This is a genomic window from Acinetobacter sp. YH12063, from assembly GCF_013419715.1.
In the GTDB taxonomy this organism is placed as follows: Bacteria; Pseudomonadota; Gammaproteobacteria; order Pseudomonadales; family Moraxellaceae; genus Acinetobacter; species Acinetobacter amyesii.
This window is the reverse complement of record NZ_VOZO01000016.1, coordinates 1-51,679: the sequence shown is the minus strand read 5'-3', so window position 1 is coordinate 51,679 and position 51,679 is coordinate 1. Positions and strand designations below refer to the sequence as shown.

49 protein-coding genes and 1 rRNA gene are annotated in these 51,679 nt (G+C 40.6%); 26 read left to right on the top strand and 24 right to left on the bottom strand.

Translation table 11 applies throughout. The features are described 5' to 3' along the window. Positions 1–437 precede the first annotated feature (437 nt). The gene (locus tag FTU12_RS14955; RefSeq protein WP_180114828.1) at positions 438–1,007 is read right to left on the bottom strand and encodes a peptidylprolyl isomerase; all 570 of its coding nucleotides are present in this window, start codon (positions 1,005–1,007) and stop codon (positions 438–440) included. Positions 1,008–1,108: 101 nt separating this feature from the next. Here FTU12_RS14955 and FTU12_RS14950 point away from each other — a divergent pair, with 101 nt between their 5' ends. Next, entirely contained in the window at positions 1,109–1,780 is a 672-nt protein-coding gene (locus FTU12_RS14950) for an acetoacetate decarboxylase family protein (RefSeq protein ID WP_180114826.1), read from the top strand. Between the two features lie 63 nt (positions 1,781–1,843). Here the strand turns inward: FTU12_RS14950 and FTU12_RS14945 are convergent, their stop codons facing one another. Continuing rightward, on the bottom strand, positions 1,844–2,914 hold the full coding sequence (locus tag FTU12_RS14945) for an alpha/beta hydrolase (RefSeq protein WP_078194436.1): 1,071 nt from the start codon (positions 2,912–2,914) through the stop codon (positions 1,844–1,846). A 201-nt stretch (positions 2,915–3,115) separates the two neighbouring features. Between FTU12_RS14945 and FTU12_RS14940 the strand changes: the two genes are divergently transcribed. Then, the gene (locus tag FTU12_RS14940) at positions 3,116–3,685 is read left to right on the top strand and encodes a hypothetical protein (protein ID WP_180114824.1); all 570 of its coding nucleotides are present in this window, start codon (positions 3,116–3,118) and stop codon (positions 3,683–3,685) included. Between the two features lie 181 nt (positions 3,686–3,866). On the opposite strand, the gene FTU12_RS14935 is transcribed toward FTU12_RS14940, so the two are convergent. Continuing rightward, on the bottom strand, positions 3,867–4,094 hold the full coding sequence (locus FTU12_RS14935) for a hypothetical protein (RefSeq protein WP_257227330.1): 228 nt from the start codon (positions 4,092–4,094) through the stop codon (positions 3,867–3,869). 937 nt (positions 4,095–5,031) lie between these two features. Between FTU12_RS14935 and grpE the strand changes: the two genes are divergently transcribed. The 4 genes from grpE (at position 5,032) to FTU12_RS14915 (ending at position 9,291) form a co-directional block, all read left to right on the top strand. Next, the gene (gene grpE, locus FTU12_RS14930; protein WP_180114834.1) at positions 5,032–5,571 is read left to right on the top strand and encodes a nucleotide exchange factor GrpE; all 540 of its coding nucleotides are present in this window, start codon (positions 5,032–5,034) and stop codon (positions 5,569–5,571) included. Between the two features lie 154 nt (positions 5,572–5,725). Next, positions 5,726–7,666 carry a molecular chaperone DnaK gene (gene dnaK, locus FTU12_RS14925; protein WP_078194438.1) on the top strand — a complete coding sequence of 647 codons (1,941 nt, stop codon included), beginning with the start codon at positions 5,726–5,728 and terminating at the stop codon, positions 7,664–7,666. A gap of 215 nt (positions 7,667–7,881) precedes the next feature. After that, positions 7,882–8,793 carry a matrixin family metalloprotease gene (locus tag FTU12_RS14920; RefSeq protein ID WP_180114820.1) on the top strand — a complete coding sequence of 304 codons (912 nt, stop codon included), beginning with the start codon at positions 7,882–7,884 and terminating at the stop codon, positions 8,791–8,793. 120 nt (positions 8,794–8,913) lie between these two features. Further along, positions 8,914–9,291 carry a hypothetical protein gene (locus tag FTU12_RS14915; RefSeq protein ID WP_180005534.1) on the top strand — a complete coding sequence of 126 codons (378 nt, stop codon included), beginning with the start codon at positions 8,914–8,916 and terminating at the stop codon, positions 9,289–9,291. A 68-nt stretch (positions 9,292–9,359) separates the two neighbouring features. On the opposite strand, the gene erpA is transcribed toward FTU12_RS14915, so the two are convergent. The 4 genes from erpA to FTU12_RS14895 form a co-directional block, all read right to left on the bottom strand. Further along, on the bottom strand, positions 9,360–9,695 hold the full coding sequence (gene erpA / locus FTU12_RS14910; protein ID WP_078189499.1) for an iron-sulfur cluster insertion protein ErpA: 336 nt from the start codon (positions 9,693–9,695) through the stop codon (positions 9,360–9,362). Between the two features lie 134 nt (positions 9,696–9,829). After that, positions 9,830–10,837, bottom strand: coding sequence for a putative solute-binding protein (locus FTU12_RS14905; RefSeq protein WP_180005535.1), 1,008 nt, complete (start codon positions 10,835–10,837; stop codon positions 9,830–9,832). Between the two features lie 201 nt (positions 10,838–11,038). Continuing rightward, on the bottom strand, positions 11,039–12,049 hold the full coding sequence (locus FTU12_RS14900) for a putative solute-binding protein (protein ID WP_180005536.1): 1,011 nt from the start codon (positions 12,047–12,049) through the stop codon (positions 11,039–11,041). 256 nt (positions 12,050–12,305) lie between these two features. Next, positions 12,306–13,310, bottom strand: coding sequence for a putative solute-binding protein (locus FTU12_RS14895; RefSeq protein ID WP_180009115.1), 1,005 nt, complete (start codon positions 13,308–13,310; stop codon positions 12,306–12,308). Positions 13,311–13,506: 196 nt separating this feature from the next. Between FTU12_RS14895 and FTU12_RS14890 the strand changes: the two genes are divergently transcribed. Continuing rightward, positions 13,507–15,444, top strand: a complete 1,938-nt coding sequence (locus tag FTU12_RS14890; RefSeq protein WP_180074175.1) for an ATP-binding cassette domain-containing protein — start codon at positions 13,507–13,509, stop codon at positions 15,442–15,444. Positions 15,445–15,976: 532 nt separating this feature from the next. Here FTU12_RS14890 and FTU12_RS14885 read toward each other — a convergent pair. The 5 genes from FTU12_RS14885 to dnaA form a co-directional block, all read right to left on the bottom strand. Continuing rightward, the gene (locus FTU12_RS14885) at positions 15,977–16,354 is read right to left on the bottom strand and encodes a hypothetical protein (protein ID WP_180064144.1); all 378 of its coding nucleotides are present in this window, start codon (positions 16,352–16,354) and stop codon (positions 15,977–15,979) included. A 170-nt stretch (positions 16,355–16,524) separates the two neighbouring features. After that, positions 16,525–18,993, bottom strand: a complete 2,469-nt coding sequence (gene gyrB, locus FTU12_RS14880; RefSeq protein ID WP_180114819.1) for a DNA topoisomerase (ATP-hydrolyzing) subunit B — start codon at positions 18,991–18,993, stop codon at positions 16,525–16,527. A 43-nt stretch (positions 18,994–19,036) separates the two neighbouring features. Further along, positions 19,037–20,119, bottom strand: a complete 1,083-nt coding sequence (recF, locus tag FTU12_RS14875) for a DNA replication/repair protein RecF (protein ID WP_180056035.1) — start codon at positions 20,117–20,119, stop codon at positions 19,037–19,039. 23 nt (positions 20,120–20,142) lie between these two features. Continuing rightward, positions 20,143–21,291: a DNA polymerase III subunit beta gene (gene dnaN / locus FTU12_RS14870; RefSeq protein ID WP_168379516.1), complete on the bottom strand. Its 1,149-nt coding sequence runs from the start codon at positions 21,289–21,291 to the stop codon at positions 20,143–20,145. A 108-nt stretch (positions 21,292–21,399) separates the two neighbouring features. Next, positions 21,400–22,785: a chromosomal replication initiator protein DnaA gene (gene dnaA / locus FTU12_RS14865; RefSeq protein WP_180114817.1), complete on the bottom strand. Its 1,386-nt coding sequence runs from the start codon at positions 22,783–22,785 to the stop codon at positions 21,400–21,402. Positions 22,786–23,444: 659 nt separating this feature from the next. On the opposite strand from dnaA, the gene rpmH reads away from it, so the two are divergent. From rpmH to mnmE, 5 genes are all read left to right on the top strand, one after another. Further along, a complete protein-coding gene (gene rpmH, locus FTU12_RS14860) occupies positions 23,445–23,579 on the top strand; it encodes a 50S ribosomal protein L34 (protein ID WP_000831329.1) in 135 nt (44 codons plus the stop codon). A gap of 31 nt (positions 23,580–23,610) precedes the next feature. Beyond that, on the top strand, positions 23,611–24,003 hold the full coding sequence (gene rnpA / locus FTU12_RS14855) for a ribonuclease P protein component (protein ID WP_078189509.1): 393 nt from the start codon (positions 23,611–23,613) through the stop codon (positions 24,001–24,003). Between the two features lie 9 nt (positions 24,004–24,012). Further along, entirely contained in the window at positions 24,013–24,333 is a 321-nt protein-coding gene (yidD, locus tag FTU12_RS14850) for a membrane protein insertion efficiency factor YidD (protein WP_078189510.1), read from the top strand. Between the two features lie 5 nt (positions 24,334–24,338). Continuing rightward, on the top strand, positions 24,339–26,105 hold the full coding sequence (gene yidC / locus FTU12_RS14845; protein ID WP_180024965.1) for a membrane protein insertase YidC: 1,767 nt from the start codon (positions 24,339–24,341) through the stop codon (positions 26,103–26,105). Positions 26,106–26,197: 92 nt separating this feature from the next. After that, entirely contained in the window at positions 26,198–27,553 is a 1,356-nt protein-coding gene (gene mnmE / locus FTU12_RS14840; protein WP_078189512.1) for a tRNA uridine-5-carboxymethylaminomethyl(34) synthesis GTPase MnmE, read from the top strand. 85 nt (positions 27,554–27,638) lie between these two features. On the opposite strand, the gene FTU12_RS14835 is transcribed toward mnmE, so the two are convergent. The 3 genes from FTU12_RS14835 to FTU12_RS14825 all read right to left on the bottom strand — a co-directional run bounded on the left by FTU12_RS14835 (position 27,639) and on the right by FTU12_RS14825 (position 30,503). Further along, complete coding sequence (locus tag FTU12_RS14835; RefSeq protein ID WP_180114814.1) at positions 27,639–28,817, bottom strand: hypothetical protein; 1,179 nt, start codon at positions 28,815–28,817, stop codon at positions 27,639–27,641. 128 nt (positions 28,818–28,945) lie between these two features. After that, on the bottom strand, positions 28,946–30,121 hold the full coding sequence (locus FTU12_RS14830; RefSeq protein WP_257227329.1) for an MFS transporter: 1,176 nt from the start codon (positions 30,119–30,121) through the stop codon (positions 28,946–28,948). Between the two features lie 115 nt (positions 30,122–30,236). Continuing rightward, positions 30,237–30,503, bottom strand: a complete 267-nt coding sequence (locus tag FTU12_RS14825; RefSeq protein ID WP_078194474.1) for a metal/formaldehyde-sensitive transcriptional repressor — start codon at positions 30,501–30,503, stop codon at positions 30,237–30,239. Between the two features lie 56 nt (positions 30,504–30,559). On the opposite strand from FTU12_RS14825, the gene dmeF reads away from it, so the two are divergent. Together dmeF and FTU12_RS14815 are read left to right on the top strand one after the other, a co-directional pair. Then, positions 30,560–31,510, top strand: coding sequence for a CDF family Co(II)/Ni(II) efflux transporter DmeF (gene dmeF, locus FTU12_RS14820; protein WP_180074180.1), 951 nt, complete (start codon positions 30,560–30,562; stop codon positions 31,508–31,510). 113 nt (positions 31,511–31,623) lie between these two features. After that, positions 31,624–32,322, top strand: a complete 699-nt coding sequence (locus FTU12_RS14815; protein ID WP_180114830.1) for a DsbC family protein — start codon at positions 31,624–31,626, stop codon at positions 32,320–32,322. A gap of 80 nt (positions 32,323–32,402) precedes the next feature. Here FTU12_RS14815 and FTU12_RS14810 read toward each other — a convergent pair whose 3' ends face one another. From FTU12_RS14810 to guaD, 3 genes are all read right to left on the bottom strand, one after another. Further along, positions 32,403–32,660, bottom strand: a complete 258-nt coding sequence (locus tag FTU12_RS14810; protein ID WP_078189516.1) for a GlsB/YeaQ/YmgE family stress response membrane protein — start codon at positions 32,658–32,660, stop codon at positions 32,403–32,405. A 178-nt stretch (positions 32,661–32,838) separates the two neighbouring features. Then, positions 32,839–33,366, bottom strand: coding sequence for a hypoxanthine phosphoribosyltransferase (hpt, locus tag FTU12_RS14805; RefSeq protein ID WP_078189517.1), 528 nt, complete (start codon positions 33,364–33,366; stop codon positions 32,839–32,841). 225 nt (positions 33,367–33,591) lie between these two features. After that, complete coding sequence (gene guaD, locus FTU12_RS14800) at positions 33,592–34,908, bottom strand: guanine deaminase (RefSeq protein WP_180114812.1); 1,317 nt, start codon at positions 34,906–34,908, stop codon at positions 33,592–33,594. Between the two features lie 208 nt (positions 34,909–35,116). On the opposite strand from guaD, the gene FTU12_RS14795 reads away from it, so the two are divergent. Then, complete coding sequence (locus FTU12_RS14795) at positions 35,117–35,731, top strand: nucleotidyltransferase family protein (RefSeq protein WP_249748283.1); 615 nt, start codon at positions 35,117–35,119, stop codon at positions 35,729–35,731. 65 nt (positions 35,732–35,796) lie between these two features. On the opposite strand, the gene FTU12_RS14790 is transcribed toward FTU12_RS14795, so the two are convergent. Beyond that, positions 35,797–36,762 carry a TerC family protein gene (locus FTU12_RS14790; protein ID WP_180114810.1) on the bottom strand — a complete coding sequence of 322 codons (966 nt, stop codon included), beginning with the start codon at positions 36,760–36,762 and terminating at the stop codon, positions 35,797–35,799. Positions 36,763–37,064: 302 nt separating this feature from the next. Continuing rightward, entirely contained in the window at positions 37,065–38,258 is a 1,194-nt protein-coding gene (locus FTU12_RS14785) for a sugar transporter (protein ID WP_180036059.1), read from the bottom strand. A 132-nt stretch (positions 38,259–38,390) separates the two neighbouring features. Here FTU12_RS14785 and FTU12_RS14780 point away from each other — a divergent pair, with 132 nt between their 5' ends. From FTU12_RS14780 to FTU12_RS14765, 4 genes are all read left to right on the top strand, one after another. Further along, positions 38,391–38,696: a GNAT family N-acetyltransferase gene (locus tag FTU12_RS14780; protein WP_373684168.1), complete on the top strand. Its 306-nt coding sequence runs from the start codon at positions 38,391–38,393 to the stop codon at positions 38,694–38,696. A gap of 313 nt (positions 38,697–39,009) precedes the next feature. After that, positions 39,010–39,336, top strand: coding sequence for a GNAT family N-acetyltransferase (locus FTU12_RS14775; protein ID WP_257224328.1), 327 nt, complete (start codon positions 39,010–39,012; stop codon positions 39,334–39,336). A gap of 255 nt (positions 39,337–39,591) precedes the next feature. Continuing rightward, positions 39,592–39,777 carry a hypothetical protein gene (locus FTU12_RS14770; RefSeq protein ID WP_180005551.1) on the top strand — a complete coding sequence of 62 codons (186 nt, stop codon included), beginning with the start codon at positions 39,592–39,594 and terminating at the stop codon, positions 39,775–39,777. A gap of 160 nt (positions 39,778–39,937) precedes the next feature. Continuing rightward, positions 39,938–40,408: a BLUF domain-containing protein gene (locus FTU12_RS14765; protein ID WP_180114808.1), complete on the top strand. Its 471-nt coding sequence runs from the start codon at positions 39,938–39,940 to the stop codon at positions 40,406–40,408. Between the two features lie 61 nt (positions 40,409–40,469). On the opposite strand, the gene mpl is transcribed toward FTU12_RS14765, so the two are convergent. After that, the gene (gene mpl, locus FTU12_RS14760; RefSeq protein ID WP_180114806.1) at positions 40,470–41,834 is read right to left on the bottom strand and encodes a UDP-N-acetylmuramate:L-alanyl-gamma-D-glutamyl-meso-diaminopimelate ligase; all 1,365 of its coding nucleotides are present in this window, start codon (positions 41,832–41,834) and stop codon (positions 40,470–40,472) included. A gap of 274 nt (positions 41,835–42,108) precedes the next feature. On the opposite strand from mpl, the gene FTU12_RS14755 reads away from it, so the two are divergent. Further along, positions 42,109–42,447, top strand: coding sequence for a DMT family protein (locus FTU12_RS14755; RefSeq protein ID WP_078189529.1), 339 nt, complete (start codon positions 42,109–42,111; stop codon positions 42,445–42,447). Between the two features lie 129 nt (positions 42,448–42,576). On the opposite strand, the gene FTU12_RS14750 is transcribed toward FTU12_RS14755, so the two are convergent. Beyond that, a complete protein-coding gene (locus tag FTU12_RS14750) occupies positions 42,577–42,921 on the bottom strand; it encodes a hypothetical protein (RefSeq protein WP_257222261.1) in 345 nt (114 codons plus the stop codon). A 216-nt stretch (positions 42,922–43,137) separates the two neighbouring features. Between FTU12_RS14750 and purE the strand changes: the two genes are divergently transcribed. From purE to FTU12_RS14735, 3 genes are all read left to right on the top strand, one after another. Beyond that, positions 43,138–43,650: a 5-(carboxyamino)imidazole ribonucleotide mutase gene (gene purE / locus FTU12_RS14745; protein ID WP_078189531.1), complete on the top strand. Its 513-nt coding sequence runs from the start codon at positions 43,138–43,140 to the stop codon at positions 43,648–43,650. 16 nt (positions 43,651–43,666) lie between these two features. Next, positions 43,667–44,788, top strand: coding sequence for a 5-(carboxyamino)imidazole ribonucleotide synthase (locus tag FTU12_RS14740; RefSeq protein WP_180114804.1), 1,122 nt, complete (start codon positions 43,667–43,669; stop codon positions 44,786–44,788). Positions 44,789–45,521: 733 nt separating this feature from the next. Further along, positions 45,522–46,808 carry a lytic murein transglycosylase gene (locus tag FTU12_RS14735; protein WP_180114802.1) on the top strand — a complete coding sequence of 429 codons (1,287 nt, stop codon included), beginning with the start codon at positions 45,522–45,524 and terminating at the stop codon, positions 46,806–46,808. 98 nt (positions 46,809–46,906) lie between these two features. On the opposite strand, the gene FTU12_RS14730 is transcribed toward FTU12_RS14735, so the two are convergent. Next, positions 46,907–48,034 (bottom strand): anhydro-N-acetylmuramic acid kinase, encoded by a 1,128-nt coding sequence (locus tag FTU12_RS14730; RefSeq protein WP_078189534.1) that lies wholly within the window; start codon positions 48,032–48,034, stop codon positions 46,907–46,909. Positions 48,035–48,097: 63 nt separating this feature from the next. On the opposite strand from FTU12_RS14730, the gene tyrS reads away from it, so the two are divergent. Beyond that, a complete protein-coding gene (tyrS, locus tag FTU12_RS14725) occupies positions 48,098–49,330 on the top strand; it encodes a tyrosine--tRNA ligase (protein ID WP_171262600.1) in 1,233 nt (410 codons plus the stop codon). A 493-nt stretch (positions 49,331–49,823) separates the two neighbouring features. Here tyrS and FTU12_RS14720 read toward each other — a convergent pair whose 3' ends face one another. Then, positions 49,824–50,465 (bottom strand): YitT family protein, encoded by a 642-nt coding sequence (locus FTU12_RS14720; protein ID WP_180108237.1) that lies wholly within the window; start codon positions 50,463–50,465, stop codon positions 49,824–49,826. Positions 50,466–50,690: 225 nt separating this feature from the next. Between FTU12_RS14720 and FTU12_RS14715 the strand changes: the two genes are divergently transcribed. Both FTU12_RS14715 and FTU12_RS14710 read left to right on the top strand, forming a co-directional pair. After that, positions 50,691–50,963, top strand: coding sequence for a hypothetical protein (locus tag FTU12_RS14715; protein ID WP_180042222.1), 273 nt, complete (start codon positions 50,691–50,693; stop codon positions 50,961–50,963). Positions 50,964–51,566: 603 nt separating this feature from the next. After that, positions 51,567–51,679: ribosomal RNA gene (locus tag FTU12_RS14710) — 16S ribosomal RNA — on the top strand; the annotation flags it as partial.

The following is a 51,679-nucleotide window of genomic DNA, read 5'->3' as shown; positions in this document are numbered from 1 at the left end:
TCAGTTTAAAATCAATAGTACCTTAAAGGGTACCAATCTTGGCTCATCAATTACTGACAAAAATTTGCTCAAATAAACTTCGAGTAATTTCTACCATCAATCAATGAAAATAATTTCGATCAATCAATCAGTAAAAATCCACACAAGTTGTTCTTCATAATCTCTTAATGATCTTTCTAACATCTCGTCAATGCTAGAAGCTGGACTTCGATAAACTTAACAACTCAACGCTTCGCGTTTCGTTCGTTTCTGTCTATCTCGTCGGTATGGTGCTCATTATAGGGCAATTTCTTACACGTGCAAGTGCTTTTCACTCACAAAGAACACGAGTGTTTTATTTTTATGCACCATTATGGTTCAAAAAACACACTTTATTCACATAAATACATGATATTTATTACAAATATCATGTAAAATATTTTTCCTATTTTGTGTGCTTAGTGTTTTACAGGTGCTGCTTTAATCACCACACTCTGTATAACCACTGGGTTTACAGGGACATTCTGGTGCATTCCATAGTTCGCAGTTGGAACTTTTACGATTTTATCGACGATATCCATACCTTTATTGACCTTGCCAAAAACAGCATATCCCGCATTCATTGCACTTTTATTGAGGAAGTCATTGTCTGCAACATTAATAAAGAACTGACTACTTGCTGAATCAGGATGATTCATCCGTGCCATTGCCAATGTGCCACGCTTATTGCTCAAGCCATTACTTGATTCATTCTTAATCGCCGCTTTTGTTGGCTTCTCCTGCATCTTGGCATCCATGCCCCCACCCTGAACCATAAATCCAGGAATCACGCGATGAAAGATCGTGCCGTTATAAAATTTTTCTTTTGCATAGCTTTCAAAGTTTTTTGCTGAGATAGGTGCCTTGTCATTGAATAGTTCAATTTCAATATTGCCTTGAGAGGTTTTCATTTCGACAATAGTATTGGCAGCAAAACTGCTTAAGCTCACACAGCCAAGTGCTACAATAAATAAAATCTGTTTTAACATTTGCTAACTCTTCTGATTGATCTCGTACTTGTTATTGACTGTATATTAGTCTTTGATGATTAAAAAGTAATTATTCTGCCATTATTAAAACGAGAACAATGATGACGCAAATAATACCGTCGGACACTCCATTGACACATTTACCGCCTTGGCAACTGCGTGGCGATGCTTTTATTTTAAATTATTGGCTCTCTCCGAGTTTTATCCAACAAGCGCAAATGTTCCGTTTAGCGACATCAGCTTTGGGTCGTGTGGTTCAGGTGTTATTGGTCCGATACCATGATTCGCCTGTGGGTCCTTATGACGAATTGCTGATTTTAGATCACCCTTTATGGAGTAAGAAAAGGTTAAGTTCGATACCTAAGATTTATGTTTCGACAGATATCTCTGTCATTCATGGCCAAAAACTCTGGGGCATTCCTAAAGAGTTGGCAAAGTTTGAATGGCAACAACATGACAATGAAGTGGTCTGTACTATAGAAGTTGAACAACACAAAATGCAGATCCGTTTAAAAAAATCACGTTTACAGCGTTCTTTCTATATTAATAGTCATCATATCCCTGCAGCGATGTTGCAAATCAGACAAGCGTGGGAAGGTAAGCGCTATCAATTTTCACCGAAGTTTCGCGGACGGCTCTCTAAACTGAAACAGGTAGAATGGCACAACACACAGGACATTTTTCCAAATTTTGCCGAAGCACGATTATTGCAAAGCTTTTATGTCCCAGAATTTAGCCTCGTTTTTCCTGCTGCAAAAATCCAAGATAAATAACTCAATAAATAAAAACCCAGTGTTTCACGTGAAACACTGGGTTTACTTTATATAAAGGAATGATTAGCTACGTTTATCCCAAAATTTACGGAACTTCGTACTGATCTCGATCACGTATTTTTTAGCTCGGTGCGAAACCGGGGTTAAATTGATAAAACCATGGGTTTGATCGGTATATTCTTGATAAAACACTTTCACCCCTTGCTGACGGAGTTTATGCGAATAAATTTCACCTTCGTCATGTAAAACGTCATGCCCTGCTGTCACGATATACGCGGGTGCGATACCTGCCAATTTTCCATAGGTCGGTGAAATTAATGGATCATCCAAGGCCACTGCATGTTGTTCCGCATATAAAGCAGTTACGACATCAATATCTTTTTCAGTCAGAACTAGACCATCTTTATAAGCATAGAAAGATGGGTGGCGACTCTTGAAATCCACTACTGGGTAAATTAATAGTTGAGCTTGCGGGGCAAAAACTTTTTGAGCACTGCGCTGTGCAACCGCAGTAGCAATATTGCCGCCTGCACTATCCCCTGCCACCGCAATTCGATTTTTTAGAATTTTAAACTGACGACTATTTTGATAAGTCCAAGCCAAGGCATCTTCACAACTTTGCATTAATTGAGCTGGGCTGGCCTCTGGCGTGAGTGGATAATCTATACTTAAAACTTGTGCTTTGGCATGCACGGCCAATAAACGACAAACTTCATCATGCGTGTCTAGACCACCCACCACAAAACCACCACCGTGATAGAACACGATCATCGGTAATTTTTTATTTGGAGCAGGATGATAATGACGCGCAAACAGCGTAGCACTTTGTAAAGGTAGACGTATATCTTGCACTTGTTTCACAAAGGTCGGCTTGGTCTTGATCGACTCCATCTGTAAATCAAATAATTTACGAGACTTCACATAGTCTTCAGTCACAAAGCCTGATTTACCTTGCTTGAGTTGAGCCGCCATCATGCATTTCACCAGCGGATCTAATTCTGGAAAAATAAACGGATAATCGAGACGTTTTGCGAGGCTTTCTTTGGCAAAGTTAGGAAGACGATCAAGTAACCGAGCAGCCGTACCTTGGCCTTTATCTTTCATATTTTTAAGTGATTCATTCAATGCAAACATGCTCTATCCTTCGAATTATGCTCTTCATACTTTCTACATGATCTAGGTCAAATGTGACCATATTCACATATAAGTCTCAACATCGACATACATAGTACAGACCTAGTTAAGCTAATCTTCTTTTATAGAGTTGTCATTGACAATTTACCCAAGTTTTATGGGTTGATTATGCTAACCCATTCTCGATAAAGGATACTCACCATGGCTAAAAAGATCATCCTTCTGTCTTTTGCGACTGCTTTTTTGGCTGTAGGCTGCGTAGCATTCCCTGAAGATGGTTACTACGATGGACGTTATGATCAACGTTATGACCGCCGTTATGATCATAATGATCGACGCTATGATAATCGTTATGATCGCCGTTACGACAGTCGTTATGAACAAGACCGCCGTACATGGGAACGTCAGCAACAACAACGTAATCGTTTAGAGCTCGAACGTAGAAAGCAGCAACTTGACCAGCGTAACTGGGAACAGAATCGTAAAAATCAACAAGAGTGGGATCGTCGTAAAAACGAACTCGAACGTCAACGTCTAGAACAACAGCGTAAATACTCTGAAGCTGAACGTCGTAAACATGCTGAACAAGATCGTCAAAAAGTCAGCAAAGAGCGTCAGCGCTTAGAAGAACAGCGCCGTAAAGCCAGTCAAGATCGTAGAAAACAAATTGAGCAAGAGCGCAAAAAAAATTTTCAAGATTTAAGAAAGGCATCAGATCAACAACGTAAAGCGGCTGAAGAACGTCGTCGCGCGTGGGAAAATCGCCGTTAATTGTTGTTTTTGCAGATCGGTTAAAAGTAAAAAGCTCATCTACATGATGGGCTTTTTTTTCGTTCACTAAAAATAGAAAAGGTAAAAAAAAGCAATAGAAAAAAAATAGACAGAAGAGGCATCCTATCTTCTGTCTATTCTTGACTGCCTGTTGTTACAGGTCAGAGAGCATTAAACAATCTTATTGCTGAACTGTAGGTTGCGGTGCAGGCGCAGATTGAACTTCAGCACCTTGAGCTGATGGATCTGCTTGAACCACAGCACCCGATTGCTCTGTCGTTACAGATGCTTCAGTTGCAGACGTTACTTGTGCGGTTTCTGGAGATTCTACAGTTTCTTGAGCAGTACAACCCACCGCAGCTAAACCAAAACCTAAAACTGCGACAGCGAATAAACCAATTTTTTTCATCTTCATTATTTCCTTCATTGAATCATTAAAAGCAAAGCTCAACTTTGCCCGAGTCATAATGGAAAATAATTCTGTGAAGTTCCCACCTTCTGAGTTGTACTTTGTACGAGGCACGGTACAGCTTATGAAATGTTTTATTAATTAGGCGGTTTTCTTTCATTTTAAGGCTTTACATCATTTTTTTAACTCAAGTGCTTTGTTTTTTATTAATAAAATAACTATACATGGTTTTAAATAAAGCGTGATCAAAGCTTTTGAATACAACAAAGTTCAACAAAACTTGCAACTCAGTTACTTAAGTGGCTGTTTTTATAAATTTCATGCAAAAAAAAGCCTGCTTATGAGAGAAGCAGGCCATGAAAAACACATTCGAAATAAATTCAGAAACTACAGCGATAGAATCTGAAACAGAGAATACTGTGCTGATCATTTTTTGTGAAATATTTAATAAAACTGATACTAAGAGTTTTTATGTATAAATATTAACCACTATTTTTTGAGGCAAAAAAAATGCTGATTCTTGGGAAATCAGCATGGAAAAGTGTTTCTAAAATCTAAAGGTAGTCACCATATCCCTCTCTCCAGTGGATATGGTCACTTCCGATAGATAAATTATGCAAATTTTCAGGCACAAAGAGAAACCGTTAAAATTTATGATGAAAATCTATAAATCCGATCAAAATATGATTATACATTCAAATCAATAATTTATATTTTCATAGAATTTAATTTTGCAGTCGATATTTGGCTGAAAAACCATTTTTTTGAATAAAAAACTGCATTTAATCGCTGACTTCGCTTGAATTTTTATCCCCTGCCCCGATTTCTTCTATTAATCATGAATTCAAAACGCATGGCAGTTACGCATCGATGTCGTTTGAACGCACAGCTATAAGGACTGAACATGTTTAAGAACCCATTTAAACGGAGTAAATCAATGGCGACTGAGCAAAACCAAGACGCTCAAGATCTTCAACAAGAGCAAGCAGAACAGCAAACTCAAGCTGAAAACGAGCAAGCTGAAGTTTCAGTTGAAGATTTACAAGCACAAATCACCAATTTAGAAGAAAGCTTAAAACTTGAAAAAGCACGTACTGCAAATGCCGTATATGAAGCGCAAAAAAGTGTAGAGCGCATTCAACGCGAATCTGAAAAGCATAAAGATACTGTGCTGGAAAAATTTGCAAAACAATTGCTTGAGTCAGTTGATAACCTTGAACGCGCGATTGCTGCGGCAGGTGATGAAAAATCAGGTTTATCTGAAGGTGTAGAACTTACACTGAAATCATTGCTCAACACTTTAGAAAAATTTGGTGTGGTTGCTGTAGATACTGCAAATGGTTTCAATGCAGATCTTCACCAAGCAGTGGGCATCGATCCAAATGCCAAATCGAATGAAATCGGGACAGTATTGCAAAAAGGCTATAGCTTAAACGGTCGTCTATTACGTCCAGCTATGGTTATGGTTGGTGCATAAACCCAAATTTTCTGAGACGAATTAAAAATTTTAACCAATATTACTTGAAAATTTTTGATTGGCTCTCATATCGGATAACAAGTAAATCCCTTTTTATTTCCCTTTGAGAAAGGGAAGAGTTTGGGAATAAAAGAATTTTAGAGGAAACATCCAAATGGCGAAAATCATTGGTATTGACTTAGGTACTACAAACTCTTGCGTAGCAGTACTTGAAGGCGACAAAGTAAAAGTAATCGATAACGCTGAAGGCGCTCGTACAACTCCATCTATTATTGCGTATAAAGATGGCGAGATCCTTGTCGGTCAATCTGCTAAGCGTCAAGCAGTGACTAACCCTAAAAACACATTATTTGCAATCAAACGTTTGATCGGTCGTAAGTACCAAGACCAAGCTGTGCAAAAAGATATCGGCCTTGTACCTTACAAAATCATCAAAGCTGACAATGGCGATGCTTGGGTTGATGTAAACGACAAGAAACTTGCACCACAACAAATCTCTGCTGAAATCTTGAAAAAGATGAAAAAAACAGCTGAAGACTACCTTGGTGAAACAGTAACTGAAGCGGTAATTACTGTTCCTGCGTACTTTAACGATGCTCAACGTCAAGCGACTAAAGATGCAGGTAAAATTGCTGGTTTAGATGTTAAACGTATCATCAACGAACCAACGGCTGCTGCACTTGCGTTCGGTATGGACAAAAAAGAAGGCGACCGTAAAGTTGCGGTTTACGACTTAGGTGGTGGTACTTTCGACGTATCAATCATTGAAATCGCTGACCTTGATGGCGACCAACAAATCGAAGTATTGTCTACAAACGGTGATACATTCCTTGGTGGTGAAGACTTCGATAATGCATTAATTGAATACTTGGTTGAAGAGTTCAAGAAAGAACAAAGCGTAAACTTGAAACAAGATCCGCTTGCACTTCAACGTTTAAAAGAAGCTGCTGAAAAAGCAAAAATCGAGCTTTCTTCTTCGAATGCAACAGAAATCAACCTTCCATACATCACAGCAGATGCGACTGGTCCTAAACACTTAGTGATCAACGTGACTCGCTCTAAACTTGAAGGTTTAGTTGCTGAATTGGTTGCTCGTACAATTGAACCATGTAAGATTGCACTTAAAGATGCAGGTCTTTCAACCTCTGACATCTCTGACGTAATCTTGGTGGGTGGTCAGTCTCGTATGCCACTTGTACAACAAAAAGTACAAGAGTTCTTCGGCCGTGAGCCACGTAAAGACGTGAACCCAGATGAAGCTGTAGCGATGGGTGCTGCGATTCAAGGTGCAGTACTTTCAGGTGATAAAACTGACGTACTTCTTCTTGACGTAACTCCGCTTACACTTGGTATTGAAACAATGGGTGGCGTGTTAACAGCGATCATTGAGAAAAACACGACGATTCCTGCGAAGAAATCTCAAGTGTTCTCAACTGCTGCAGACAACCAACCAGCTGTAGACATTTCAGTTTACCAAGGTGAACGTAAAATGGCTCAACAAAACAAATTGTTGGGTAACTTCCAATTGGGCGATATTCCACCTGCTCCACGTGGTGTACCACAAATTGAAGTATCATTTGACATCAACGCTGATGGTATCTTGAAAGTATCTGCAAAAGATAAGAGCACAGGTAAAGAGCAATCAATTCAAATTAAAGCTAACTCTGGTTTGAGCGATGCTGAAATTGAAGCGATGATCAAAGATGCTGAAGCGAATGCTGAAGAAGATCGTAAATTTGAAGAATTAGCGAAAGCACGTAACGAAGCTGATGCACTTGTTTCTTCTGCTCAAAAAGCAGTAAAAGATCTTGGCGAACAGGTAACTGCTGATGAGAAATCTGCAATCGATGCTGCTGTAGCTGAGCTCGAAGCAGCGACTAAAGAAAACGATGTAGATGCAATCAAAGCGAAAACTGAAGCACTTCAAAACATCATTATGCCGATCACTCAACGTGCTTATGAAGCTGCACAAGGTCAAGGCGGTGCTGAAGGTTTTGATCCTAACGCTTTCCAAGGCGCTGAAGGTCAAGCTCAAAAAGCAGATGACGGCGTTGTAGATGCTGAGTTCACTGAAGTGAAAGATGACAAAAAATAATTTGTCGCTTTAACTGAGTCTTTCAAAGCTCAAAAAGACCGCGCGAAAGCGCGGTTTTTTTTGTGGATGATTTTATCTGCATCAGGCAATATTCAAATAACACGCAAACGTTCAAACAGCCACATTCTTCTCGACTCACTATCAATCTAAACTTAGATTTGCATAGCACTAAATTTCAGTTAAATTAATGCAAAATAATCAAGTTTTGCGACGCTATGCGTTTGATTTTAATTATTGTTGTCATCGTTTTGAGTACTTGCTGGATCTTTCAAACCAAGCAGCATCCTCAACTGAAATTTAATTCAATTTCAGATCGAATTTTACACCCTCTCGATACCCGTTTGCGTTATCGGGTTGCTGATGTCGATCCGCGTTTTGGATTAAGCCAGCAACAAGTCATTCAACTTAGCCAAGAAGCCGCAGAGATATGGCATAAAGGGACACTCAAACCGTTATTTATCTATGACCCAAATGCACAACTGGCGATCCATCTAATTTATGATGATCGCCAAGAACAATACAATGCCTATAAGCAAGTCCAAAATACCTTAGCCGCAGATAAAGCCCGTAATGATTTATATGCCGAGAACTTAGCAAATTCGAGAAAAGGTCTGGAGATGAATGAGCAACAGCTCCGATCAAAACAAGCCATGATTCGTGCGGAAATCGCACAGCTGTCGCAAGAACGTATGAATTGGAGCCGAATCGAGCATGCACAAGGCCCCAATATGCAACGCGTTGAAAGAGAACTTGAGCAAGTTAAAGCACAAGCGATGCAATTAGACCAAGAAATAGATCGATTTAATCAGCAAAATGATCAATTTAACCAACAAGTCTTAAGCTATAACCAGCAAATCGATCAATATAATGCAGGCGTGATACAAGCCAGTCAGCGCTTTCCTGCTCGAGAGTTTCATAAAGGTGTCTTTATGGGCGATCAGATTCAGATTTATCAATTTGATGCCGAAGATGATTTACGCCTTACCCTTGCCCACGAACTCGGACATGCTCTCGGCTTATCTCACCATAATGACCCTGTTGCATTAATGTACCCAATCTTAGGCGCGCAACAATTAGAAAACTTTAAACTGATGCCAGCAGACCAAAGCTTACTGTATTATCGCTAGTGTGCCCTGAGCATAAAAAACCATACAATTTATAAGGATATTGTAGGATTCACCAACAAAAATCAGCATTTCATGTTATTGTTGATCTGCAATAATCCCCTTATATCAATGACATCTTCCGTGGAGAGCAATGTGAGTTACTACCATATCTTAATTGAAGTGAATGACCACATCAGCACGATTGAACAAACCCGTGATATTGAGCTTTTTGATATTACCGAAATTCAACCTTATCTCCATGCGGTACTTTTACCATTTTTTAATGAGCAATTAATTGAACTCGAAGACGAAAATCTTGAGTTTAAAGATGTCTTGCATTTACAAGTCAAACAAACCCTTTTGCCGATCCGTGACCTCATCGAAGAAGAACAACGCCTGCTTCCGAGTGATACCGATATCACCATTACGGCTTATGAAATTTTTAATAATTATCAATTGAGTCAAGACGTGACCACAGTGATTTTAGATCTGTTAGAAGCGCTAAAATTTGAAGCCTAATATCGATTTTAAACATTAAAAAAGCCCTCAAAATGAGGGCTTTTTTATGGCTCAATTCATCATCGTGATTAGATCGAGAATGAAGATCCACATCCACACGTGGTTGTCGCATTCGGGTTTTGTACCACAAAACGAGAACCCTCTAAACCTTCAATATAGTCGACTGTTGAACCAACTAAATATTGATAACTAAGTGAATCCACCAACATTTTCACGTCTTCATTGATAAATTCAGCATCATCTTCGTTTTGGCTTTCTGCAAAATTAAATCCATATGAGAAACCTGAACAACCACCACCAGTCACATATACACGTAACATGAGGTCTTGATTACCTTCACTGTCACGCAATTGGCGTACTTTATTGGCAGCATTGTCAGTCAGCACAAGTGCTTGAGCATTCATGATGGATTCCTCTGAGTCATTGGGGTGTCTTTAAAAAGAAAAGACCATGTTTCAAGTATAACATACTCAATATATGGTCAGTCTTCACAGTTTAAAGTTAAATCAGAGTATTTTTCTCAAGATTCATTTAAAACTTATTTATAGTTTTCGTCCTGTAATGCACATTCGAAGTTTTTCGGGTCTTGTTTACAGCGGAATTGCCATAATAATTTCATCATTCGCTTGTCGTAGATATCACGTTTAGTCAAATCAATACGCGCTTCACGCATCATTTTTTGATAGCCAGCTTTGTCTGCCGTTGGAACATCCATCCAATATTTAGCTGGGATTTCTGACTTCATTTTGCCTAATATCGTGAATGCACGAGGTAATTGTGTTTTGACCCAATCACGTGATTTTTGCCCATATCCCGCTGGGAATTTATCTGGGCGAATAATGATATTACCCGTCACTTGTAAAATTGGATAATTAACAATTGCACCTTTACTACCTAAACCTTTATGTAACTCCAAGGGTTTAAACACCGCTGCAGGTGCACCAATAATATCCACCTGACCATTGTTAAATTTAGAGCCAAAATTGGTCACGTCAGCACTGACCGCTTGAGCCCCCACCTGTTGCACCATAATTTTCTGCGCTTCATCATAATCAAGCACCGCAATTTTTTTACCTGCTGCTTTAGCGACAGTATTGATACTACGGTCATTCACCAACAGGTAGGCATCACCTACAGGAATCACACCTACCACTTCATATTTACTATTGACCATGCTCTTTGCAAACGTTGGACTCGCAAGGCCTTGCATCACTTTAACCGCAAGTTTCAAATCTGGAATTGCACCAATCGCATCTAAAGAACCGGTAAAATTATTAAATTGACGACCACGCATACCTGTGACACTGATCCCATCACATTTACCGGCTTTAAAATCTTCCGCAATCACCGCTTCATTTTGACTGACGCGGAGCTCAATGTCTGCGCCCCAGTTTTTTGCCGCCAATTGGTAATCTCTCATCAGGGTAAAAACATCACCATTTTTACCAACCAAATCAAATACACACACCACTTGCTTTGCTTGAGCTACGCCATTCACCGCCATTAACGCAGCAGCAATACTCAATGCCTTTGTCCATTGTTTCATACTGACTTTCCTTGTTTTTTACTGTTTTTGTTTTAACCATTTTTTGATTTTTGGGTCATGCGGAGTATGATTAAATATACTCACAGCCCTCGATTTCAATTTAGATTACCTGAATATTTTGCTGACTCAATGGCGAAAATGACCTGTGCATTTGCGAAAAAAAGCCCGGATAAATCCAGGCTTTTTTCTTTAAATATCAGTTTATTCGCCGCTAAGTGAACATTCAAAATTGGCTTTATCGACAGAACAACGTGCCTTTTTCAATACTGACATCATGCCTGCATCGTAAATTCCACGTTTCGTCATATCCATACGACCTTCACGCAATAATTTTTGATATTTGGTTTTATCTTCTGCACTTAAGTTAAGTTTATATTTCGCAGGAATACCCGCCTCTAAACGGTTAATCATCGCAATACTCTTCGGTAAATGTTTCACAAACCAATCACGAGATTTTTGACCAAAGCCTGCTGGGAACTGATCAGGACGAATAATAAAGTCCGCGGTCACTTGTAAAACTGGGAAGTTAAACATCGCACCATTGGTACCTAAACCCTTATAAATCTCTAATGGTTTGTAGGCATACGCAGGCGCACCCACCATATCGACCTGACCATTATTAAACTTCGCCACAAAGTTAGATACATCTGAAACCACAGCTTGAGCGCCGACACGTTGCACCATAATTTTTTGTGCTTCGTCATAGCCTAATACTGCAAACTTTTTACCTGCTGCTTTTTCAATTGAGTCAATTTTTTTGTCTTTGACAAAGATGAATGCTGAACCCAGTGGAGCAATACCCGCCACTTCGTATTTCTTACCACCTAGGTTGCTGACCATTTTTGCAGCATTACGTTGGTCTAATGCAAAGGTAATCGCACGTTGCGCAATTGCATTGCTCGGTGCGCCACCAAGCGCATCAATCGAACCTGCAAATTTATTGTATTGACGAGCACGCATTGCCGTCATAAATACGCCATCACATTTACCCGCTTTAAAATCATTGTCGGCTACTGCTTCATCTTGACGCGGAATTAAGTTAATTTCAGCACCCCAGCCTTTTGCTGCAAGCGCCCATTCCTGAGCCATTTGGTATGACTCACCTGACTTACCCAGTAAGTCAAATACACAGATATCTACTTTTGCTGCCTGAGCTGAACCAGCAAAGCCAATTGCAGCAAATGTAGCCAATGATAGGAGCGTTTTTTTCATTCTATTTTCCTTTCAAATCTTTTTATGGTTCAGAGGTGTCCTTACACAACGCCGATATTAAGCAAGTTAATTTAAAAAAAATAGAGCATTTACTCCATTTATTTATGTCATTTTGGCACATTCTGTTTTTTTGTGATTAATATCACTTTTTTATTTAAGGCAAAATTATAAATATAATCATCATGTTGTATGCAAAAAATGCTTTTTGCATTTACAGCCTTTTTATGAAACTTTACAAAGAAATACAGAAAAAAGCTTATTCACCCGCCACTGAACACTCAAAATTGGTTCGCTCAATCGTACAACGTGCTTTTTTCAGTACCGTCATCATGGTGGAGTCGTAGATTCCTTGTTTGGTTAAATCCATCCGTCCTTCACGCAAAATTTTCTGATATTTCAACTGATCATCTTTGCTGAGATTCATCTTATATTTGGCAGGAATTTCAGCTTCCATGCGTTTTACCATGGCAAAACTTTTCGGTAATTGTTTAACGAACCATTGCCGAGAGGGTTCAGCAAAACCATCTGGGAATTTATTGTTACGAATAATCAGGTCTGCCGTGACATTCACCACAGGAAAATTAACCATCGCCCCAGTAGTGCCTAAGCCTTTTGAAATTTCGAGTGGCTTAAAGGCATAAGCCGGCGCAGCCACAATTTCAACTTCGGCCTGATTAAATTTGCGAATAAAATTGGAAATTTCCGACATGACTGGCACAGCGCCGACACGGTCGACCATCTCTTTTTGCGCATAGTCATAATGCAAAATGGCAAATTTTTTACCTTCAGCTTTTTCTAAATTATTGATATTGCGATCACGGACAAAAATATAGGCTGAACCAATTTGCCCAATCCCTGCCACTTCATAACTATCTTTACCTGAATTGGTAATCAGTCGCTTACTGTTCCGCTTATCTAAGACATAGGTAATGGCTTTTTGTGGGATGGTATTGTTCGGTACACCGCCAATGGCATCAATCGAACCAGCAAATTTGTTATACGCACGTGCCCGCATCGAGGTCATATAAAATGCGTCACATTTCCCTTCTTTAAAATCTTTATCGACTTTGGATTCATCTTGATATGAAATCAGTTGAACTTGTGCTCCCCATGCCTTACTGGCTAGAGACCACTCTTCCATTAGCTTATAAGATTCCCCTGCTTTTCCAAGTAAATCGAACACACAGACCTTCTGATTGGCATAGCTTTGTGCAGACATCACACCTGAAAGAAGCGATAAAATTAAAATTCCTTTTCTCATTTCTTATATTCCCAATATGTTTTATTAATCCATTTAAAACAACAACTTGAAATATTTTTTTAATACTAAAGCCCATTCAATATACCTAAATACGTGGAATCTGTCACATTTTTTCAGATGGTTGCGATGCTTTGTTTTTTCTTTTGCAAAGCCATCCATTAGAATAGCCTCACATTCTTCTTGTTTAGTTAGTTCCATGATTCAGTTAGACCAACTTTCCATTCGTCGCGGTGGGCGTGTTTTATTTCAAAAAGCATCTATGCAATTGCATCCAGGCTGGAAAATCGGCTTAACCGGTGTAAATGGTGCAGGTAAATCGACTCTTTTTTCTGCACTTTTAGGTGGAATGGAATCTGATGGTGGTTCATTAACTCGTCCTGCGGTATGGACCGTCGCGCATATGGCGCAAGAAATCAAAGCGCTCGATATGAAAGCGATTGATTTCGTTCTTTCAGGCGATGAAGAATATTGGGAAATACAACATAAACTTGAACATCCAGAACAATTAGACAATGAAGCGCTGGCACACTTATATGGCCGATTTGATGAAATCCATGGCTATACAGCTCCATCAAAAGCCTCACAACTGATGGCCGGCCTGGGTTTCTTTGAACATCAGTCCCAACTCAATGTTTCAAGCTTTTCTGGTGGTTGGCGTATGCGTTTAAACCTTGCGCGTACCCTGATGAGCCGTTCTGACCTATTATTACTCGATGAACCAACCAACCACTTAGACTTAGATGCGATTTTGTGGTTAGAAGATTGGTTAAAAGCTTATGAAGGCACACTGATCTTGATTTCACATGACCGTGATTTCTTAGATGCGGTGACTGATCATATTTTACATATCGAAAATCAAGAGCTGACGCTTTACACCGGCAACTATTCAACCTTTGAACGCACCCGTTCTGAGCGCTTGGCACAACAACAACAAGCCTATGAAAAACAACTTGAAACCCGTGCACATCTCCAAAAATTTATTGACCGTTTTAAAGCTAAAGCCACTAAAGCTAAGCAGGCTCAAAGTCGTATTAAACAATTAGAACGCATGCAGGAACTTTCTGCCGCGCATGTCGATACGCCATTTACCTTTAGTTTCCGTGAGCCAACCAAAATGAGCTCACCACTGTTACAAATGGAACATGTCGATATAGGCTATGGTGACAAACTGATTGCCACCAATGTGAATTTACAGATTACCCCAAACAGTCGCATTGGTTTACTGGGAATGAATGGTGCTGGTAAATCAACCTTAATTAAATCCTTGGTTGGTGATCTTCCCTTATTACAAGGGACACGCAAAGCCTCGGAACTGTTGAATATTGGCTATTTTGCACAGCATCAAATGGATGCTCTAGATGGCAATGCCAGCCCAATGTTGCAATTATCTCGAATCGCTGACAAAAAAATCAGTGAAGCGGCATTACGTTCATTCTTAGGTAGCTTTGGTTTTAGTGGCGAACGCATGGATACGCCAAGTGAAGGATTTTCAGGCGGTGAACGAGCACGATTGGCTTTGGCTTTGATTGTTTGGCAGCGCCCCAATGTTTTAATTCTAGATGAACCGACCAACCATTTAGACCTTGATATGCGTCATGCTCTAACAATGGCGCTGCAAGATTTTGAAGGTGCTGTGGTTTTGGTTTCGCATGAACGTCAATTGATTGCCAGCGTTTGTGACGAATTATTGTTGGTACATCATGGGAAATGTCGCGAATTTGATGGTGACCTCGTGGCTTATGCCGATTGGCTGCGTCAAGCACGGATTGACATGATGAAAAATAGCCAACAAGCCCCTACTCCCATCAAATCTCAAGTTGAAACTAAACAGACGATTTCTAAAGTCGATAAAGAAGCGCAGCGTAAAGAAGCTGCACGTCAGCGTGAATTGACCCGCCCGATTCGTAAAAACATTGAAAAAAATGAAGCGCAAATCAGCAAAATTCAGCCACGCTTAAACGAAATCGAGGAATTATTAGCAGACAGTGCTTTATATGAAGCCAGTCGTAAAGATGACTTACTCAAACTAATGAATGAGCAAACAGAATTAAAAGCCAAACTTGAATCTGTCGAAGAGCAAATGCTTGAATTAATGATGGAATTAGAAGAAATGGAAAGTAGTTTTGAGGCTTAATTTAAAAAGCAAAACCCTAGATTTGCATTATTAAGAAAACCTAACTTAAGCTCAAAAAATCAATCGCCGTGAAATTTAAATGTTCCACGGCGATTTTTTATTAATACTTCACAATAATAATCACACTATAAATCTAAAAAATATTTAAAAAATCGAATGTTCATATCCAACTGGTTATTGCATCGTTAAGGCATTTCTATTCGGAAAGAATCTAAAAATTCAGCGATCGCTTTTACCCTAATTTTGTAAATGAATTCAAAAAAATATACTTCACATCAAACTCATTACCACAGTTATCCACAAAAGCCATTTTTAAATTCAAATCTTAGTTTTAAATTCATTTTTTATTTTTTAAATTCAAAACATCGAACCATTTTTTTATGGATAAATATTTTTAAATAATATTATCCACAATTATAAATGACTTTGATGTTGAACACTATTAAATGTGAAAATTCACAAAACTTATCCACATTTGCAAGATGGATGCATTTTATCTCCACTCACGACATCAATTTAAACTTTTTATTGTTTAAGATAAGGCAGAAGGATGGACTTTTTTTGCCTTTAAAAAGCGTAATTCTTGTATTTTCCAGGTTTGATCAAAATGCCAGATTTCCTGTATTTGCTGCTGTGTTTCAGCTAAACCAATTAAAATTTTGCACTCAGTTTGGTCACGATTAAACTCATATTCTTCAAATTCTACGTCTGGTTTTTGTGGTTTCCAAACCCCATTTTTCACTGCATGTGCAATACGTTCATAGCGGATATAATTACTTTCGACACGCCCGTCTTGCTCATAAACCACCTTAAAGTGCTCATCTTCGTATTCGGCAAGAACGGTATAATTTCCGGTAAAAAATGCATTTACCCAGATGTCACGAATGTGTTCAAGTTGATTGTCCATCATATATAGACCTCTTATTTTTAGCTGCTAAGTTCAATTTGATTTGAGCTTAGCATCAGAATAAGTCAATTTTATAAAACACAAATTGGTGATTTAATATTCAATTTTATTTAAGATAGCACAAAAAAAAGCACTCCGAAGAGTGCTTTTTTGAATGATTCTGTAATCAGAATTTAGGCATCAATATCCGCATTTAACGCATTTTCTTCAATGAAAGCACGACGTGGTTCCACATCATCACCCATCAAGCAAGAGAACATACGATCAGCTTCAATCGCATCCTGTACCGTTACTTGCAGCATGTTACGGTTCTCAGGATCCATCGTAGTTTCCCAAAGCTGTTCAGCATTCATCTCACCCAAACCTTTATAGCGCTGAATCATCATGCCACGGCGTGAGTCTTGTAGGATGTTTTGCCAAACCTGATGGAAGCTACTCACTGGAATTTTGCGCTCGCCTTTTTGTAGGTAAGCACCTTCTTCCAATAATGTGAACCAACTCTTCGAATTTTTGAGCAAACGCGCATATTCACCTGAACCCAATAGACCTGAATCTAACAAGTATTGGTGCGGTAAGTTATGAACATAGATGGTAATACGCGGGAAATAGGTCGCTGACTTATTGCCTTCGGTATCTTCATGCTCAAACGTTTCTAAGCTTAATTCAGGACGTAAGCTAGGCTGAGTTTTCTCAATATTGGCACGTAGCTGCTCCCCCCAAGTCTGTACATAGTCTTGGTTATTTGCTTGATCTAACTTAAAGCCTTCTACTGCCAATAAACCATCCAACACACTTGCAGGATAACGTACAGTCAGACGATGCAAACTCTTTTGAGAGGTTTGATAATCCGCAATCACACCCGCTAAAGCCTCACCACGAATGGCTGGTGCTTCTGCACTGATGTGTAATTCAAGCTCATCAATTGCATTTGAAATCAGGTAAGTCTCTAGCGCATCATTATCTTTGATGTACTGTTCTTGCTTGCCTTTTTTCAGCTTATACAACGGTGGCTGTGCAATATAAATATATCCACGTTCCACAAGTTCTGGCATTTGACGGAAGAAGAAGGTCAACAGTAGCGTACGAATGTGCGAACCATCGACGTCAGCATCGGTCATGATGATGATTTTGTGATAACGCAGTTTATCTGGGTTATATTCCTCACGGCCAATACCACAACCTAAAGCAGTAATCAGTGTTCCCACTTCTTGTGAAGAAATCATCTTGTCAAAACGTGCACGTTCCACGTTGAGGATTTTACCTTTCAGCGGCAAAATCGCTTGCATCTTACGGTTACGGCCTTGTTTTGCAGAACCGCCCGCAGAGTCACCTTCGACTAAGTAAAGTTCAGACAATGCAGGATCTTTTTCCTGACAATCGGCCAATTTACCTGGCAAACCAGCAATATCCAGCGCACTCTTACGACGTGTCATTTCACGTGCTTTACGTGCTGCATCACGCGCACGTGCTGCATCAATAATCTTGCCTGCAATCGATTTAGCGGCTTGTGGGTTCTCTAAAAGATATTCAGCAAATGATTTATTCATCGCTTGCTCAACCGCAGTTTTCACTTCGCTCGACACCAATTTTTCTTTGGTTTGCGAAGAGAATTTTGGATCAGGCACTTTCACCGAAACAATCGCAGTTAAACCTTCACGTGCATCATCACCAGAAACCGCCACTTTCTCTTTTTTGAGTAAGTTTTCGCTTTCCATGTAGCTGTTTAAGCCACGGGTTAATGCAGCACGGAAACCCGCTAAATGCGTACCGCCATCTTTTTGTGGAATGTTGTTGGTAAAGCAACGAACATTTTCCTGATAAGAATCGTTCCACTGCAATGCAACTTCTACACCAATGCCATTATCCGCTTGAGTGGTAAAATGGAAGATATCATTCAGATGAGTTTTGCCTTGGTTGATATATTTCACAAACTCAGACAAACCACCTTCATAGTCATAAACGTGCTCTAAATTGATACGTTCGTCACGTAGCACAATTCGCACACCTGCATTCAGGAACGATAATTCACGTAAACGACGCGCCAAAATATCGACATTAAAAATCGTTTGACTGAAGGTTTCAGCACTTGGCCAGAAACGTACACGTGTACCTGTACGATCTGTCTCACCCACCACTTTTAATGGATACACGGCATCACCGTGTTTATATTCTTGCTGGTGGATTTGACCCGCACGATGAATGGTTAATTCGAGCTTGCTTGAAAGCGCATTCACCACGGATACACCTACACCGTGTAGACCGCCTGAAACTTTATAGCTGTTATCGTCAAATTTACCGCCCGCATGCAGAATCGTCAAAATCACTTCTGCTGCAGAAACACCTTCTTCTGGGTGAATGTCGGTAGGAATACCACGGCCATTATCCGATACGCTTACAGATTCATCTTCATGAATGGTGACTTGAATTTCGTCACAATGACCCGCCAACGCTTCATCAATTGAGTTATCGACAACTTCAAACACCATGTGGTGTAGGCCAGTACCATCGTCAGTATCACCAATATACATGCCCGGACGCTTACGTACAGCGTCTAGACCACGTAATACTTTGATGCTAGAGGAATCATAAGCTTTTTCTATGGTTTGTTCTGTTTGAGAAGCAGCTTGATCTTCTGAACTCATGGTTTCTCCCTAGTGAAAAATAGGTCTATCCAAAGGTGGTATTTCATTGCACAACAGCCTGCACCGTACCATTTTCAACTTTGAATAATTGATAAGAAATAGATAAATCATGTAAGTGTTTTTGCACTGAATCATGGTCTAAAGTGGTAATAAAAACTTGACTACCAAGATGGCTTAAACGCTCAATTAAACGCTGTTGTGCGGTTAAATCTAATTCTGCTGTCAGATCATCTAATAATACCACAGTTTCCTTATTACAAGCATGTAGCATTGCAATCTGTGACAGTTTTAACGCCATGATCAATAACTTTTTTTGCCCACGAGAGAGCACAACATCTGCATCCCCCATAGCGGTTTTTAACCTTAAATCTGCACGGTGCGGACCATACTCAGTATAGCCACGTTCGCAGTCTTTAAAGTGCTGATTGGTCAGATCATTCAGCAATCCTGTTTCAGCATGAAAGCCCGCACTATATTCCAATCTCACTGTTAAATGAGGCAATAAGGCTTCGAGATCTTGTTGAAAATATCGAGTCCACTGTTCCACCACATTACTGCGCAAACTATGTAATATCTCACCATAATCGCTGAGCATTTTGTTCCACGGTTCTAAATCAGACAAACTCAAATGACGTCGTGATTTCAGTAAACTATTCCGCTGTTTTAATGCCCGTGCATAATATTGCCATGCATGGTAAAACTCCGGTTCCACGTGGAACATCAACCAATCTAAAAGTTGACGTCGTGGCTTCGCACCATGATCAATAATATCGGTACTTTGTGGATCGATGAGTTGTAGCGGTAAAATCTTAGCCAACTGCCCTTGTGTCCCCACTAGGTCGCCATTGACTTTAATCACTTGCTCGCCCGACTGCATTTTTTGCATACCAATACGGTCTGTTGCAGACTGCGCAAAGACGACAGCGTCAGGGCTATTATTTTGAATATAGTTTTTCGGAATATGGGTTCGAAAAGAACGTCCAGTTGCCAGCAAATGTACTGCTTCTAATACAGACGTTTTACCTGAACCATTTTGCCCATAAAAGACATTAAACGGCTGCAACCCAGAGAGTGCAACCGTCTTTAAATTTCGAACACGTTCTACATGTAAACGCGTGATATGCATAATAATTGAGACGTCAGTCCGAATTAAACACGCATTGGCATCACAACATAGGTTTGATCTTGTTGCTGTGGATCTTGTACCAATACCGACTGGTTCGCTTCTGTCATGGTCATTGCAACATCATCACCATCCAATACATTCAGAACTTCCAATAAGTACTGTGCATTAAACGACATTTCCATCGGTGCATCTGCATATTGAATCGCAAGATCTTCGATTGCTTCATCTTGCTCAGGGTTATTGGCACGAAGTTGTAAAGTGTCCGCATCAAACTTCAAGAATACGCCGCGCAATTTTTCATTACTCAAAATTGCAACACGTTGTAGCGATTGCTTGAAAACATCATGTGCAATGCGCACATTTTTATCGCCACCACGTGGAATCACACGGCGGTAGTCTGGGAATTTACCATCGATCAATTTTGTGGTGAAACGTACGGTAATATCACCCTGCTCTTTATCACGGCTGGCAATGGTAATTGTTACATTTAATAATTCACGACCAATTAACAACGATAATTGCTCGTCTTCAACACTCAATAGACGCTGCAATTCACCTACGGCTTTACGTGGAACAATCGCTTGCATTGCTTGTGTCGCATTCGAGCTTGCCGCTGTTTCACACATCGCTAAACGGTGACCATCGGTCGTTACTGCACGCAATTGATTTTCATCAATTTCAAGCAAAGTACCCGTCAAATAAAAACGCACATCTTGAACCGCCATGGCAAAAGATGTTTTCTCAAATAAACGCTTTAACTCACGCTGAGTCACACCGACTTGAGTGCCTTGAGTATTTTCAGTGGTTAATAATGGATAGTCTTCTGCAGGCAAAGTACCCAATACAAAACGACTGTTTCCAGATTTTAAAATACAACGTTGATCTTCAGTAATTTGCAAATCAATCAATGCCGCTGACGGTAATGATTTACAGATATCCATCAATTTACGTGCAGGAACAGTCGTCACACCTGCTTGTAAACATGCACCTTCAGTAAGTGATGTGCTGGCAACCAGTTCCACTTCAAGATCCGAACCGGTAATGGTCAAAGCTTGCTCTGTTACCTGTACTTTTACATTGGATAAAATATTTAAGGTATGGCGACGTTCAACCGCTCCTACGACATGTGATAGAACATTCAGTAAGCTTTCTTTCGCGATTTTTAAACGCACGATACATTCCTCTAAAAACTGAAGACAGACAAAATAAATTAATTTTTTAGCAGTGTACTATGCGGCAGAATATACCGCATTGCAAGAACAGAATTTGAACGAAAAGACTTAACTTTGCAGCAGACGTTGCAAGTTTTTATAGTCCTCATTGAAGATTGGATCTTCTTCACGCAGGCTTTGTACTTTTTCACAGGCATGCATCACAGTACTGTGGTCACGATTACCAAAAGCCATACCAATTTCAGGAAAACTATCCCCTGTCAGCTCACGTGCTAGCCCCATAGCCAACTGACGTGGACGTGCATAAATGCGTGTACGTTTTGGACCAATCAATTCTTTCAGTGGAATACGGAAATATTCACTCACCACACGCTGAATATTTTCCGTGCTGATGGTGCGCGCACGAATTGCCAACACATCTTTTAACGATTCACGCACCACATCTAGATCGATTGGAGTGCCTTTAAAACGAGAAATAGCTACGACTTTATTCAGCGCACCTTCTAGTTCACGGACATTGGCAACCACTTGTTGAGCAATAAACAACGCACAATTACGTGGAAGTTCCACGCCATTGCTTTCCGCTTTTTTCAATAAAATTTCAATACGGGTTTCGATATCTGGTGGTTCAACACCCACCGATAAGCCCCACGAAAAACGTGAAACCAAACGTGGATCTAGCTCAGTCAGTTCTTTTGGATAACGATCTGAGGTTAAAATGATTTGCTTAGATTCATCTAATAACGCGTTGAAGGTATAGAAAAACTCAACCAAGCTGGCCTCTTTACCCGCTAACAAATGAATATCATCCACCAATAACAAATCTAACGAACGACAGTTTTTCTTAAATTCTTCGACCTTACCTTGCTGTAACGAGCTCACAAAGTCTTGTACAAAACTTTCAGCCGTCATGTACATCACACGTGCATTCGGCTTCGCTTGCAATAATGCATTACCCACTGCTTGCATTAAGTGGGTTTTACCTAAACCTGTCGGCCCATACAAAAATAAGGGATTATGTTGTGAAGCACCGGGTTGTGTAAGTACTTTACGACAGGTTTCTGCCGCCATCTGATTGGAACGGCCTTCAACAAACAAGGAAAAGGTAAATAATGGGTTAAGCTGACGCTTACGGTTATTTTTTGAAGACGTCTCTTCTTTTTCTTTTTTAGGACGATTCGGTGCAGACACTTGCGGCGTTGACTCTAATGCTGCGGTGGTTGTTGCAGGTTGTTCAGCTGCAGATAAAATTGCACCAGGCCGTGAATCAACCAAAATCTCGACTTTACGTACCCGACCTTCAGACAACTGTTCCGCTAAAATAGAGATCAGTTCTAAATGGTGCTCTTGAATATAGCGTGTCCAATACGGATTCGGTGCATAGAGTTTTAGACTATCACCTGCATCTTCTGCCACTAGTGGGCGTATCCACATTGTATAGACATTTCCTGAAAGCTCTTGTCGCAAGCGAGTTAAGCAGTCTGTCCAAAGCATGTGAAACCCCTATTTCAGTCCATTGTACGAAAAAAATAATTCAACCCCGCCTAAGCGGGCAGCCATTCTAACCATCTTATCCACATCTGTCATGAACAAATCAGTCGAAATCGATCAAAAAAACGCAAATTGAGTTTAAATTTAAATTTAAATCACGTGTGGATAAGTTTATCCGCAAGCTGTGGATAAATTGTAGCACAAAGTTATCCACAAACTATCAAAATTATAAAAACATCGTTATCCACAATGTAATTATTTGTTTTTTAAATCTAAAAATGCGTTTTCCACAGAAAATATCAACACTAATAGTAATAAATTTAAATTTTAAAATTTGAATTTATTTATAAGATCGACCCATTCTGGGGATAACTTGATGGTTAGTTTAAATTCAAATTTAAATTCATAAAAACCAATTGACAAATTTGAGATTGTGGATAAATCTGTGAGTAAACTTGAAGATAACTTAAATAATTAATATATACAATGATTTAGTTTGTGGGTATTTTAATTTAAAACTTTCTGACTGATTTCTAATCCTTATACTATCTTGATATATCACAGCCTAGATTTTGAAAGAAAGCGTGTTTTTCATTGACAGCTCAAGCAATGAGCACTAAAATCGCGAACCTTTACTGAAAGATCATTTTTGGAGTTTCGATATGAAACGTACTTTCCAACCTTCTGAGTTGAAACGTAAACGCGTTCATGGTTTCCGTGCTCGCATGGCTACTAAAGCTGGCCGTCAAGTATTAGCGCGTCGTCGTGCAAAAGGTCGTCACAGCTTAACTGTTTAATTTCAGTTAAGACTGTCAAGACTTGGGTGTTATGACAACACTTTACGGCTTTAGCACAGATGTGCGAATACACTGTGCTGCCGATTATAAAAGTGTGTTCGATGGTGCGCTTTTTAAAGTGCATCAACCCCATTTCTTATTTCTAGCAAAAATCTCCGAACAGCCGAATAGCCGTTTGGGTATTGTTGTTGCTAAGAAAAAAGTGCGCCGCGCACATGAAAGAAATCGAGTAAAACGACTTGCACGCGAAAGTTTTCGCCTGCATCAACAGCAGTCTAATGTATTAGATATTGTCGTTATGCCAAAAATGGGCATAGAGGCGGTACCGAATGCAGAGTTGCATCAGCAATTACAATTTGCTTGGCAAAAATTGCAGCGCCTTGCAAATAAGCATAAAAAAATAGCTACCTCCCCACAAGCGTAGAGATGACCAATGGTTCGTTTACTGCATTGGCTCATTCGTTTCTATCAGATTGCGATTAGTCCTTTATTGGGACCACGCTGTCGTTATATTCCAACATGTTCTCAATATTCTTTGGAAGCAGTCCATCAACATGGTGCTGTACGTGGAGTGTGTCTAGCTGTTCAGCGTATTTGCCGTTGTCATCCTTGGGGCGGTTCAGGCTATGATCCTGTTCCATCAAAAGCAATTCGTTTTATTTCATTTCAGCAAATAGATTCTCAAACGCTTCACGTTGCTGTACCCTTTCGTGAACGTTTATTGAACCAAAATCACTCTAACCACTTGGGGTAATACCTATGCAACAATGGGCCAGGATTGCAATTCTAGGGGCCATGTTTGTTGTCGCATATTTGCTCATTTTGGCTTGGCAGAAAGATTATGGACATGCGGAACAAAAACCTCAGCAAAATGCTGCGGTGGTAACGCATGAAGTATCTGCCGATTTGCCAAATGGCCAGACAGCTACGGCTGCTACTGATGTGCCGCAAGCAAATAATGCTGCTACACAACAAACAACAGATGCCACTGCACCTGTTAGTCAACAGTTAATTTCAGTACAAACTGACCTTTACCATCTTTGGATTAATCCAAAGGGTGGCGATATTGTTCGTATTGAATTACTCAATCATGACAAAAATAAAGACAGCGACGAACCGTTTGTAATGCTTGAAAGCGATGCAAAACGTACTTATGTTGCTCAGTCTGGCTTAATTGGTCTTAATGGCCCTGACAGCAATCCGAAAGGACGTCCAACCTATGAAATTGAAAAATCTTCATATACGTTAAATGACGCAAAAGCTGTGAAGGGTAAAGATGGCCAAACAGCAAAAGTTTTGTCAGTACCAATGGTTTATAAAACAGCAGATGGTGTAGAGGTTATTAAAACCTTTAACTTCACTGAAGGTGAATACCCTGTTGTTGTGAATCATAAAATCGTGAACCGCAGTGCTCAGAACTGGCAAGGTCAGATGTTTGGTCAGCTTAAACGCGACAACTCTGAAGATCCAGGTAAATCTGATCAAGGTATTTTCACTTTAGGTACATTCCTTGGTGGTGCATGGGGTACGCCTGAAGAACATTACAACAAACTTAAATTTGCCAACTTCAATGAAGAAAAATTGAATGTTGAAGCAACTGGCGGTTGGGTTGCAATGGTTCAGCATTACTTCGTGAGTGCGTGGATTCCTGGACAGATCAAATTAACGCAAGCCAATGGTCAGCCTTATGCTGCGAAACTTGAGTCACGTAAATCTACTGATGATATGAACATCATTCAGTTCACATCGCCTGCAATCAATGTTCCTGCAGGAACTGTGGCAGAAGTAGATGCAACGTTCTATTCAGGTCCAAAAATCCAATCTGAATTAAAAGAATTGGCGGTTGGTTTAAACCAAACTGTAGACTACGGTTGGTTATGGCCTATTGCGAAATTATTGTTTGTCGGTCTTGAGTTTTTCCACGGTTTAGTGGGTAACTGGGGTTGGTCAATTATTCTATTGACGATTCTGGTGAAACTGATCTTGTGGCCATTGTCGTCGAAGAGCTACCGCTCTATGGCGAAAATGCGTGTGATTGCACCTGAAATGCAACGCATGAAAGAAGAGTTCGGTGAAGACCGTATGCGCTTCTCGCAAGAAATGATGGCATTGTATAAACGTGAACAAGTGAACCCACTATCAGGTTGCTTGCCGTTATTGCTCCAAATGCCGATCTTCCTTGCTTTGTACTGGGTGTTGATGGAGTCTGTTGAACTACGTCATGCGCCATGGTTAGGTTGGATTCAAGATTTATCTGCGATGGATCCATGGTTTATTTTGCCGCTATTAATGGGCTTGACCATGTTCATTCAGCAAAGTTTGAACCCACAACCGGCTGATCCAATGCAGGCGAAAGTCTTCAAAATCATGCCAGTGATCTTTACGGTATTTATGTTGTTCTTCCCTGCGGGCCTTGTGCTTTACTGGATCTGTAACAACAGTATTACTATTCTTCAACAAGGTTTGATTAACAAATCTGTTGAAAAAGACCGTTTAAAACGTGAAGCAGCTGACTCAGCAAACTAAGCATTGCTGATGGGCTGAATAAATCCGCTTAAGATGGTAATCTTAGGCGGATTTTTCTTTATCTGTCGTTTGAAAATTTTTAGGTGAATTTTATGTTAAACCGAACCACCATCGCAGCAATTGCCACACCGCCGGGTCGTGGTGGTGTCGGCGTGATTCGCCTGTCTGGTCCCAAATCTTATGCCATTGCAGAAGCATTAACGCAGCAATCCTTACCACAAGCACGTTTTGCTGGTTTCCGTAAGTTTTATGATGCATCGAATGAAATCATGGATGAAGGTTTGGTGATTTGCTTCCCAAATCCGCACTCCTTTACGGGTGAGGATGTGGTGGAGCTTCAAGGTCATGGCGGCCCCGTTATTCAAAATGCATTATTGGCACGGTTACTTGAATTGGGTGCTATTGCTGCAAAAGCGGGCGAATTTTCAATGCGCGCCTTTGAAAATGGCAAAATGGACTTGGTGCAAGCCGAGGCGATTGCCGACCTGATTGATGCCACCTCACAAGCAGCAGCACGTTCTGCGGTACGTTCATTACAAGGTGCCTTTTCGAGCAAGGTCAATACGGTGCTAGAAAAACTTATCCATTTGCGTTTGCATGTGGAAGCAGCGATTGATTTTCCTGAAGAAGAAATCGACTTTTTGGCGGATGGTAAGATTTTGGGTTTATTAGATGAAGTGGCAAGCTCGGTCCATGCTGTACAGCAGTCTGCTCGCCAAGGTCAGTTACTGCGTGAAGGTCTACAAGTGGTGATTGCCGGTAAACCCAATGCAGGTAAGTCATCTCTACTCAATGCTTTGGCGGGTGTTGAACGTGCGATTGTGACGGATATTGCAGGTACGACACGTGATGTTTTACATGAAAAAATCAGCCTCAATGGTTTGCCGATTACCTTGACCGATACCGCTGGTTTACGTGAAACTGGTGATATCGTCGAAAAAGAAGGGATTCGCCGCGCAATTAAAGAAATTGAGCAAGCTGACTTGTTACTTTTGGTCTATGACTTAAGTCAGGGTGAAGATCCACTACAATTGGCTCAAGCGTACTTCGCCGATCATATTGAACCGAAGCGTTTGATGCTGATTGGTAATAAATGCGATTTGACGGGATCTACCGCAGAAATGACCGATTTAAACGGTTTTCGACATATTCGTGTTTCGGCTAAACAAGAAACCGGCGTTCAAGCGCTTATTGATGCGATTACAGCGCATGCAGGCTTTCAACCAGAAGAAGATACCTTTATTGCTCGAACACGCCATTTAGACGCAATGAAGCGCACGCAGCGCTATCTTGCAGAAGCACGTGAGCAGTTGGTGGTTTATCATGCGGGTGAGTTGGTAGCCGAGTCTCTACGTTTGGCGCAAAATGCCTTAGGTGAAATTACGGGCGATTTCAGTGCAGATGATCTACTCGGTAAGATTTTTGGATCGTTCTGTATCGGAAAGTAATAAAACGATTGAGCTCCTCATTTCACCTATGGATAGATCCATCCAAAGCACGATGTTCGAAAACATCGTGCTTTTTTGCATCGCTTTAGCGTGGGTTTGAGCCAAAAATGATTTTAATGATCGTTCTCAGCACATCTTTTATTTTCATCCCATAAAAAGGATTAATTGCTGCTCTTTTCGATACAGCCTCAACTTTGACTTTGAGTGTTGCATAGTCTGGAAATTGTTGCTGTTGCGAGGATTTTTCGACCGCTAACAAAATATCAATTAAAAATGCACGATTAATTTTTGAACTTAATGGAATGGATTGATACCACTGTTTTTTAAAGCGACGATCTAAAAAGATATCGGGAATTTCGGGGCTAGTGGTATAAAACATGGCTTTGGTGCGCATACATTTACTGCATTGACCACAATTTTTTGGTCGAACCCTATAGTCCACACAGATCGACAGGGTTTGTAAATCTAAGTCAGATTGGCTTAAAAATGCGGTTTTTTGTGATCGCGTGACATCATCGTCGAGGGTGATTAAGACCCCGGATCGGTTCTTCATCAATCGGTTGGATGCCGTATTTGAGCCATAGGGATGAACGAATAATTGTTGATCTAAACGGTAATCGGCTGAAATTCGATATTGCTGGTAATGTTCAAAAATCGAAGCGCAGGAAAACAGCGAAAAGATATGTGTGACATGCGAACCTTTAGGGTTACAGCCATATTTACTGTACAGCGTGTAAGCATCGGTTTTTACCACGCGACTTTGCTTAAAAACTTGGCTTCTAAAGTCATGGGTCTGATCCATTAAGGCCTGAAATTTTTCATGGTCATCAAATTTATAATCCATTCCATGCACAGTGAGACAATCAGAGTCTTGCCCATTTTCAAGAAAAGCTTTGTATGTACTATATGTGGAGTCAATTCCACCGCTAAAAAAGCTTAAATTTTGAGTGGTTTGGTTTGCCGGTGGTGTTTGGATAATCGATGCAGCACTGAGCATGACTGGTTGATATAAATCAGGTAACCAAGCGGCCCAGACAGTTGAAACCTCCCGTGCGGAGTGGAGGGTTTGTATTGAAATAGGTCCTTCTATATGCAGCGGGATGCCAAGGCGCATGGCAATGGGTAAAAAGCCCCAAACGATAAAATCATAGGTTTCTAATTGCGGTAAGGATTCAAACGGTAAAATATAGTGAATATTCCCGTATTCGCTGCTGGCGATGATTTGATTTTCCGCAGTGTTAATTTGACATTGAATTTTTAGCATTTTTTTAAATTTTTGAATCACATCACACAAGATCTTAATTTAATTTGATTGATTTTTATAGGGTTTCTTAATTGTTTTTGGGTTTAAGAAGCACCCAATACAAGATGCTTCTTGAATAAGTTCAGTGGTTAATTGGTGTTCAGACTGCGGTGCCAAAACAATAAGCCGATACACAATAAGCCTACGCCAATACAAAAACCTAAAACACCGACCATCAAGCCAAAATGATCAGATAAATAGCCGGCTGCAATAATTGGAATAATGGTGCCTAGATATCCAATAAATAAATAGGTCGAGATCACCGCAGCACGGTTTTGATTGTTGGTCATTTGATGAACTAAGCCAAATGCGCCTAAAAGCCCTAGACCATGCCCTACACCGACTAAAATATCGCTAATAAAAAACAATGCACTCCAGTGTTGGGTCATACATAGCGCAAGGAGCGCATAGCTCAGTATTAACACTATTAAGCCGGCATTGACACATTTTGCAGAAGGAATCGATTTCGCCATAAATTGCACGACAGCGGAAACCAGCAAGATACTTGCAATGGCACTACCACTGACCAAAGGGCCATGCCATGGGATCGCATCTTTGACGAAAGAGGGTGCGAGTGATGCAAATAAGCTGAAGGAGCCAAAGGCACAAAAGGCAGTCAGTCCAGCGATATAAAATCGTGAATGATCACGCTTTTCAGGCAATTCCAAATGTGGTGCCACTGAAAAAGGCTGTGGCTCAAAATTCGGTGTGCGAATAAAAAATAACCCCATTAAATACGCCAACCCCCCAAAGATCACAGGGATATAAGGGGTGACTAAAGGCTGTTCCGAAAATTGGGCAATCACTCCACCAATAAATGGGCCAAGACCAAAACCAATCACGGTAATGATTGAACTCCACTGTGGAGCATTATTTTTATGCGGTTCAGGAATGGTATAGACCAAACCAAGCATGGCTGAGGTGCTGATTAAACCCGAGGCAATCCCGATAATAAAGCGCCCGATAGATAACCACAGTGCATTACTGGCAAACACTGATAAGCTTAAACCTAAGATGATGCACGCCATACCGATTTGCAGGGTTCTTAAAAAACCAAAACTGTTACTGGTACGACCTAAAAACAGCAAGGTCGCTAGGCAACCAAACATGTAGGCAACAAAGATATAGGTGATATGACTCGGCAGCAGTCCCCAAAGTTGTTGATAAATGGGATACAGAGGACTAGCTAGCGCTGTACCAATAGTGCCCATACAGAGTGCAAGGCTCACCATGATAAATGGTCGCCAAGAGGGAGATGTGGTCATTTTAAAGTCGCAGAGGTACAGTCAATAGGGTCAATATTGTGCTGCATGAGAAAGAAGGAAATATGGGCTCAGTTTAATGCCGATTGTTTTCTATGGTCAAATCACAGTTGTAACGTTATCCATAGCGTTTAAGCAGTTTTACAAATTCTTCCAGTTCTGCTTCATTAATTTCAGCATCTTGAGGCAATACATGATGGCGTAAATGTGCTTCGATTAATTCATTCATTAATCCATTCACTGCACCCTTGATGGCCGCAACCTGTTGTAAAACCTCGATACACCCTGCTTCGGGTTGCTGTAAAGCCAGTTCAACCGCATTGACCTGACCTTGTAGACGTTTAACCCGATTTAAAATCTTTTTGTCCTGATGTAAATGACTCAACACTTTCTCCCGAAAATAAATATACTATGGGGGAGTATATTTAAGCATAGAACCTAATGAAAACTTCCCCATCCATCCGAATTCATCATCATCAATTTGATGAAGGTAATCCACTCGCACAAAAACGGATCTTAATTGCCACTATTTTAACGGCAGTCATGATGTTGTTAGAAGTCATTGGCGGATGGATTTTTAATTCGATGGCATTATTGGCAGATGGCTGGCATATGAGTTCACATATGTTGGCATTAGGCTTGGCCTATTTTGCCTATCGTGCGGCACGCCACTATGCCCAAGACGCTCGTTTTAGCTTTGGGACTTGGAAAATTGAAATTTTGGCAGGCTATAGCAGCGCGATATTATTGATGGTTGTTGCTGCATTTATGGCTTTTCATTCGGTGGAACGCTTATTCAACCCGGTCCAAATTCATTATAACGAAGCAATCCCTATTGCGATTTTAGGTCTGGTGGTGAACTTGATCTGTGCTTGGTTATTGCATGATGACCATCACCATCACCATCACCATCACCATCACCATCATGAGCATAGCCATGAGGAGCAGCATGATCATCATCACGACCTCAATCAGAAAGCAGCCTTCATGCATGTGGTTGCTGATGCGGTGACTTCGGTGTTGGCGATTGTGGCTTTATTTGCCGGAAAATGGATGGGCTGGGGTTTTTTAGATGCGCTATTGGGGATTGTCGGTGCAGTTCTAGTTGGCAAATGGGCCATTGGCTTGATGAAAGAAACTGGACAAACATTACTGGATGCGGAAATGGATCACCCTGTCGTTGATGAGATTCGAGAAGTTTTAATGCAATTGCCTGTCGACGTCGATGTGACCGATTTACATGTGTGGAAAGTGGGTAAAGGTCAGTTTTCATGTATTGTGGCTTTAGAAACCAGTCAGGCATTGAGCGCAGATGAAGTGCGTCAAGAGCTGTCGATTCATGAAGAAATAGTACATGTGTCTGTTGAAATTAATTCACCTGATGCAGCTTAATATGTTCCACGTGAAACGGCATGTAGCTATTGCGTAATGAACTGAAAAAAGCCCAAGACTTTCACCCGTTAAGGCTTAGAATGCTGAATCAATTAAATATTGAAGTTCAGTCTATGTTGAAAAAAATATGTGCGTTGGCGTTGAGTACCACCCTTTCGACTTTTGCTTTGGCAGATGCAGCACAGGTTCAAAAGCTCTTGGCAGAAAAGCACCCCGGTTTAAAAATTGAGAATATTCAAAGTACCGAAATGCCGGGCATATATAGTGGCTTTGTTGAAGATCAAGTTTTGTATTTGAGTGAAAATGCGGATTATGTGATTGCAGGTTCCATGATCCGTTTAAAAGATCAAAAAAATCTGACCAAACAATTGATCCTCAGTCAGCAAAAAACTGAGTGGAATAAACTCCCATTACAAGATGCGATTAAAACAGTCAGGGGGAATGGGAAGCGCCAAATCGCGATCTTTTCTGACCCAAATTGCCCATATTGTAAGAAGCTTGAAGTAGAACTGGCAAAACTTAATGATGTGACCATTTATACTTTTGTCACAGCCATAAAACCGCAGTCGTTGGCACCATCGAAGCAGATTTTTTGTGATTCAAACCCTGCTATGGCCTGGGATAATTTAATCAATAAGGGAATTCAACCGAAGTCAGCGAAAAGCTGTGCAAACCCCATTGATCGAAATTTAAAATTAGCAAAAAGCTTAAAACTAAGTGGTACACCGGGAATCGTCTTTGCCAACGGTTCGATCTTAACCGGTGCTTACCCTGCTGCTGAATTAGAATCGATGTTAAAAGAGATCAAATAATTTCAGTTGTACGGTATGAATAAAATATAAATAAAAAAAATACCCGTCTACAGGCGGGTATTTTAATGGCGCTATAAAAATTAGACGCGGGTTTTTTTCGTTACAAGGTTATAGATAAACAACACGATGATCGCACCAATGACGGAAGCGATAAATCCAGCGGCAGAATTTTCTCCATACAAACCTAATAAACGTCCGCCATAGGTCGCAAGTAAAGAACCTGCTATCCCGAGAATGGTGGTCATGATGAAACCGGCTTTGTCATCTCCAGGATGGATCGCACGTGCAATTAAACCAGCAATAAAACCAACAACAATCGCAACAATGAGTGACCACATAGTAACTCTCCTTTTGTTATCATGTATTTGTTTTTTACGACATGTTCAATCTTTATCTTTAATCAAAACTGCGCAGAGCTATAGCCTAAACATGCAAAAAACTGTTGTTTTTTTGTTCAAAACAAACCAAAAAATAAAAAAAAGTGGCCTTCGGCCACTCTTAAGTATCTGATCTTGCTTAGAGACCAATTTCGCCAATAAAAGGAATATGACGATATTTTTGATCATAGTCCAGACCATAACCCACGATAAATTTATCTTCGACTTCAAAACCTAAAAATTTTACATCGAGGTCAATTTCACGACGTGAAGGCTTGCTGACCAAAGTACAAAGCTCGATTGAGTTTGGATTACGCGTCTGTAAAATTTCTAAGACTTTGCTTAAGGTATTGCCTGAGTCAATAATATCTTCAACCACCAAGACATCTTTATCTTTAATGTCGCCGTCTAAGTCTTTTAAGATTTTTACATCACGAGTAGATACGGTCCCACCGCCATAACTTGAAACGGTCATGAAGTCGAGTTCATGCGGTTTTGAAATTGCGCGGCAAAGGTCAGCCATAAAAATAACAGAACCGCGTAAAAGACCGATTAACACCAACTCTTTGTCGCTGTTAGCATAGTGTGCATCAATTTTTGCGCCAAGCTCTTTCACTTTAGCTTGAATTTCTTCAGTGGAAATCAGTACGCTCATTTGAACAGACATGGGTAGATACCTAAAAAAGCAAATCAAAAAAATAAAAAAGGTGTTGACTTGCAACACCTCTAAAGATGAACCAATTTTAATACATCTGGCTCGCAGATGCATCTTTTTTGCCGTTGAAAATGTAATCAGTTTTTCTTGGAAGTGCTGTCACGCTTGAGTAAGCACAAACAAGCGACGGCAATCAGTCCAATTTTCAACGCTGTTTTTCGTCTCGGTCGAGCCGTTTTATGCTTTGACATACGCACATTGTCCAAACACATAGGTGGCATGGATATTACGATCATCACCCATCAGCATGAGGGCAAATAAAGCATCTTCCAGATTTTTGGCACGTTGTTGACGTAAGGCTTGTAAAGCCGTGGCATTTAAATCGAGCACCACAAAATCTGCTTCTTTGCCCAAATCAAAGTTTCCAAGTTTGTCCTCTAGATCTAAGGCTTTTGCTCCACCTAAAGTGGCATGGTACAGCGCTTCAAATGCGGATAGTTTATCGCCTTGAAGTTGTTGAACTTTGTAGGCTTCATTGATGGTTTGCAGTTGGTTAAATGAGGTGCCTGCGCCAATGTCTGTGCCTAAGCCGACTTTCACCTGTTTTTCCCATGTTTTCTTTAATGGAAATAAACCACTGCCTAAGAACAAATTCGAGGTTGGACAAAACGCAATGGTAGAGTTGGTCTGATGCATACAGTCCCATTCGGCATCTTCCAAATGCACACAGTGTGCAAACACGGAACGTGATCCGGTCAGACCATAATGATGATAAACGTCTAAATAGCCGTTTTGCTCAGGGAATAATGATTTGACCCACGCAATTTCATTTTTATTTTCACTCAAATGCGTATGTACATAAACATCAGGATACTCGGCTTTTAGCTCCCCTGCCCGTGCCAATTGTTCAGGCGTTGAGGTTGGGGCAAAGCGAGGCGTGATGGCATAAAGGTTACGGCCCTTGCCATGCCACTTTTCGATGAGTGCTTTGGAGTCGTTATAGCCACTCTCTGCAGTGTCACATAATGCTTCAGGTGCATGTCGATCCATCATCACTTTACCGGCAATTAAGCGCATCTGATGCTGTTCTGCAGCCTTAAATAAAGCATCGACTGATTGTGGATGAACGGTACAAAAAACCAAGGCTGTTGTGGTTCCGTTTTTGAGTAACTCGTTTACGAAGAACTGTGCAATTTGCTCTGCATAAGCCGGATCTTCAAATTGGATTTCGGTTGGGAAGGTATAGGTATCAAGCCATTCCAGTAGCTGTTCACCATAAGCCCCCATCATTTCAGTTTGAGGATAATGAATGTGGGTGTCGATGAAACCCGGAACTATCAATTGATCAGGATAATGCTGTATTTCAACCTGATCTGGGAGATGGTGTTGGCCCTCAGACCATGGACCGAACCATTGAATTTTTCCGGCTTGCGTAATCAGCAAACCATCTTCGAAATAGCGCACTTGGTCGTGAATTTCACGTGCTTGGGCAACTGTATTCTGAATATCTAGAAAGCGACCACGGATCGCTGTAGATGCGATAACAGAAGACATGACATACCTGCAGTTTAGAATTTTTTCGATTGATTGTAGCTTAATTTGGCTAGAAAAGGCGTTGTTGTAATTAGAGGATCATGTTCTAAAACATCGAACAGCCATTAATGTATGTCGAGAGCATGTCATTTTTTCAAAGCGATTGATTAAATCAATGCGCTTGTGTCAGGCTAAATCGAATCAAAGAATAGAATTCAACCGTGTATCTATGTCCCATCCAATGCATCCTGTGAATCAATCACAGCTTGAAGCCACTTATGTTGAGCGCTTGCAGCAACTGATTCAGCAACATGACGGCATCATGTCTATTTTAAAGCAGCTTTATTTGGTGGATGCCAGTGCGTATATTGCCGCAGGTGTCATTCGAAATATGCTGTGGTCAGTGCTACACCAACACAGCTATACACTGTCCCATACTGAGGTGGATATTATATTTTATGATGCTGAGGATAACGGTGCTCATAGTGATCAGATCCAAAAAGAAATGCAGTCTTTCTTTCCATTGATACAGTGGGATGTGACCAACCAAGCTTTGGTGCATCATTGGTATCGTTTAGACAATGGTGATTCTATTTTGCCCATAACATCGATTTCCCATGCCCTTTCTTTGTGGGTTGAAACTGCAACGGCTGTTGCCGTCCGTTTAAATGAGCTTGATCAAGTAGAAATCGTGGCACCATTTGGACTAGCTGATTTATTTGAATTAAAACTGCGTTGGAATTCAACCTTAGTTAGTCGAGCGACTTTTTTGCAACGTATAGAAGAGAAACAATTTTTACAACGCTGGCCGAAACTCAAACTCTTGATGACGCCTGAAGCTTAGTTCATGGCTTTGTTACAAAATAAAAAAAGCCTTCTCGAAAGAAGGCATTTATTTATCTAAGCGTTTTATAACGTGGTTTGATGGTACTTCTTACTGTGTCGGATTGATAACCATGCAGTAATGGTTAAAGTCACCACAATAAAACCGAGTGAAATCCAAATTGGCATGTGGAACACATCGAGCAACAGCATCTTAGCGCCAATAAATACCAGGATAATGCCCAGACCATATGGTAAGTAATGCATTTTCGATGCAGCACCAGACAAGAGGAAGAACATGGCACGTAGACCCAAAATCGCCATCAAGTTTGCAGTCAGTACAATAAACGGGTCAGAGGTAACCGCAAAGATTGCTGGGATTGAGTCCACCGCAAAAATCACGTCCGATGCTTCAACCAAGATCAACACTAAAAAGAGCGGCGTTGCCCACAAGACACCATTTTGACGAACGAAGAATTTATCTTCATGCATTTGAGGGGTAATACGCATGTGTTTACGTAGCCACTTCAAAATTGCCATATCTTCGATATCTTTGTCGTCTTCGTCTGAACCCTTAAGGAATTTAAAGCCGGTATACACCAAGAACGCACCGAAGAAGTACAGCACCCAAGAGAATTCTTGAACGAACCATGCCCCAATAAAAATAAAGATGGTACGCAGCACAATTGCACCAAGGACACCGTAGAGTAACAGTTTACGCTGCAAAGCAGGTGGAATGGCAAAGGCAGCAAAGATCATGAGCCAGACAAAAACGTTATCAATTGCGAGTGATTTCTCGAGCAGATAACCAGCGAAATATTCCATGACTTTGGTGTTTGCAACAGCGACACCAGCGGTTTGCTGTAAATAGAGCCACAATGCACCACCGAATAAGGTAGCCACAGAGACCCATGCAATACTCCAATAGGCAGCGGTTTTGACTTTGATTTCTTGGCCTTTGTTATTTTTAAAGCCTAAAAAGTCGATGAGTAGCATGATGGTGACTAAACCGAAAAATGCCAGATATAGCCATAAAGAGCCAATCGTTTCCATGTGTATTCTCCACATCTAACAACCAGCCATAAAAAAACCTCGACCAGTTGCCAGACGAAATAAAACGCCTGAGACAACATGATCAAGGTCTTGCCTACATCGTACTGTAATGATTTTCAGCAGCGATGCTCAGATACCGACTTTTTGCAAAGTGTAATGACGATATTCTGACACGTAAAACAAGGTTTACGTTTGGAGGAGGCTACTCCCCTTGTTCAAATTTTGTTTTGGACACTGTCCAAATATGCGGCAAAGCATGACAGTTTTTAGTACAAAGTGCAATCGGCAATTTGCGAATTCATTTAATGTGCCACAGGAGGGTTAAAATCACCACGGTGTACTAACGCTAAGGCTAAAAGTGTGCCGATCACGGCGATGATTCCTCCGATCACACCAATATAACTCAAACCGAAATGAACGCTGACGATACCGCCCAAGAGTGCACCACCGCCAATCCCGACATTATAAAGTCCTGAATAGATAGCCATGGCGACATCGGTGGCGTCGGATGCGAGATGTAGTGTCTTTGACTGTAATGCGAGACTAAATCCAATGATACTCATGCCCCACAATAAGCACACTGCACTTACACCTGCAAAACTGAAAGAAACAGGAAGCAACAGCAGCATGGATAAAGCCAGTGTGGCTGTACTCAAAGGAATCGCAACTTTGGGATATTTCCCACCAAATTTTCCAAAGAGATAAGAACCTAGAAAGCCTGCTGCACCAAAGATTAATAACAACGTGGTGGTTTGCATGGAGCTGAATGCAGCAATGTTGAGCGAGAACGGTTCGATATAGCTATATGCGGTAAATTGCGCACTAATTACGATAATGGTTAATGCAAAGACCATCATTAAGCTTGGACGACGAATAAACTGTTTTAGGCTGCTCAGCGAGCCAGAGTTCAAACTCGGCAGTATTGGCAGCGTTTTGGCTAAAATCAGGCAAACGATACTGGCCCCAATGCCAATCAGAGCAAAGGTATTTCGCCAACCATAGGCTTCTCCGACCATACGCCCAAACGGAATACCGAGAACCATCGCCAAAGCTGTGCCTGTGGCCAAAAGCCCCAAGGCTTGAAATTCTTTGCCTTTCGGCGCAACACGAACCGCCAGCGATGCAGTAATGGACCAAAAAAGTGCATGTGAGAATGCAATGCCGATTCGACTGAGTAATAAGGTATTAAAGCTCCATGCGAAATACGACAGAATATGGCTGACAATAAACACCATAAATAAGCAAATCAGGAGTGAACGACGTTCAATATTTTTTGTCAATAACATGATCGGCAAAGAAATCGGCGCAACCACCCATGCATAGAGCGTAATCATGATACCGACATCGGTTGCGGCTAAGCTAAAGGTTTTGCCAATATCGCTGAGTAAAGCGACAGGTACAAATTCAGTGGTATTAAAAATAAATGCTGCGAAAGCCAAAGCAATCACAGCCGTCCAAGAGCCAGAAGAAGCCGTTTCGGAGGGAGAGGCAGACATGAGTGTCTTCAAATAAATAAAGTGGCTTATTTTACTATGCTCTATACACAAGCAGGAACCGATTTAAGCCCTGTGCATGCGGTTTAAATTAATACAAAAACAACAGAGTTGACCTGCATTACATGCCAATTTATAAAAAAATGGAGGAAATTTAAGATGTTTGTACAACAAGATGATGATCAAAAAAAAGGAGCTTTTTTTGTTGAGCAAGATGGGGACCGTTTGGCAGAGATGACTTACTCATGGGCAGGCGATGATAAATTTATTATTGATCATACCGATGTCAGTGACAGCTTGCGAGGACAAGGTGTTGGGCGACATCTCCTCGATGCAGCAGTGAATTTTGCTCGGGAAAAGAACGTGAAAATTATTCCGCTCTGCCCTTTTGCAAAATCTGTATTTGATAAAGATGAATCGATTCGTGATGTTCTACGCTAATACGCTAAATTGTATAGCGTGATGTGAATTAATCATTTGGATAAATAAAAACAGCCTGATGGTATTGCAATCAGGCTGTTTTATTTGAAATCTAGTTGTGAAGTTGAATTAAGATCGTGATTTATACAGCGATACAACCAAGCATGCTGCAGCAATGAGCAATACAAAGATAGCGACAAGATAAAGGTCCATAATAAAAATATCCGGCAAGTGTGATTTAATTGTTTTTTAATTAATGTGAAAGGTGTACGGATTTATTATCACCTACAGTTGAATATAGGTCGTTTAAGTTCTGTACCAATCACTTTCTCGTTTGTTACACGGTGTATTTTTTCATAAAAAGGAAGAAAAAACAGTGACTATGCAACATCAAGATAATGGTCAAAAAGGTGAATTTTTTCAGTTAAATGCTGAGGGTGTACGCCTTGCAGAAATGAGTTATCTATGGCGTGATGAACACAGCATTGTGGCAAATCACACGTGGGTAGATGATTCCTTACGTGGGCAAGGGGTTGCTCGTGTACTATTGGATCATTTGGTGGAATTCGCTCGTGAGAAACACTTAATAATTATTCCAACCTGTTCTTATGTAGAGGTGATGTTTCGCCGAGACAAGACATTAGCCGATGTTCAAGCCTAAAAAAGCCCGCGATGCGGGCGTTTTATCAGTATGAAAATTTAAAAACTGCTTTGTGCTCAATTGAGCTTGAGTTTCAACACCGTTGAAGGTGCTTTGAAAAGATTTGGCCAAAACTGCAATAAGATCGAGCAGCTTGATATCCCTAAAAATAAGCTTAAACACATGATATTTAATAATGCAAAGTTATTCAGTACAAAATAAATACTGCCAATGGTCATCATCATTAGTAAATAAATAAGATAGTGAGGAATCACGGTGCGCAGTGTTATTCCTAAAATAAATGAGCAAATAACGACATTAAAAAAATCTGAAACGCCAAAATTATTCAGTATGATCAAGGCAGCAAAATATACACAAGTGATCGATAAAAAAATGAGTAAATTTTTAAGCATGGTCGGCCTCTTTATTCATCTTCAAATGGAAATAATTTCATTGTTTTAATATGTATAAGTTTAAAAAAATGAAGGTGATATCGGTATACGTGATCTTGGTTTTGTGTTGTAAGTTAAAAAGCACATTTGATTAAAAAATATACAAATATTTACTCATCCTGTAGCGCTTTCTACGTTAAAATCGTGCAAATACTTTAAGAATAAACACAATGATACAACTCTGTTATGCCAGTACACGTGTAGAACAACAATTTGATTTAATACAAGATTTAAGTGATATTTTGGTAAGAGCCCGCAGCTTCAATAACGAACAGCGTATTTTTGGCGTGCTGTACTATGCCGAAGGCCGGTTCTTCCAATGCCTGCAAGGTGAGCAAGCGGCTCTCGAACAGCTTTTTCAGCATATTGCGAAAGATACTCGCCATAGGGATATTGTGCGTTATCCTGATCAAACTATTGATCAAATCGATTTTTCAAAATGGTCGATGAAATATGTCAACCGACATAGTGAAATTGCTAGTTTGTTTCAGCGCTTTGGACATTCAAGCTTTCAACCCGACGTGCTCAATCTAGAACAAATTCAGGCGTTTTTAACGACATTGTTAAGATTAGAGAATGTTGAACAGCCGGTTAAGCTGGATTTAGGCTATAAAAACCGAGGCTATCAGCATTATTTTTAAGCTGAGTGTGAATAAAAAAAAAGCCCGCGCAGCGGGCTTTTTTTTATTTTATCTAGTGGGTTTAGGCTTTTAATGCACTGATCAACTTCTGATGTAAACCACCAAAACCGCCATTCGACATAATCACCACAGCATCGCCCTCGCCTGCCTCGCTTACGATGGTTTGAATGATGTCATCCAGTGAACGAGCCACCACAGCTTTATTCGTAGCAGCTTCAATCACAGGCTGTAGATCCCAATCCAAACCTTCAGGTTGATACCAAATCACTTCATCCGCTAAGCGTGCAGAATGTGCAAGGCCATCTTTATGGCTACCCATGCACATGGTGTTAGAACGTGGTTCGATTACCGCCCAAAGCTTACGTTGACCCAGACGCTTACGCGCACCTTCTAACGTGGTATCAATCGCCGTTGGGTGATGTGCAAAGTCGTCATACACTTCAATGCCACGGATTGTGCCCAAAAGCTCCATACGACGTTTTACACCGCCAAAGTTTGAAAGTGCTTCGCACGCCGTTTCAATCGAAACACCGACATGTTCAGCCGCAGCAATGGTTGCCAAAGCATTGGCTACACTGTGTTGCCCAGTCATATTCCATTTGACTTCGCCTTTTACCACACCGTGTTGTAATACTTTGAAGTGAGAACCATCGTTCGATAGTTGTTCTGCGTACAGTTCAGACTTTTCATTGGCATCTAAAGATGTACGCACTACAGGTGTCCAGCAGCCCATTTCCAAGACTTCATCAATATTTGTCTCTGTGATGGGCGCAATGATACGGCCTTCACTTGGAATAGTACGCACTAGATGATGGAATTGTTTTTGAATCGCCGCCAAGTTGTCGAAGATATCGGCATGGTCAAATTCAAGGTTATTTAAAATCGCCGTTTTTGGATGATAATGCACGAACTTCGAACGTTTGTCGAAGAATGCAGAATCGTATTCATCGGCTTCTACACAGAAGTATTTTCCACCGCCTAAACGTGCACTCTCAGTGAAACCCAATGGCACACCGCCAATCAAAAAGCCTGGTTCTAAACCTGCTTGATCGAGGACCCAAGCGAGCATGGTCGTTGTTGTCGTTTTACCATGGGTGCCTGCAACACCTAAGACATGTTTACCTTGTAGCACGTGGTCTGCAAGGAACTGTGGGCCAGAAATATAAGGCAGGCCTTCGTTCAGCATGTATTCCACTGCATCAATGCCACGTTTCATTGCATTGCCGACAATCACGAGATCTGGGTGTGGTTGAAGGTGGCTACGGTCATAGCCTTGCATTAAGGTAATGCCTGCATTTTCCAATTGGGTAGACATTGGTGGGTAAACGTTTTGGTCTGAACCCGTCACCTTATGTCCTAAATCACGCGCCAAGAGCGCCAATGAACCCATAAAGGTGCCACAAATACCCAAGATATGCAGATGCATTCGTTCTAACTCCACTGCTTTTATCGACACATCACTTTGTTATTGTGGTGTTGTCATTATAGATTTGGTTGAAAAGGTTAATTTCATTTGAAAGCAACCATAGCAAGGGTCTTAGCGAAAAGATAGATTTTTTTGTATGAGATCGTGCAAAAAGATTGAGCACGTAACTGATCAAATGTACGCAATTGTCTTGAGGATAAAAACACGGAAAATAGGCGCGAAATCATGATGAAAAACGTACAATAAGCGCAATTTTTTGCGATCTTGATTGCTTATGTCACTTGCCCTATTTTTATTGATTATCTCCAACTGTTTTATGACTTTGGCCTGGTATGGACATCTGAAATTTCTACATGATGCGCCGCTCTGGCAAGCGATTTTATTTGGATGGGCGATCGCATTACTCGAATATAGTTTTATGATCCCAGCAACGCGACTGTTGGCCAAACATGGGTGGTCTTTGGGTCAAATGAAAATCACACAAGAAGTCGTGACGCTATTGGTCTTCGTTCCATTTATGATTTTCCTTTTTAAACAACCCTTTAAGTTGGACTATTTGTGGGCAGGTTTATGCCTTTTTGGATGTGTCTATTTCGTGTTTCGCAGTGCTTAACTGATCCAATGCTGCATGGCTCTGATCATTTAAGTGAGGCGTGTTTGCAGGCATTTTTGAGGACTTTACTAAACTCACGGTCTCGTGGAGTGGGATCTTCATAGTCAAAGGTATAATCACTCTCATTGGTTAGTACAGTCTTTGACCGTCTGCTTCAAAGTCCATGAGTGCAAAACCAAAGCTTTGGTCATCACAATACACACGATATTCTGAAATTGAATACATGTTATCACGGCCATCATCTGCTTTGTAATAGCCTGTCATTTTGAACGACTCACGTTCATCAATGATCGATTTTCCGGTGACTAAAAATTTTTCGTGGATGTAGCCATTACTCTTAATTTGGCCGTTATAGTCTTTTTGTTGCTGTAAAAGGTTAAATTCTTTCACAAATTGGTTCGTATTGAGTTGAACGAGTTGGGCAAAACTTTGAGAGCTTAGGGCTAGAGTGAGCAGGATAAACATCTGTTTCATATTTAAAGTGTTGTTATAAATATTGATTTAATAAAAGTTTTTATAAAATTGAAAAAAATAAAAATATTTTCATCAAAATATTATGGAGTTTTCTCTTTAAAGACAACCGTTAAATTTTATTGAGATGAATTTTCAGTCTATAATATGGGGCTCTTATTAAAGCTTGGCTCTAGTCGAGATTTACTCTCTCTTACTTTAATCTCTGGAAACATTGCAATGAATGCGGCCGCTTCACAAGACACTCCTCTCGTTGGAATTATCATGGGTTCTCAATCGGATTGGGCAACGCTAGAAAACACTGCCAATATGCTGAAACAGCTTGGCGTCCCATTTGAAGCGGAAGTAGTATCTGCACACCGAACTCCAGATCGATTATTCGAATATGCCGAAACCGCACGTGATCGTGGTATTCAAGTGATTATTGCCGGTGCTGGCGGTGCAGCGCATTTACCAGGTATGTGTGCAGCCAAGACTGACCTACCTGTACTTGGTGTACCGGTAAAATCATCGATTCTAAATGGTGTTGATTCACTGCTTTCAATTGTACAAATGCCTGCAGGGATTGCTGTCGGTACTTTGGCCATTGGCCCAGCGGGTGCAACCAATGCGGCGATCATGGCTGCACAAATTTTAGGTTTAACACGGCCTGAAATCGCAAAAAATGTTGCAGATTTCCGTGCTGCGCAAACCGATAAAGTGGCGAGTAAAAATATTCCGGGTCAAGCTTAATTAAGGGGCATTTCTCATGGATAAAACCATTGGTATTTTTGGTGGTGGCCAGCTTGGTCGCATGATGGCGCAAGCGGCATTGCCTTTAAACATTCAATGCACCTTCTTTGAAGCGAGTACTGAGTGCCCTTCTGCAGCGCTGGGTCCAGTGATTTCGACTCAAGCTGAAAATGGTTTGCAAGATTTCATTCAGAGCGCAGATGTTTTCAGCTTAGAGTTTGAAAATACTCCGTTAGCAGATGTTGATGTGTTGACCAAGAACAAAGCATTGCACCCACCGCGCCAAGCTTTAGCGATTGCACAGCATCGTTTGTCCGAAAAGGCTTTGTTTGATGAATTAGCCATTCCAGTTGCACCTTATAAGGCCGTGACATCTTTCGAGGGTTTACAAGCTGCTGTTGCTGAGTTGGGTTTACCCATCGTACTGAAAACATCGCGTGGCGGTTATGACGGTAAAGGTCAATTTGTGCTACGTAGCGCTGAGCAAATGGATCAAGCATGGGCTGAACTAGGCCCTGCAGGTGAATTGATCGCGGAAAGCTTTGTAACCTTCTCACGTGAAGTCTCAATCATTGCGGTGCGTGGTCAAGATGGCGAAGTGAAAACATGGCCATTGGCGGAAAACCACCACCACAACGGTATTTTGTCGCATTCAATTGTGCCTGCGCCAAACAGCGCAGACTTACAACCAGTTGCGCAAGACTACATTACTCGCCTGCTCAATCATTTGAATTATGTCGGTGTTTTGACGCTTGAGCTGTTTGTGACGGATAAAGGCTTATATGCCAATGAGATGGCGCCGCGTGTACATAACTCGGGGCATTGGTCGATTGAAGGCGCAGTGTGTTCACAGTTTGAAAACCACATCCGTGCTGTAGCAGGTTTGCCTTTGGGTTCGACTGAAGTTGTTCGTCCAACGGTCATGGTGAACATCATTGGCCAGCATCCGAAGTCTGAAGATGTATTGGCACTGAATGGCGCACATTTGCATCTGTATAACAAAACAGAGCGTGAAGGTCGCAAAATCGGTCACATCACATTAATGCCGAACGATACTGCAGAATTAACAGCTTTATGTCGTGCTTTGGCGAAAATTTTGCCGAATCCACTGGCACTTAGCGAAGATATGACCATTTAAACCTGAGTTTGAATGATAAAAAAGCGGTCATGCACATGGCCGCTTTTTTTATCGCTGTAGTTCGGGCATCATTGCGCCTCTTTGCAAAATCACACCGCTTATCGGTGAAACGACAAGAAACTATTGATCATAAAGTGTTCGTTCGTTTATAAATATTCTGCGCGAATCTTCGTATGGTTTTTTCCGTATCAATGGCCTGCGATGTGTGTGAATCAAAATCAAAAATAACCAATGTGTTTTGAATTCAAATTGTGTTTTTAAATTTAAACCATGAATTTGAATTCAAAAAATCCGATACCGAAAACAATGAATTCAAAGTTTATGAATTTAAATTTGAAAAAATGAATTCATTTCGTTGTGTTTAAATTTAAAAAATTTGAATTTAAAAGTTGATCAGACTTATTGGATCTATAAAGAGAGTCTTTTAAGAACTATAATGTTTTGATTATCAACAATAAAAAAATGAATTGTCACGCCATTTTGAATTTGTGGATAACTTTTTCTACATGCAGTTTATTTTAAATTTAAAAGTTTTGAATTTAAATTTAAACCGCTGTTTGGTTTGTAATGAATTTAAAACAAGGTTGTGGATAACTGCTTTTGAATTCAAATTTAAAAAATGAATTTAAATAAGTAGAAATTATGAATTTAAATTTACGTTTTGAACCTTTAACTTTTGCTTTGAGCTGCTATTGTTAAAGCAACAATTTAAATTCAAAAAAAGATCAAGGGTATGAAGCATCACTTAGGATTTGTTTTCGGGACTGCTTTTTTGGCAATAACTCAGGCAAATGCCGAGTTGATTATTAATGGTCAGTCTGTCAATGCGTCGAGCATGCCTGCAACAAGCAGCATTTCACCACAAAATAACTTTCAAGGCTGTTTAGCCAATTTGCGCTCGCAAGCAATGAATGCTGGTGTGAATGCGTCAACTTATGATCGCTATACACAAAATTTAACACCTGATTATTCTGTGATTGAAAAGCTCAACTATCAGCCTGAGTTTTCAACACCGATTTGGGACTATTTGTCAGGACTGGTGGATGAAGAGCGTGTACACCTGGGTCGGCAGAAATTGGCGCAGCATCGTGATGTATTAAACCGTGTCGCGGCGGCTTATGGTGTGCCTGCTGAAACCGTGGTCGCGGTTTGGGGTGTGGAGAGTAATTTTGGTGATATTGCGGGTAGCTATCCGTTATTACAGTCATTGGGCACTTTAAGTTGTGAAGGACGCCGTCAAAGCTATTTCCGTGGCGAGTTTTTTGCAGCCATGCGGATTTTGCAGCGTGGTGATTTAAATGAATCACAATTGAAAGGTTCGTGGGCAGGTGCATTTGGTCATACCCAATTTATGCCGAGCACTTATGAAGAACTGGCCGTCGATTTTGATGGTGATGGCCGCCGTGATTTGGTATCGAGCACCACGGATGCGTTGGCATCTACAGCCAACTTCCTGAAAAAGCGTGGTTGGCAAACTGGTCAGCCGTGGGGCTTTGAAGTAAAAATTCCCGAAGGAATGTCGATCAGTGGTGAAAGTCGCCGTAATAAAAATTCATTAGATAGCTGGATGAATCGTGGTTTGCAGCGTGCCGATGGCACGCCGTTAATTCAAGGTAACCTTTCTGGATCGAGCCAAGCAGGATTAATGGCACCGGCTGGGGCAAGTGGGCCTGTATTCTTGGTGTTAAAAAATTTCGATGCAATCTACAGCTACAATGCGGCAGAGAGTTATGCATTAGCGATTGCGCATTTATCCGATCGCTTGCAAGGCAAGGGTGGCTTTAGTACGACATGGCCAACCGATGATCCTGGGACTTCACGTGCGGAACGACGTGAGATTCAACAATTTTTACTTAACCGTGGCTATGACATTGGTAAAGTGGATGGATTAATTGGAGATAAAACCCGTCAAGCCATTCGACAAGAGCAAAATCGACTGGGTTTAAGCCCAACAGGTCGGGCGGGACAGCAGATTTTACAGGCTTTCCGTAATGAACATGCCAAGGCAATGATGAATTAAGTTTTAGCTATGCTTTTATATAGTAGTTAATCTATATAAAAGCTTGTCTATATAAAAAAGGTCTGCAATTGCAGACCTTTTTTATATGTTTTTGACTCTTAAACCGCAGTGATTGTACCTAAGATACGATAGCCAGCAGCACCCGTCACACTTGGTAAATTTGCACTAAGCTGATTGACAAAGCGCATCGCCAACCAGGCAAAGGCCGTCGCTTCCACCCATGTTGGGCTTAAGCCTAAATCTGCGGTACTTTGCACCGTCCATTCATGTTTACGTAGACGCCAGCGCAGTTGTTCTAAAAGGTGTGAATTATATGCACCACCACCACAGACATAGACTTCACCGGTATCCATATCAGAACGGTAAATGGCTTTTTTAATGGCACGTGTGGTGAGTTTCATTAAGGTTGCTTGAATGTTTTCTGGCGTATCTTCGAGTTCGTCATATTCGAGATCTCCACGCCAATCGAGAATCTGTTCATCTAACCATTCTAGATTGAAGTCTTCACGACCTGTACTTTTTGGCGGTTCCTTAGAGAAAAACTCATGCGCTTGTAAGCGGTCGAGCAGGCTGCGAATAGGCTGACCATAAGCCGCCCAGTTGCCATTTTCATCATACGGCTGACCAGTATAACGTTCGCACCAAGCATCCATTAAAATGTTGGCAGGGCCTGTATCAAAGCCATAGACATCTTCAGGTTTACCCGCAGGTAACATGCTGACATTGGCAATGCCACCCAAATTTAAAATCACACGGTGAATGGTGTCATGTTGGAAAAGCGCTTGATGGAACGCAGGAACTAAAGGTGCGCCTTGACCACCCGCAGCCATATCGCGGCGGCGAAAGTCTGAAATCACAGGGATTTTAGTGAGTTCGGTAATAATATTGGGGTCGCCAATTTGTAGGGTAAAACCATGTTCTGGGCGATGACGGATGGTTTGTCCATGTGAGCCAATAGCCTTGATTTGACTACGATCTAGCTGATTTTTTTCGATCAATTCATTGATGCCATGACCGATCATTTGAGCTAATGCAACGTCTGCCTTACCCATGCGATCAATTTCGTTATCATCAGGCAAAGTGAGCGCCATCAGTTCATCACGAAGGTCTGGGTCAAAGGGAAGTGTGAGCGTCGCATGAATCTCTAAAGGATCAAAAGAAGCAGCAACAATATCGACACCATCCATGCTTGTGCCGGTCATTACCCCAATGTAGATCGCTGTCATGATGATTCTTAAGCCTGCAATGTGCTGAAAAAGTGTTAGTATATCGCACAAATTGTATAACTGATCTATTTGGATTTTGTGATGTCAAATTTCCTGCCGGCTGAAGAACAACTTGCCCTCATCCAACGAGGCACACATGAGATTATTTCTGAAGAAGATCTTCTTAAGAAATTAAAGCAGAATCGCCCATTAAAAATTAAAGCGGGTTTTGACCCGACTGCACCTGATTTACATTTAGGTCATACGGTTCTGATTAATAAATTAAAAGTTTTCCAAGATTTAGGTCATGAAGTTTACTTCCTGATTGGTGACTATACAGCCATGATCGGTGACCCAACGGGTAAGAGTGCTACGCGTCCACCGTTGTCACGTGAAAAAGTTTTAGAAAATGCTAAAACTTATCAAGAACAAGTATTTAAGATCTTAGATCCAGCGAAAACTAAAGTTGTGTTTAACTCAGAGTGGTTTGGTCAAAAAACTGCTGCTGACTTGATTCAGTTGGCTTCACAGCAAACTGTGGCACGTATGTTGGAACGTGATGACTTCACTAAACGTTATAACAGCCATCAACCGATTGCGATTCACGAGTTTTTATATCCATTGGTGCAAGGTTATGATTCAGTTGCGCTAGAAGCGGATGTAGAGTTGGGGGGTACAGACCAAACCTTTAACTTGCTGATGGGTCGTACATTACAAAGCCGTTATGACCAAGAGTCTCAAGTGTGCATTACTGTGCCGATTCTTGAAGGTTTAGATGGCGTAAATAAAATGTCTAAATCTTTGGGTAACTATATTGCCGTATTTGATGCACCGGGTGCGATGTACCAAAAAGTGCTTTCAATGCCAGATGATTTGATCGAACGTTACTTTGACTTGTTGAGCTTTAAATCGATTGAAGAAATTCAACAGTTGCTTAAAGAAGTGGCTGAAGGTCGTAATCCACAAGAAGTGAAGAAAATTCTTGCACTTGAATTGGTTGAGCGTTTCCATGGCGCAGAAGCTGCGGCAAATGCGCACAAAGGTGCAGGCAACTTGATTACTGAAGGTGAACTTCCAGAAGGTACACCAGAAGTGACTATTTCTCGTGGCGCATTTGGTGGTGAGATTTTCATTACTTCTATTTTGCGTGAAGCGGGTTTGACTAAAAATGCAGCTCAAGCAAAAGATGCAATTGGTCGTGGTGCAGTGAAAGTGGATTGGGAAGTGGTTGATGCAGGTTATGCTGTGTCAGAAAACAAAACTTTGATTATCCAAGCGAGCAAAAAAGCGATCGCAAAAGTAACTTTTACCGACTAATAAATTCTTGAATTTTTAGTTAAGTTATTGAATTAAAAGCAGGCTTCGGCCTGCTTTTTTTTACCAATTAATATATTAATAATATAAATAAGCAAATTCAAAAAAAACCTTATAAAAACAACACTTAAATTTTTCCAAATGTGTTGCATTTCTTGAATTTTATGTATAAGATTTATTCATCTAGAGAGATATATACCATCTAGAGGGTACATAACGATAACTCCACTTTTTATAAGTCTCTTCCCCAAGGGACTCTTTTTTTAGTGAGTTAACAAATAACTATAATAACTACACGATGGATCGACTAAAGATTCAATTCTAAGGGAAAGATTTTGGGAGAGATCTTTCCCTTTTTTATTTGTAAAATTGAGCTATTCCTTTCAAAAATCACATTCATTTCTGTATTAAAGACTTTAATCGCGCCAGAAAAAAAGCCCGATTCAATCGAGCTTTAAAATGTCTTTACTCAGATAGATGTTCATGGAGCTTGGTTTTAGGGCTTAGAGCCAAATTGAATGAAGCTTAATTTAGGTAAAATCCGCTTGACTAAAGTCCCCACTAAAAGTGCGGTAATAATGGTGCCTTCACGTACTCCGATGACTTGATGTAAGACCAGCCAGCTACTGATAACTGCAATACTGACCAAGAGAATGTCGCCATAGGTCTTACAGTTGCCAAAATCAAGGCGATAACGAACAGCAATGGCTTGATAGAGGCCTTCTGCGGCTAAGAGGACTAGACTGGCTTTGACCACTAAGCTCACACCTAAAGCGGTAATCAGGCAACTTGCCAAGCAAGCCAGGAGTTGAAGTGGGTAACTTTCTATGCTCCAGCCTTGGGTGAGCCACATTAAACCGTCAATAAATGCACCAAACAAAATTCCCACGGGTAATTGCAGCCACTGTATCCACTGAAAGCGTGATTTTAAGATCAGCATTTGCAGCAGGATCATGACGATGTGCATCAATACTGTTAATGTGCCGACGGTGAGTGGAAAGATATAGCTAAAGCTGTAGGGCACCGAGGAAATAGGGGATGTCCCTAAATTTGAATGTATAGAGAGTACGACACCAAAAGCCAATAATCCTAATCCGCTTAATAGTAAGAATAAGCGTGGAAAAAACTGTGTTGGCATCCTGCACCTAAAAAATAAAAAGAGTGTACGTAAAACGCAGCCTGCACTCTATGCGTCTAAAGCCCAAAAATAGTGGCTTTTTATGACTGTGATCGTTAATAGTGATTATTCAAATAAAATAGGCTGTATTTTTATCAGCAAAAATGACTAAGCATGTAATTAAAATGATTTTTGCAAAAACAGGCCTTATGGAACAATGGTCAAAAATCAAAAAAGAGCAACAACATGGCGTATTACAATACCGATAATCATGATGAACAGATTGATCGAATCTTGAGGTATTTATTTGACTACCAAACTACACAGCATAAAAGAGCATTATTTTGTGAGGCGCAGCAACAATTACATGATTTGGATATCGCAGCACAGTACCAACTATTTGCATTGGTACGAGAACAACTCCCTCGGCGTGCCAAGCTGCTATTTTCTGCCGAGGATTTCAGTGGAAAGCAACAAGTCATCTTGGAAGTCATGCAACATTTAGCATATGAACGCTAAAAGAATGTTGGTAAATATAAAAATGCAAGCTAAAAAATGTCTATGAAGCTTGAATCGGTGTGATGACAGAAAAAAATGATGTGCTTTGAGGAAGAAAAGTAGACTAATGATTAATAAATAATCAAAGTCACTTTTATTAGACTTAAAAGCGCTGAAAAAGATTTGCTAGATATAAGAAATTTACTTAATTAAATATCGACTATTTGCTAAATATTTATAAAAAATGCTTAAAAAATAGGTAAAAGTGCAATTTTTTTAGCAAAAACGCTTATAAAAAATACATACGTGAAAAATATAGTGAATTGGGGGTTGCAATGATTCTGAAATGCTCTAGAATGCACCCCATACCGACGAGATAGACGGAAACGAACGAAACGCGAAGCGTTGAGTTGTTAAGTTTATCGAAGTCCAGCTTCTAGCATTGACGAGATGTTAGGAAGATCATTAAGAGATTATGAAGAACAACTTGTGTGGATTTTTACTGATTGATTGATCGAAATTATTTTCATTGATTGATGGTAGAAATTACTCGAAGTTTATTTGAGAAATATTTGTCAGTAATTGATGAGCCAAGATTGGTACACTATATGTACTATTGATTTTAAACTGAAGAGTTTGATCATGGCTCAGATTGAACGCTGGCGGCAGGCTTAACACATGCAAGTCGAGCGGGAATAGGTAGCTTGCTACCGATTTCTAGCGGCGGACGGGTGAGT

Excerpts from the sequence above, each read along its gene's own strand:
- FTU12_RS14955 (WP_180114828.1), bottom strand. The coding sequence starts at position 1,007 with ATGTTAAAACAGATTTTATTTATTGTAGCACTTGGCTGTGTGAGCTTA.
- FTU12_RS14950 (WP_180114826.1), top strand. The coding sequence starts at position 1,109 with ATGACGCAAATAATACCGTCGGACACTCCATTGACACATTTACCGCCT.
- FTU12_RS14945 (WP_078194436.1), bottom strand. The coding sequence starts at position 2,914 with ATGTTTGCATTGAATGAATCACTTAAAAATATGAAAGATAAAGGCCAA.
- FTU12_RS14940 (WP_180114824.1), top strand. The coding sequence starts at position 3,116 with ATGGCTAAAAAGATCATCCTTCTGTCTTTTGCGACTGCTTTTTTGGCT.
- FTU12_RS14935 (WP_257227330.1), bottom strand. The coding sequence starts at position 4,094 with ATGAAAAAAATTGGTTTATTCGCTGTCGCAGTTTTAGGTTTTGGTTTA.
- grpE (WP_180114834.1), top strand. The coding sequence starts at position 5,032 with ATGGCGACTGAGCAAAACCAAGACGCTCAAGATCTTCAACAAGAGCAA.
- dnaK (WP_078194438.1), top strand. The coding sequence starts at position 5,726 with ATGGCGAAAATCATTGGTATTGACTTAGGTACTACAAACTCTTGCGTA.
- FTU12_RS14920 (WP_180114820.1), top strand. The coding sequence starts at position 7,882 with ATGCGTTTGATTTTAATTATTGTTGTCATCGTTTTGAGTACTTGCTGG.
- erpA (WP_078189499.1), bottom strand. The coding sequence starts at position 9,695 with ATGAATGCTCAAGCACTTGTGCTGACTGACAATGCTGCCAATAAAGTA.
- FTU12_RS14905 (WP_180005535.1), bottom strand. The coding sequence starts at position 10,837 with ATGAAACAATGGACAAAGGCATTGAGTATTGCTGCTGCGTTAATGGCG.
- FTU12_RS14900 (WP_180005536.1), bottom strand. The coding sequence starts at position 12,049 with ATGAAAAAAACGCTCCTATCATTGGCTACATTTGCTGCAATTGGCTTT.
- FTU12_RS14895 (WP_180009115.1), bottom strand. The coding sequence starts at position 13,310 with ATGAGAAAAGGAATTTTAATTTTATCGCTTCTTTCAGGTGTGATGTCT.
- FTU12_RS14890 (WP_180074175.1), top strand. The coding sequence starts at position 13,507 with ATGATTCAGTTAGACCAACTTTCCATTCGTCGCGGTGGGCGTGTTTTA.
- FTU12_RS14885 (WP_180064144.1), bottom strand. The coding sequence starts at position 16,354 with ATGATGGACAATCAACTTGAACACATTCGTGACATCTGGGTAAATGCA.
- gyrB (WP_180114819.1), bottom strand. The coding sequence starts at position 18,993 with ATGAGTTCAGAAGATCAAGCTGCTTCTCAAACAGAACAAACCATAGAA.
- recF (WP_180056035.1), bottom strand. The coding sequence starts at position 20,119 with ATGCATATCACGCGTTTACATGTAGAACGTGTTCGAAATTTAAAGACG.
- dnaA (WP_180114817.1), bottom strand. The coding sequence starts at position 22,785 with ATGCTTTGGACAGACTGCTTAACTCGCTTGCGACAAGAGCTTTCAGGA.
- rpmH (WP_000831329.1), top strand. The coding sequence starts at position 23,445 with ATGAAACGTACTTTCCAACCTTCTGAGTTGAAACGTAAACGCGTTCAT.
- rnpA (WP_078189509.1), top strand. The coding sequence starts at position 23,611 with ATGACAACACTTTACGGCTTTAGCACAGATGTGCGAATACACTGTGCT.
- yidD (WP_078189510.1), top strand. The coding sequence starts at position 24,013 with ATGGTTCGTTTACTGCATTGGCTCATTCGTTTCTATCAGATTGCGATT.
- yidC (WP_180024965.1), top strand. The coding sequence starts at position 24,339 with ATGCAACAATGGGCCAGGATTGCAATTCTAGGGGCCATGTTTGTTGTC.
- mnmE (WP_078189512.1), top strand. The coding sequence starts at position 26,198 with ATGTTAAACCGAACCACCATCGCAGCAATTGCCACACCGCCGGGTCGT.
- FTU12_RS14835 (WP_180114814.1), bottom strand. The coding sequence starts at position 28,817 with ATGCTAAAAATTCAATGTCAAATTAACACTGCGGAAAATCAAATCATC.
- FTU12_RS14830 (WP_257227329.1), bottom strand. The coding sequence starts at position 30,121 with ATGACCACATCTCCCTCTTGGCGACCATTTATCATGGTGAGCCTTGCA.
- dmeF (WP_180074180.1), top strand. The coding sequence starts at position 30,560 with ATGAAAACTTCCCCATCCATCCGAATTCATCATCATCAATTTGATGAA.
- FTU12_RS14815 (WP_180114830.1), top strand. The coding sequence starts at position 31,624 with ATGTTGAAAAAAATATGTGCGTTGGCGTTGAGTACCACCCTTTCGACT.
- FTU12_RS14810 (WP_078189516.1), bottom strand. The coding sequence starts at position 32,660 with ATGTGGTCACTCATTGTTGCGATTGTTGTTGGTTTTATTGCTGGTTTA.
- hpt (WP_078189517.1), bottom strand. The coding sequence starts at position 33,366 with ATGTCTGTTCAAATGAGCGTACTGATTTCCACTGAAGAAATTCAAGCT.
- guaD (WP_180114812.1), bottom strand. The coding sequence starts at position 34,908 with ATGTCTTCTGTTATCGCATCTACAGCGATCCGTGGTCGCTTTCTAGAT.
- FTU12_RS14795 (WP_249748283.1), top strand. The coding sequence starts at position 35,117 with ATGTCCCATCCAATGCATCCTGTGAATCAATCACAGCTTGAAGCCACT.
- FTU12_RS14790 (WP_180114810.1), bottom strand. The coding sequence starts at position 36,762 with ATGGAAACGATTGGCTCTTTATGGCTATATCTGGCATTTTTCGGTTTA.
- FTU12_RS14785 (WP_180036059.1), bottom strand. The coding sequence starts at position 38,258 with ATGTCTGCCTCTCCCTCCGAAACGGCTTCTTCTGGCTCTTGGACGGCT.
- FTU12_RS14765 (WP_180114808.1), top strand. The coding sequence starts at position 39,938 with ATGATACAACTCTGTTATGCCAGTACACGTGTAGAACAACAATTTGAT.
- mpl (WP_180114806.1), bottom strand. The coding sequence starts at position 41,834 with ATGCATCTGCATATCTTGGGTATTTGTGGCACCTTTATGGGTTCATTG.
- FTU12_RS14755 (WP_078189529.1), top strand. The coding sequence starts at position 42,109 with ATGTCACTTGCCCTATTTTTATTGATTATCTCCAACTGTTTTATGACT.
- FTU12_RS14750 (WP_257222261.1), bottom strand. The coding sequence starts at position 42,921 with ATGAAACAGATGTTTATCCTGCTCACTCTAGCCCTAAGCTCTCAAAGT.
- purE (WP_078189531.1), top strand. The coding sequence starts at position 43,138 with ATGAATGCGGCCGCTTCACAAGACACTCCTCTCGTTGGAATTATCATG.
- FTU12_RS14740 (WP_180114804.1), top strand. The coding sequence starts at position 43,667 with ATGGATAAAACCATTGGTATTTTTGGTGGTGGCCAGCTTGGTCGCATG.
- FTU12_RS14735 (WP_180114802.1), top strand. The coding sequence starts at position 45,522 with ATGAAGCATCACTTAGGATTTGTTTTCGGGACTGCTTTTTTGGCAATA.
- FTU12_RS14730 (WP_078189534.1), bottom strand. The coding sequence starts at position 48,034 with ATGACAGCGATCTACATTGGGGTAATGACCGGCACAAGCATGGATGGT.
- FTU12_RS14720 (WP_180108237.1), bottom strand. The coding sequence starts at position 50,465 with ATGCCAACACAGTTTTTTCCACGCTTATTCTTACTATTAAGCGGATTA.
- FTU12_RS14715 (WP_180042222.1), top strand. The coding sequence starts at position 50,691 with ATGGCGTATTACAATACCGATAATCATGATGAACAGATTGATCGAATC.